Annotated in this window: 58 protein-coding genes and 1 pseudogene (1 of these 59 cut by a window edge); 37 read left to right on the top strand and 22 right to left on the bottom strand. The window is 67.0% G+C overall.

Translation table 11 applies throughout. The annotated features are described in order from the left end of the window. The 8 genes from VF522_RS15575 to VF522_RS15540 form a co-directional block, all read left to right on the top strand. Positions 1-375, top strand: partial view of a hypothetical protein gene (locus tag VF522_RS15575; RefSeq protein ID WP_330909204.1) — the 3' portion only. The gene continues 69 nt to the left of window position 1, outside the view; the window shows 375 of its 444 coding nt (coding positions 70-444); its start codon lies off the left edge, out of view; its stop codon occupies positions 373-375. Positions 376-418: 43 nt separating this feature from the next. Continuing rightward, complete coding sequence (locus VF522_RS15570) at positions 419-1,537, top strand: DUF4062 domain-containing protein (RefSeq protein ID WP_330909203.1); 1,119 nt, start codon at positions 419-421, stop codon at positions 1,535-1,537. Between the two features lie 104 nt (positions 1,538-1,641). Further along, a complete protein-coding gene (locus VF522_RS15565; protein WP_330909202.1) occupies positions 1,642-3,105 on the top strand; it encodes an N-acetyltransferase in 1,464 nt (487 codons plus the stop codon). Beyond that, positions 3,074-3,532: a hypothetical protein gene (locus tag VF522_RS15560; protein ID WP_330909201.1), complete on the top strand. Its 459-nt coding sequence runs from the start codon at positions 3,074-3,076 to the stop codon at positions 3,530-3,532. Before VF522_RS15565 ends, VF522_RS15560 begins: the two co-directional genes overlap by 32 nt. Further along, positions 3,529-4,062 (top strand): ATP-binding protein, encoded by a 534-nt coding sequence (locus VF522_RS15555; RefSeq protein WP_330909199.1) that lies wholly within the window; start codon positions 3,529-3,531, stop codon positions 4,060-4,062. The genes VF522_RS15560 and VF522_RS15555 overlap by 4 nt, the downstream gene beginning before the upstream one ends. 80 nt (positions 4,063-4,142) lie before the next feature. Further along, positions 4,143-5,174: a DUF3883 domain-containing protein gene (locus tag VF522_RS15550; protein WP_330909198.1), complete on the top strand. Its 1,032-nt coding sequence runs from the start codon at positions 4,143-4,145 to the stop codon at positions 5,172-5,174. 174 nt (positions 5,175-5,348) lie between these two features. Beyond that, positions 5,349-7,172, top strand: a complete 1,824-nt coding sequence (locus VF522_RS15545; RefSeq protein ID WP_330909197.1) for an ATP-dependent nuclease — start codon at positions 5,349-5,351, stop codon at positions 7,170-7,172. Positions 7,173-7,180: 8 nt separating this feature from the next. Continuing rightward, positions 7,181-8,953 carry a UvrD-helicase domain-containing protein gene (locus VF522_RS15540; protein ID WP_330909196.1) on the top strand — a complete coding sequence of 591 codons (1,773 nt, stop codon included), beginning with the start codon at positions 7,181-7,183 and terminating at the stop codon, positions 8,951-8,953. A 606-nt stretch (positions 8,954-9,559) separates the two neighbouring features. Here the strand turns inward: VF522_RS15540 and VF522_RS15535 are convergent. Further along, positions 9,560-10,651, bottom strand: a complete 1,092-nt coding sequence (locus tag VF522_RS15535; protein ID WP_330909195.1) for an alpha/beta hydrolase — start codon at positions 10,649-10,651, stop codon at positions 9,560-9,562. 151 nt (positions 10,652-10,802) lie between these two features. Between VF522_RS15535 and VF522_RS15530 the strand changes: the two genes are divergently transcribed. Further along, positions 10,803-12,539: a winged helix-turn-helix domain-containing tetratricopeptide repeat protein gene (locus tag VF522_RS15530; protein ID WP_330909194.1), complete on the top strand. Its 1,737-nt coding sequence runs from the start codon at positions 10,803-10,805 to the stop codon at positions 12,537-12,539. A 55-nt stretch (positions 12,540-12,594) separates the two neighbouring features. Here the strand turns inward: VF522_RS15530 and VF522_RS15525 are convergent, their stop codons facing one another. After that, a complete protein-coding gene (locus tag VF522_RS15525) occupies positions 12,595-13,305 on the bottom strand; it encodes an FHA domain-containing protein (RefSeq protein WP_330909193.1) in 711 nt (236 codons plus the stop codon). Between the two features lie 256 nt (positions 13,306-13,561). On the opposite strand from VF522_RS15525, the gene VF522_RS15520 reads away from it, so the two are divergent. Next, positions 13,562-14,149, top strand: coding sequence for a dihydrofolate reductase family protein (locus VF522_RS15520; protein ID WP_330909192.1), 588 nt, complete (start codon positions 13,562-13,564; stop codon positions 14,147-14,149). Here the strand turns inward: VF522_RS15520 and VF522_RS15515 are convergent. After that, on the bottom strand, positions 14,101-15,012 hold the full coding sequence (locus VF522_RS15515) for a LysR family transcriptional regulator (RefSeq protein ID WP_330909191.1): 912 nt from the start codon (positions 15,010-15,012) through the stop codon (positions 14,101-14,103). The two genes, VF522_RS15520 and VF522_RS15515, sit on opposite strands and share 49 nt — an antisense overlap. A gap of 92 nt (positions 15,013-15,104) precedes the next feature. Here VF522_RS15515 and VF522_RS15510 point away from each other — a divergent pair, with 92 nt between their 5' ends. The 5 genes from VF522_RS15510 (at position 15,105) to VF522_RS15490 (ending at position 21,259) form a co-directional block, all read left to right on the top strand. Next, entirely contained in the window at positions 15,105-17,165 is a 2,061-nt protein-coding gene (locus VF522_RS15510; protein WP_330909190.1) for a 4-oxalomesaconate tautomerase, read from the top strand. Between the two features lie 18 nt (positions 17,166-17,183). Then, positions 17,184-18,050 carry an FAS1-like dehydratase domain-containing protein gene (locus VF522_RS15505; RefSeq protein WP_330909189.1) on the top strand — a complete coding sequence of 289 codons (867 nt, stop codon included), beginning with the start codon at positions 17,184-17,186 and terminating at the stop codon, positions 18,048-18,050. Between the two features lies 1 nt (position 18,051). Then, positions 18,052-19,242 (top strand): CaiB/BaiF CoA-transferase family protein, encoded by a 1,191-nt coding sequence (locus VF522_RS15500; RefSeq protein WP_330909188.1) that lies wholly within the window; start codon positions 18,052-18,054, stop codon positions 19,240-19,242. A gap of 39 nt (positions 19,243-19,281) precedes the next feature. Further along, positions 19,282-20,628 (top strand): adenylosuccinate lyase family protein, encoded by a 1,347-nt coding sequence (locus tag VF522_RS15495; RefSeq protein ID WP_330909187.1) that lies wholly within the window; start codon positions 19,282-19,284, stop codon positions 20,626-20,628. An 88-nt stretch (positions 20,629-20,716) separates the two neighbouring features. Then, positions 20,717-21,259: a DinB family protein gene (locus tag VF522_RS15490; protein ID WP_330909186.1), complete on the top strand. Its 543-nt coding sequence runs from the start codon at positions 20,717-20,719 to the stop codon at positions 21,257-21,259. Between the two features lie 29 nt (positions 21,260-21,288). Here the strand turns inward: VF522_RS15490 and VF522_RS15485 are convergent, their stop codons facing one another. Next, the gene (locus tag VF522_RS15485; protein ID WP_330909185.1) at positions 21,289-22,923 is read right to left on the bottom strand and encodes a GMC family oxidoreductase; all 1,635 of its coding nucleotides are present in this window, start codon (positions 22,921-22,923) and stop codon (positions 21,289-21,291) included. Next, positions 22,920-23,375: a sugar dehydrogenase complex small subunit gene (locus VF522_RS15480; protein WP_330909184.1), complete on the bottom strand. Its 456-nt coding sequence runs from the start codon at positions 23,373-23,375 to the stop codon at positions 22,920-22,922. Before VF522_RS15480 ends, VF522_RS15485 begins: the two co-directional genes overlap by 4 nt. Before the next feature lie 161 nt (positions 23,376-23,536). Between VF522_RS15480 and VF522_RS15475 the strand changes: the two genes are divergently transcribed. Beyond that, a complete protein-coding gene (locus tag VF522_RS15475) occupies positions 23,537-24,925 on the top strand; it encodes an FAD-containing oxidoreductase (protein ID WP_330909183.1) in 1,389 nt (462 codons plus the stop codon). A gap of 14 nt (positions 24,926-24,939) precedes the next feature. Here VF522_RS15475 and VF522_RS15470 read toward each other — a convergent pair whose 3' ends face one another. Continuing rightward, positions 24,940-25,311: a hypothetical protein gene (locus VF522_RS15470; RefSeq protein ID WP_330909182.1), complete on the bottom strand. Its 372-nt coding sequence runs from the start codon at positions 25,309-25,311 to the stop codon at positions 24,940-24,942. 211 nt (positions 25,312-25,522) lie between these two features. Here VF522_RS15470 and VF522_RS15465 point away from each other — a divergent pair, with 211 nt between their 5' ends. After that, positions 25,523-26,431, top strand: a complete 909-nt coding sequence (locus VF522_RS15465) for an amino acid ABC transporter substrate-binding protein (protein WP_330909181.1) — start codon at positions 25,523-25,525, stop codon at positions 26,429-26,431. Positions 26,432-26,455: 24 nt separating this feature from the next. On the opposite strand, the gene VF522_RS15460 is transcribed toward VF522_RS15465, so the two are convergent. From VF522_RS15460 to VF522_RS15445, 4 genes are read right to left on the bottom strand one after another with little or no spacing between them, the layout of a single operon-like run. After that, positions 26,456-26,905, bottom strand: coding sequence for a nuclear transport factor 2 family protein (locus tag VF522_RS15460; RefSeq protein ID WP_330909180.1), 450 nt, complete (start codon positions 26,903-26,905; stop codon positions 26,456-26,458). A gap of 1 nt (position 26,906) precedes the next feature. After that, positions 26,907-27,737: a ribonuclease activity regulator RraA gene (locus tag VF522_RS15455; protein WP_330909179.1), complete on the bottom strand. Its 831-nt coding sequence runs from the start codon at positions 27,735-27,737 to the stop codon at positions 26,907-26,909. Positions 27,738-27,748: 11 nt separating this feature from the next. Then, a complete protein-coding gene (locus tag VF522_RS15450; protein WP_330909178.1) occupies positions 27,749-28,939 on the bottom strand; it encodes an L-talarate/galactarate dehydratase in 1,191 nt (396 codons plus the stop codon). Positions 28,940-28,955: 16 nt separating this feature from the next. After that, a complete protein-coding gene (locus VF522_RS15445; RefSeq protein ID WP_330909177.1) occupies positions 28,956-29,960 on the bottom strand; it encodes a tripartite tricarboxylate transporter substrate binding protein in 1,005 nt (334 codons plus the stop codon). Positions 29,961-30,015: 55 nt separating this feature from the next. Between VF522_RS15445 and VF522_RS15440 the strand changes: the two genes are divergently transcribed. After that, on the top strand, positions 30,016-31,014 hold the full coding sequence (locus VF522_RS15440; RefSeq protein WP_330909176.1) for a LacI family DNA-binding transcriptional regulator: 999 nt from the start codon (positions 30,016-30,018) through the stop codon (positions 31,012-31,014). Between the two features lie 314 nt (positions 31,015-31,328). Here the strand turns inward: VF522_RS15440 and VF522_RS15435 are convergent, their stop codons facing one another. The 3 genes from VF522_RS15435 to VF522_RS15425 form a co-directional block, all read right to left on the bottom strand. Beyond that, positions 31,329-31,793 carry a helix-turn-helix domain-containing protein gene (locus tag VF522_RS15435; RefSeq protein ID WP_330909175.1) on the bottom strand — a complete coding sequence of 155 codons (465 nt, stop codon included), beginning with the start codon at positions 31,791-31,793 and terminating at the stop codon, positions 31,329-31,331. A 380-nt stretch (positions 31,794-32,173) separates the two neighbouring features. Beyond that, complete coding sequence (locus VF522_RS15430; protein WP_330909174.1) at positions 32,174-33,220, bottom strand: isopenicillin N synthase family dioxygenase; 1,047 nt, start codon at positions 33,218-33,220, stop codon at positions 32,174-32,176. Positions 33,221-33,234: 14 nt separating this feature from the next. Further along, on the bottom strand, positions 33,235-33,741 hold the full coding sequence (locus VF522_RS15425; RefSeq protein WP_330909173.1) for a hypothetical protein: 507 nt from the start codon (positions 33,739-33,741) through the stop codon (positions 33,235-33,237). A gap of 109 nt (positions 33,742-33,850) precedes the next feature. On the opposite strand from VF522_RS15425, the gene VF522_RS15420 reads away from it, so the two are divergent. The 11 genes and pseudogenes from VF522_RS15420 to VF522_RS15375 all read left to right on the top strand — a co-directional run bounded on the left by VF522_RS15420 (position 33,851) and on the right by VF522_RS15375 (position 39,269). Continuing rightward, a complete protein-coding gene (locus tag VF522_RS15420; RefSeq protein WP_330909172.1) occupies positions 33,851-34,279 on the top strand; it encodes a helix-turn-helix domain-containing protein in 429 nt (142 codons plus the stop codon). 439 nt (positions 34,280-34,718) lie between these two features. Further along, on the top strand, positions 34,719-35,039 hold the full coding sequence (locus tag VF522_RS15415) for a hypothetical protein (RefSeq protein WP_330909171.1): 321 nt from the start codon (positions 34,719-34,721) through the stop codon (positions 35,037-35,039). A 152-nt stretch (positions 35,040-35,191) separates the two neighbouring features. Further along, a complete protein-coding gene (locus VF522_RS15410) occupies positions 35,192-35,584 on the top strand; it encodes a hypothetical protein (protein WP_330909170.1) in 393 nt (130 codons plus the stop codon). A gap of 80 nt (positions 35,585-35,664) precedes the next feature. Further along, on the top strand, positions 35,665-36,009 hold the full coding sequence (locus tag VF522_RS15405; RefSeq protein WP_330909169.1) for a hypothetical protein: 345 nt from the start codon (positions 35,665-35,667) through the stop codon (positions 36,007-36,009). After that, positions 36,006-36,278, top strand: a complete 273-nt coding sequence (locus tag VF522_RS15400) for a hypothetical protein (RefSeq protein ID WP_330909168.1) — start codon at positions 36,006-36,008, stop codon at positions 36,276-36,278. Before VF522_RS15405 ends, VF522_RS15400 begins: the two co-directional genes overlap by 4 nt. A 183-nt stretch (positions 36,279-36,461) precedes the next feature. Further along, positions 36,462-36,536 (top strand): annotated as a pseudogene (locus tag VF522_RS24550) (zinc-ribbon domain-containing protein); the annotation flags it as partial. A gap of 126 nt (positions 36,537-36,662) precedes the next feature. After that, complete coding sequence (locus VF522_RS15395) at positions 36,663-37,139, top strand: hypothetical protein (RefSeq protein WP_330909167.1); 477 nt, start codon at positions 36,663-36,665, stop codon at positions 37,137-37,139. Between the two features lie 285 nt (positions 37,140-37,424). After that, positions 37,425-38,135, top strand: coding sequence for a hypothetical protein (locus VF522_RS15390; protein ID WP_330909166.1), 711 nt, complete (start codon positions 37,425-37,427; stop codon positions 38,133-38,135). Positions 38,136-38,319: 184 nt separating this feature from the next. Next, the gene (locus VF522_RS15385) at positions 38,320-38,613 is read left to right on the top strand and encodes a type II toxin-antitoxin system RelE/ParE family toxin (RefSeq protein ID WP_330909165.1); all 294 of its coding nucleotides are present in this window, start codon (positions 38,320-38,322) and stop codon (positions 38,611-38,613) included. Positions 38,614-38,615: 2 nt separating this feature from the next. After that, positions 38,616-38,942: an addiction module antidote protein gene (locus tag VF522_RS15380; RefSeq protein WP_330909164.1), complete on the top strand. Its 327-nt coding sequence runs from the start codon at positions 38,616-38,618 to the stop codon at positions 38,940-38,942. A gap of 96 nt (positions 38,943-39,038) precedes the next feature. Then, positions 39,039-39,269 carry an addiction module protein gene (locus VF522_RS15375; RefSeq protein WP_330909163.1) on the top strand — a complete coding sequence of 77 codons (231 nt, stop codon included), beginning with the start codon at positions 39,039-39,041 and terminating at the stop codon, positions 39,267-39,269. A gap of 43 nt (positions 39,270-39,312) precedes the next feature. Here the strand turns inward: VF522_RS15375 and VF522_RS15370 are convergent, their stop codons facing one another. Genes VF522_RS15370 through VF522_RS15355 form a run of 4 tightly spaced genes read right to left on the bottom strand, consistent with a single transcriptional unit; the run spans position 39,313 to position 41,601 of the window. Further along, positions 39,313-40,056: a spermidine synthase gene (locus VF522_RS15370; protein ID WP_330909162.1), complete on the bottom strand. Its 744-nt coding sequence runs from the start codon at positions 40,054-40,056 to the stop codon at positions 39,313-39,315. Positions 40,057-40,103: 47 nt separating this feature from the next. Further along, entirely contained in the window at positions 40,104-40,802 is a 699-nt protein-coding gene (locus VF522_RS15365; RefSeq protein WP_330909161.1) for an RNA polymerase sigma factor, read from the bottom strand. Beyond that, positions 40,799-41,104 (bottom strand): cupredoxin family copper-binding protein, encoded by a 306-nt coding sequence (locus tag VF522_RS15360; RefSeq protein ID WP_330909160.1) that lies wholly within the window; start codon positions 41,102-41,104, stop codon positions 40,799-40,801. The genes VF522_RS15365 and VF522_RS15360 overlap by 4 nt, the downstream gene beginning before the upstream one ends. Then, on the bottom strand, positions 41,101-41,601 hold the full coding sequence (locus tag VF522_RS15355; RefSeq protein ID WP_330909232.1) for a DUF4142 domain-containing protein: 501 nt from the start codon (positions 41,599-41,601) through the stop codon (positions 41,101-41,103). Before VF522_RS15355 ends, VF522_RS15360 begins: the two co-directional genes overlap by 4 nt. Positions 41,602-41,794: 193 nt before the next feature. Between VF522_RS15355 and VF522_RS15350 the strand changes: the two genes are divergently transcribed. Genes VF522_RS15350 through VF522_RS15330 form a run of 5 tightly spaced genes read left to right on the top strand, consistent with a single transcriptional unit; the run spans position 41,795 to position 46,485 of the window. Beyond that, the gene (locus VF522_RS15350; protein WP_330909159.1) at positions 41,795-42,751 is read left to right on the top strand and encodes a tripartite tricarboxylate transporter substrate binding protein; all 957 of its coding nucleotides are present in this window, start codon (positions 41,795-41,797) and stop codon (positions 42,749-42,751) included. Between the two features lie 14 nt (positions 42,752-42,765). Continuing rightward, positions 42,766-43,569, top strand: a complete 804-nt coding sequence (locus VF522_RS15345; RefSeq protein ID WP_330909158.1) for an HpcH/HpaI aldolase family protein — start codon at positions 42,766-42,768, stop codon at positions 43,567-43,569. Continuing rightward, a complete protein-coding gene (locus VF522_RS15340; protein WP_330909157.1) occupies positions 43,566-44,045 on the top strand; it encodes a tripartite tricarboxylate transporter TctB family protein in 480 nt (159 codons plus the stop codon). Before VF522_RS15345 ends, VF522_RS15340 begins: the two co-directional genes overlap by 4 nt. A gap of 54 nt (positions 44,046-44,099) precedes the next feature. Continuing rightward, entirely contained in the window at positions 44,100-45,617 is a 1,518-nt protein-coding gene (locus tag VF522_RS15335; protein ID WP_330909156.1) for a tripartite tricarboxylate transporter permease, read from the top strand. After that, a complete protein-coding gene (locus tag VF522_RS15330) occupies positions 45,604-46,485 on the top strand; it encodes an oxaloacetate decarboxylase (RefSeq protein WP_330909155.1) in 882 nt (293 codons plus the stop codon). The genes VF522_RS15335 and VF522_RS15330 overlap by 14 nt, the downstream gene beginning before the upstream one ends. Here VF522_RS15330 and VF522_RS15325 read toward each other — a convergent pair. Continuing rightward, positions 46,461-47,396, bottom strand: a complete 936-nt coding sequence (locus VF522_RS15325; RefSeq protein ID WP_330909154.1) for a LysR family transcriptional regulator — start codon at positions 47,394-47,396, stop codon at positions 46,461-46,463. The two genes, VF522_RS15330 and VF522_RS15325, sit on opposite strands and share 25 nt — an antisense overlap. A gap of 44 nt (positions 47,397-47,440) precedes the next feature. Between VF522_RS15325 and VF522_RS15320 the strand changes: the two genes are divergently transcribed. After that, positions 47,441-48,130 (top strand): response regulator, encoded by a 690-nt coding sequence (locus tag VF522_RS15320; RefSeq protein ID WP_330909153.1) that lies wholly within the window; start codon positions 47,441-47,443, stop codon positions 48,128-48,130. A 4-nt stretch (positions 48,131-48,134) separates the two neighbouring features. Here VF522_RS15320 and VF522_RS15315 read toward each other — a convergent pair whose 3' ends face one another. The 4 genes from VF522_RS15315 to VF522_RS15300 all read right to left on the bottom strand — a co-directional run bounded on the left by VF522_RS15315 (position 48,135) and on the right by VF522_RS15300 (position 52,498). Then, complete coding sequence (locus VF522_RS15315; protein ID WP_330909152.1) at positions 48,135-49,145, bottom strand: porin; 1,011 nt, start codon at positions 49,143-49,145, stop codon at positions 48,135-48,137. A gap of 171 nt (positions 49,146-49,316) precedes the next feature. After that, complete coding sequence (locus tag VF522_RS15310; protein WP_330909151.1) at positions 49,317-49,889, bottom strand: hypothetical protein; 573 nt, start codon at positions 49,887-49,889, stop codon at positions 49,317-49,319. Next, positions 49,889-51,619, bottom strand: coding sequence for a hypothetical protein (locus tag VF522_RS15305; RefSeq protein WP_330909150.1), 1,731 nt, complete (start codon positions 51,617-51,619; stop codon positions 49,889-49,891). The genes VF522_RS15310 and VF522_RS15305 overlap by 1 nt, the downstream gene beginning before the upstream one ends. Before the next feature lie 153 nt (positions 51,620-51,772). Further along, on the bottom strand, positions 51,773-52,498 hold the full coding sequence (locus VF522_RS15300; RefSeq protein ID WP_330909149.1) for a GntR family transcriptional regulator: 726 nt from the start codon (positions 52,496-52,498) through the stop codon (positions 51,773-51,775). Between the two features lie 124 nt (positions 52,499-52,622). On the opposite strand from VF522_RS15300, the gene VF522_RS15295 reads away from it, so the two are divergent. Together VF522_RS15295 and VF522_RS15290 are read left to right on the top strand one after the other, a co-directional pair. Beyond that, on the top strand, positions 52,623-53,612 hold the full coding sequence (locus VF522_RS15295; protein WP_330909148.1) for a tripartite tricarboxylate transporter substrate binding protein: 990 nt from the start codon (positions 52,623-52,625) through the stop codon (positions 53,610-53,612). Positions 53,613-53,626: 14 nt separating this feature from the next. Continuing rightward, positions 53,627-54,793, top strand: coding sequence for an enolase C-terminal domain-like protein (locus VF522_RS15290; protein WP_330909147.1), 1,167 nt, complete (start codon positions 53,627-53,629; stop codon positions 54,791-54,793). The last annotated feature ends 24 nt before the right edge of the window (positions 54,794-54,817 follow it).

Raw genomic sequence — 54,817 nt, 5'->3', positions numbered from 1 at the left:
GAGCGGTTGGCGGCGTTCCATCGATGGCTCCCTGCAGCAGCGGTTAAAGTGCGCGAGCCCCAAATAGCGCCGTTGGTCGAAGGGGGCCGGGTCATCGCCGTTGACACGCCTCTGGGGCGGTTGTCCTTGGCGGAGGAGTTCGGCAGGCGAGAGGATCGCCTGATAGCTCGCATCGTCTTCTATCGGCCGGCGGGCGGCTTGCTCTCCGAAGCACGCGCGGTGTACGCAGTTGAACTGCGCGACGACTACATGGCCTACTTTGACCCTCCGGGGCCCGCCACTGAGTTTGAGTGGGACCATAACGAGGACGACTGGGCTGCAAGGAACGTGCTCAGGCTCGGCTACGAGCTGGCGATCGCCTGCTCAGAGGCATGACCCAGCGTGCTTGGCACGGCGTCGACACGGGTACAGTGACCATATGAAGATCTTCGTGAGCTCTCTGATTTCGGGGTTTGAGGCGCTGCGGGCGGCGGCTCGCTCCGCCATCCTGGCGCTCGGGCACGAGCCAGTGATGGCCGAAGATTTTGGCGCCAAGTCCATCTCGCCCCAAGTCGCGTGTCTACAGGGCCTGCGCTCGGCCGACCTCGTCGTTCTAATATTGGGAGAACGCTACGGCGCCCTTCCGCCGGGATCCCAGGTGTCCCCAACCCACGAGGAATACCTCGAGGCGCGGGGCGCCAAGGAGATTTTGCTGTTCGTGCAGGAGGGTGTGACGCCCGAGCCGGCGCAAGCGGCACTTCTACGCGAGGCCCAAGGCTGGCGGGGCGGCCTTTTCCGGGCGGGATTTCGCTCGCCGGAGGAACTACGCGACGCAGTTACACGCGCCATACACAAGTTCGAGCTCGCGCACGCTGCAGCTCCGCTGAACGCGTCCGAGCTGCGCCAAACGGCGAGCGCGATGCTCACCGAGCGGGTGCGTGACGATTCTCAAGGACGGTCCCGGGTGAGGTTTTCGCTCGCTGCCGGACCCAAGCAGCAGGTCTTGCGGCCCGCCGAGCTCGAAGCCGAGTCGCTTGTCGATGCCGTTCACCAGTACGCTATGTTCGGGGCCACCAAACTGTTTGACAGATCAAGCGGCGTGGAGGTCCGCATGAATAGCGACACCTTGGTGATCAAGCAGGAGAACGGCGCAAGCCTACAGCTAGACGAGCAAGGTGGCGTGGCGATCGCGCTGCCTTTAGAGCGGGAGGCTTCGCGCTCCAGGGGCTTCAGTGGCGTCATGCTTGGCATCGTCGAGGAGTCCGTCCTGAGGGAGCTCACGAACGCGATCGCGTTCGCCGATTGGGTTCTTGACAAGATTGATCCAACACAGCGTGTCACGCACGTCGCGCTTGCCGCTCGGATCGAGTCCTCCGATTTCATGGCCTGGCGCACGCAGGCGGAGCAGGATGCGAACCCGAATTCGGGAACGATGCGCATGAGCCCAGCGCCGGAGAAACCCGTCTGTGCCGATTGCCCGCGCGGCGCCTTGAAGTTCGACGCCAGGCGACTGGCGGAGGATTTGCTCGTTCCTTTGCGGCGCCAGTGGAAAGCCTAAACAGTGGCTGCCACGCGGGCGACAAGGAACTGATTCTTGGCGTCTGTCGGCGTGCGGCCCCGAGGAAGCGGCGTCGCGCGTGATCAGTACCTTCACACCGGCGAATGCGTTTCCTCCTTGATACCAATGTCCTGATCCCACTTGAGGATTCGGCCATTCCGCTGCGCGACAGCCTGGCCAACTTCGTCAGGTTGGCCACGGCGAACAAGCATGTGCTTGTCTACCACCCAGCGTCCATAGACGACATCGAGGAAGACAAGGACGAGGCCCGCCGCTCGCACACGCTGCAGCGGCTGCGTCAGTACACGAAGCTGGAACACCGGCCGCCGTGTCCGTGGAACACACCGGGCACGAAGCGCAATGACGCCGCTGACAACGAAATCCTATACGCACTCTCATTGCATGCGGCCTCAGCCCTCGTCACCGAGGATCGGCAGATCCACGAGAAGGCGAAGGCAAGACGGCTTCTCGATCGCGTCTTCACTATCCAGACAGCGGAAGACCTGCTGCTTCGCCTTCACGAAACTGTCGGCGTCAGGCTTCCGAACATCGAGGAGGTCCCGCTGTACCAGCTAACGCCCCTGCTAACGTCATCGTTCTTTGACAGCTTGCGCGAGAGCTACGAGTTTGACCGGTGGTTCCGGCGAAAGTCGGAAGAAGGCTGTCGGGCCTGGGTGCACTGGGAGGCGCAGGATCGGCTGGGTGGGATCTGCATCTTTCAGCGCCAGGATCACGAGCGGATCGCCGAGGGCATCACGCTCGAAGGAGCGGCGCTCAAACTCTCGACTTTCAAAGTGGGGGAGTCCTGCCGCGGCCGAAAGGTTGGAGAACTTTTCCTGAAAGCGGCGTTCAAGTACGCGAGCGCGAACCGCCTCCAGGACATCTTCATCCACGGCGACGAAGAGCGGCACTACTTCTTGTTTGAACTGCTCGCCGACTTCGGCTTCAAAAAGGTCGTCCACCATCCCGCTGGTGGACGCCGTGATGTGGTTTACCTGAAGCATCACCCCGCTAACCCACCTCCGGCCACGGTTCCCCCCTTCGAATACCTCCGCTCGTACTTCCCGCACTTCCGGCACGATCCATCCGTTTCAGCGTACGTCGTGCCAATCCGGCCTCAATACCACGACATCCTCTTCCCGGATTTCGACGGGGTATCGACCCGACAAAGACACCTTTTCCAGCAGGAGAACTTTGCGGGGAACGCCATCAAAATGGCCTACTTGTCCAAAGCTCAGACGAAGGCGATGAACCCGGGCGACGTTCTCCTTTTTTATCGGTCGGTGGACGAGCATGCATTGACCAGCATAGGGGTCGTCGAAACGTACGAGACGCTAGCCGATGCCGAGGCGATCGTGGCCCGCGTAAAGCGGCGCACGGTTTACTCGCTCCCCGAGATCCAGAAGATGGCAGGCCAGCCTACAAGGGTGATCCTGTTCCGCTTCGTGCGACATCTGTCTCACGCCTTTCCTCTTAAAGAATTGCTGGCACGCCGAATCCTGGGCGGCCACCCCCAGAGCATTACAAAGATTTCTCATGACAAGTTCGAAGACATCCTTCGCCTTTGAGGGTGATGTCGCGCTGATCTCGGTGCATCCCGTTCACGTCAAAAAGATCATGTCGGGCGAAAAGAACCTGGAATTTAGACGGGTCTGGCCCACGCGTGCGATTGAGACTCTCGTGGTGTACTCCACGCATCCCGAGCAGCGGCTCGCCGCCGTAGTACAGGTCGCCGGCGTGGTACGCGCCTCCAAGACCGCGCTCTGGCAGGTGGCAACGGTCGAGGGCGGTGGTATCACACGGCAGGCGCTGTCCGACTATCTCGAGGGGAAGAAACTTGGCGTCGCGATCCGCCTGGGTAAGCGGGTTAACCTGGGCGCAGGCGTGCTCCCGACGAAGGTGTTAGGTGCGTCTTTTCGGCCGCCACAGTCGTTTCGCTACTTGTCGAATATTGAGAAGGCCAAGGTGCGTGCCTTATTGGGGGTTGCGCGGTGACGGTCGTATTTGTTGGTGGGGTGCACGGGGTCGGCAAGAGCACCTGCTGTGCTCAGGTCGCGCAGCTCACTGGCTGTCTGCATGTGACAGCCAGCGAGATCATCCGCCGCGAGCGCTCACAGGCAATTGCCTCGGCAGGAAAGCTCGTTTCCGATGTCGATGGCAATCAGAAGTTGCTCATTCGCGGGTTCCACACCGTGCGCCTCCAGACAGGGAGCGTGCCGATCCTGCTGGACGGCCACTTTGCGATGCGCGATGGGCTCGGCGAGATACAGTCAGTGTCCGTTGATGTGTTCAGGTCACTCGGCATTGATCGCGTCGTTTGTCTCTTGGATGAACCTAGTGCGATTGCGGCCAGGATTCAGCAGAGAGACGGTACAGCGCCCTCCGAACGTGAGATCGCGGAACTCCAAGATGCGGAGTCGCGCCACGCAAGGCTGGTGGCGGTTGCGATTGCCGCCCCTTTCATGTTCCTACAAGGTGGTGATGTAGAGGCTTTACGGCGCTATGTGCCTTCTTGCGCGCCTTAAGACGACCTGCTGCGACTCGCCGCCCCGAGAACACTCACTGTCGGCAGCCATGTCGCGGCCGCGAGATTGAAGGAGAGTCGATGGAAAGCGAAGTTGCGCCCCAGGTGCTGCAGGTCCTGCAGGACCGGTACGAGGCAGCAGGGGCCCCTGGCATCACGCAGGTCATTGAGCAGCTCGGCGTGTACGTGCCGCTCAGGGGTGACGTCCACATCGAATACGCGTGGAAGCTCCCGAAAAGCGGTTACGTGGTCACCATCTGGGCCGAAGACGTGAAGGTGCATCCGTCCGGCAGGTGGTTCTACGTTGACCCCCTGGACACGCAGCACCGGCGTGGCGGAGGAGAGAGAGGGCCCAAACAGCGGCGACGTGCCATCAACCGCCTCTCAATTCTTCGACAGGCGCGTGCTCCTGGTCGAGACCTGATCGGACTGTTGCAGAGCAATACCCGGTCCATCGAAGAGCTCGAAGCAAACGAGAACGCGAAGATCTCCCGGCGCGTGAAGGACGACGAGCACTGGCACGTGGCAACTTGGGACGAAGCGCGTGGGCGTGTCGTTCTAGTACGCGGCTCGCGAGGGTGGGCCCCTTCGCCGGATGAGGTTGATGGAGCGCTCACGCGCTCCACACAGGAGGCGGCCGCCGTCGCCGTCGCCGTCGCCACACCTGCGGAACCGGAACACCCGGATCCGGCGGATCAGATTGAGATTGTCTTCCCAGATCAGGCACACCGCGACCGCGTCGAGGCTGAGTCGATGGCGTGGGTGACGATGCACTACGAAGACCTGAACTTCACGGTGCGCGATGTCAGCTCGCGGAATCTGGGCTACGACCTCGAGATCTTCGACCAAACCGGCCAGCCGGTGCTGCACGTCGAGGTCAAGGGCACTTCGATGGACATTCAGAGCTTCTTTCTCACGCGTAACGAGTGCAAGACCGCGCATGCCTTGCCCACCTGGCGCTTGGCAATGGTCACGTCTGCACTCACCGATCCGCAACTGCAGGTGTTCGAGCCTGAGGAGATGTTCGACAGCTTCGGCTTTTCTCCCCTGGTGTGGCGGTGCCACCGGACGGCGGAAGGCGAGATCTCCGCGCAGAACCTCGCCGCGGACTAGCCATCGGTTGCCTTGACCGGCGTCCCGTTAGGGTCGCCGGTTGACCGCGCCCCGCTGCCTAGGTCTGCTGCAGTGATGTCCGCTCCCGGCCAATACCAGCCCGCAACGGCGGGCAGAATGTCCGCTGGGACCGCAAAACAACGCGGCGAGCGCCCGTAGCCCAAGGGAGGGCCCATGAAGGTCGTCAAGCTTTCGATCACCAACTTCCGCGGCGTCAAATCCGCCGAGCTCCTGTTCGAGGGGCACACGCTGTTCGTCGGATCCAACAACGTCGGCAAGAGCACCATCTGCGAAGCGCTCGACTTGGCGCTTGGCCCGGACAGGCTGAACCGCACTCCGGCGATCGACGAGTTCGACTTCTACAACGCCCAATACCTCGAGCCGGCGGCGGAGGGAGAGGAGCCCAAACCCATCCCGCTCCGGATCGAGGTCGTGTTGGTCGAGCCCAGCGAGGCGGTGCTGAACCTGTGCGGCGGGCATCTGGAGTTCTGGCACGTGGAGGAGCGGCGGGTACTCGGGGAGGCCGAGGCCGACCTCGCCAACCCGCCGACGTCGATCCCTTGCCTGCGCCTGGAGACGATCGGCGCCTACAACCCGGAGGAGGACGAGTTTGAGGCGAAGACGTATTTCTCGCGCAGCCCCGACGCCGACGAGTGCGAGCTCACGCCGGTCTCGCGCAAGATCAAGCGGGAGTTCGGGTTTCTCTACCTTCGCGCGCTGCGCACCGGCTCGCGCGCGCTTAGCCTCGAGCGCGGGACGCTTCTCGACATTATCCTGCGCACCAAAGGCATCCGGACGACGCTCTGGGAGAAGTCCATCCGGCGCCTGCGCGAGCTCGACGTCGAGTCCGACGCCACCGAGATCGCGCCGGTGCTGCGCGACATCGAGCAGCGCCTAGCGCGCTACATCCCCCTCGAAGCGCCGGGGAACGCCACGAAGCTGCACGTCTCCGAGCTCACGCGCGACCACCTGCGCAAGACGATGTCGTTCTTCTTGGCGCTGTCGGCCGACCAGGACCACGTCCCGTTCGCGCACGCCGGAACGGGCACCCTGAACACGCTCGTCCTCGCGCTGCTGTCGGTCATCGCGGAGCTCAAACCCGACAGCGTGATCTTCGCGATGGAGGAGCCGGAGATCGCCGTGCCCCCGCCCACCCAGCGGCGCATCGCGCACTACCTGCTCACCAAAACGAGCCAAGCCTTCGTCACCTCGCATTCGCCCTTCGTGATCGAACGCTTCGAGCCCTCGCACACGCTGCTGCTGTCGCGACAAGCGGGCGTCGTGTCGTCGCAGAAGGTGTCAGACGCCTCCGGGCTCACCGACAAGGAGTTCAAGCAGTTCGCGCGCTGGGGCCTATGCGAATGCATGCTCGGCAAGGGCGCCATTGTCGTGGAAGGGCTCACCGAGTTCCACGCGCTGCCGGTGGCCGCCGCGCGCATGGAGGCCGAAGACCCCGCCGCCACCGGCGGCCAGCCTCTCGACATCCTCGGAGCCACGTTCTTCCACGCGGGCGGCGAGTCGAACATGCCCAAGTTCGGCAAGTTCTTCAAGACGCTGGGGCTCAAGACGTTCGGCTTCTACGATCTGGACAAGAAGCGCTCGGAGAAGACGAAGGCCGCGCTCGCCGCGAGCTACGACGTCGACTTCGAGACCGAACACAAGGGCTTCGAGAACCTGGTCGCCCAGGAGATGCCCGCCGGCTCGCTGTGGAGTTTTCTCGAGCAGCTGCGTGAGGGCGGCGAGGGCGTGGAGCTTGGCATCCCGGCGGCGAAGCCGGCCGACGACGCGGCCGTGCGCAAGCTCGCGGCCGTGGCCCTGCGCAGCGGGAAAGGCGCCGGTTGGGCGGCGCGGCTCTTCGAGGAATGCGACTACGCGGACTTGCCGCCGTCGGTCATGAAGTTCCTGTCCCAAGTGTTCTCCGCCATGCCCAAGATCAAGGAAACGCCGGATCCCGGCGACGAAGCAGCGACCGCGGCGGACGCGAGCGACCCGGCCTAGGGGCGGCGATGGCCATCGATCCGAACTGCCCCAAGCGCGCGAGCGTCGTCGCGTGCCCTGGTCACGCCCTCGTGCTTGGAGGGCCGGGCAGCGGCAAGACGACCGTCGCCTTGCGCAAGGCCCTGGCGCGGATCCAAATCGGCATGCGGCCGGGGCAGAAGGTGCTGTTCCTGAGCTTCTCGCGGGCGGCGGTGACGCGCGTGCTCGACGCCGCGCGGCTGGAAGTGCCCAAGAAGCATCTGTCCCTGCTCTCGGTGCAGACCTTCCATGCGTTCTTCTGGAGCGTGCTCAAAACCCACGGATACCTGCTGGGCGCGCCCAAGCGGCTGGACCTCCTGTTGCCGCAGGACGAGAAGGCGATGTGCGGCGGCATCAAGCGCGGCGACGAGGGCTGGAACGAGTGGGTGGCCGAGAGGGAGCGGATGTTCCGCGAGGAGGGCCGCGTGGCGTTCGACCTCTTCGCGCCCAACGCCGCGGAGCTTCTGGCGCGCTGCCGGCACCTTCCCGGCCTGATCGGCGCCGCCCATCCGCTCATCATCGTCGACGAAGCGCAGGACACGGGGAGCGACGCCTGGCGCTGCGTCGAACTGCTCGCTCCCAACGCGCAGATCCTGTGCCTGGCGGACCTCGAGCAGCAGATCTACGCCGACTTCCTGCCGGGCGTCGGCCCCGAGCGCGTGGTCGAGATCCGCGCCGCGCTCGATCCGTTCGAAGTCGATCTCGGGAGCGACAACGGCCGCAGCCCCGACACCGAGATCTTGGCCTTCGCCAACGACATCCTCACCGCGCGCCCGCGAGGGAAGCCTTACAAGGGAGTGGCGCAGATCGGATACGAGCCGAAGACCGTCAACTGGAACGCGCTGCTGCGCCGGGCCATCGGCGCGGCGATCAAGGCGGCCGAGTCTTCCAGCGGCGCGCGGCCCAACACGATCGCGGTTCTCGCCGACACCACTCGCAACGCCTTGAAAGCCTCCAACGCCCTCAACGCCGTCGACGCGCCGGACGGAAAGCGCGTCCCGCACAAGCTGCATTTCGACGAGGCCGAGGCTCTGCTCACCGCCAGGCTTGCGGCGTTTCTGCTCGAGCCCAAGGACCCAGCGCGGGAAGACGACGACGTGGCCACGTGCATTGAGCTGCTCGCCAACGCGAGGCGCGCCACCGGCACCGGCAAGGCAGAGATCGCCAACTATCTGCTGCGGGCGCAGCAGATCAGGGCGGGGAAGCCTCCAAAGGTGAACATCGTCAAAGCCTTCCGCGCGGCGCTCGCGGCGCTTCGGAGCTCGCCATTCACCGGAGACCCGCCGGCGGACTGGCTCACTGCCAAGCGCGCGCTGCGCGAGTCCGGCGAAGCCGCGCTGCAGCGCGCGGCACGACAGCTCGACTTCATGGTGGCCTTTCAGCGCGGACACCGAATCTCCGCGGCGCTTTCCGCGGAGTGGCTCCGCGACGGCGCCTACACGCGCGCGCGGGCCGCTCTGGACAGCGCGCTCGCGCAGGAGCAAATCCTCGACGGAGCCGAGCCGCCGCGTGGAGTTCAGGTGATGAACTGGCACAAGGCCAAAGGCAAGCAGTTCGACGCCGTGATCCTGCTGCGGGAGGGCCGATTCGGCGACGGGGGGCTCGAATCGAGCTTCATCTGGCGGGGCGACCAGCCGCCCTACCCGAAGAGCCGCAGGCTTGTCCGCGTCGCCGCCACCCGAGCTCGCGACGGCCTGATCATCTTGAACCCCAATTGGCCCGCTTGCCCTCTGCTGAAGGGTCACATCCTTCAAAAGGGATAGCTTCGGGGTCGCCGACCGCCGAGCAACTGCTCCTAAGACAATACAGGAGCGCAGGCGATGATCATCGAAGCGGAGGACGTTCAAGTCGACTCGGGCTCGGCGCGAAAGAGCGCCGTCCGCGCGCCGCCGGCGGGGTCTAGATGCTTCTCGCGCAGCTGCGCGCAAGCCGGTGGAGCTTGGCGACTTCCTCGTCGAAGTCAACGCCTCTTCTCCAACTTCCCCCTCAGCCCTTCGGGCGTCCAACCATGGTCCTGGTGCAGCGCGCCCGGCTCGTCCCGCTCGGGCGGTCGCACATCGATAGATCCGTGCTGGTCCGCTTCCGGCCAAAGTGCGGTCGTCCAGCTACACGTCGCCGAACACCTGCAACCAGTCTGAAGCGGTCATTCACAGACGGTGCATCGGCCCTGAAAGGTTCTACCGGCGCAGTAGCAGCGTGACGGCTGCTCCCAACCCAAAGCAGACAGATCGCAATGACGGGAGCACGGCTCGGGGTCGTCGCTGAGGGAGCGAGCGGAGTCAAGCGGGCACGGTCCGCAGCGCTGTCTCGAAGGCATTGACTGCTTCCGGCCCAGGAGCAGACCGCCTCTTCGACGACACCCGATCGCTTCAATTCCTCGGCCCGTCAAGAAAGCCCTGGACAACGCGAAACAGCTGCATTCGGTTTCGCTCCAGCATGATCGAGTGCGTCCCCTCGCCGATTTCGACGTGCTGCTTTACCGGGGCGTTGACCAGCAACGGGAACAGCGCCTGCGCCATGGACGAGGGCGCATCGGCATCCCACTCTCCCTTGACCAGCAGTGTCGGCGCCTGGATGGCCGCCGGATCGTAGGGCGGCACCCAGACGCCCGATGCGTGAGGCACGGGCAAGCCGCCGTTCGGAGCACGCATGACCGCCGGCGACCGCTGCGATCCCCAGGGGTCGGTCGCAAGGTTGGCTGCCACCCAGGTCTCGAACCAGCTGCGGGGAAGGAGCTGCTCATGCTTCTCTGGCGCCACGCCGGCCAGCCAGCGCGACCTGGCGGCTGCGACATTGACCAGCCGGTAGGCCGTCTTCCTGTCGGTCTCGCGGGCTGCCTGCGACTCCGTCGTTCGCTGCCACACCGGCGCGTACAGCACGAGGCGGTCGACCTTTTCGCCATGGGTGGCGGCGTAGCGTCCCATGATGACCGTGCCCCAGGACCATCCGATCAGGTGGATCCGCTCGACATTGCGCCGCCGCAGGATGAAGTCGACGGCGCTGTCGACGTCGTCGACCGCCTCGGCCAGCGTGGCAACGGGAGGATTGCGATCCGGAGGCTCGGACATCGCCGGAGGACGGGTCGACCCGCCGTAGCCGCGCACGTCGACCAGGTAGACGTCGTAGCCGGCCCGTGCGATGTAGTCCATCCAGGACTGGCCGTCCAGGGACAGATCGAACGTCGATTCGGACGGGAAGGTGACGCCATGCACGAAGAGCACGATGCGGTGGGAAGGGAACGTCTCCGCCCCCTTCACCCGCTTGTTGCGCACGAAGAGCTCGATCCCCGCCGTTTTCGACGGAACGTGGAACTCGTCGACCGCCAGGGCCGGCAGGTCCGGCGCCGATGGTGCGGCGGCGCATCCGGCCAGGGCGAGGGCGGGCAGCACGAGAAGCCGCAGGCCGGCCATTGCCGATACGCTGATGACCGCGGCGAACCCTTGGCGCAAGCTGTTGAACATGATCGACTCCGGCAGTTCGGTGGAGATGCCAATCTGGCCCGGCGCCGCCGGCGAGTCCTGAAATTCGCTGGGCGCGGTCTGAATAAGCCTGAGTAAGGCTGTACTCCGATGCGGGCCCGGGCGCAGAATCTCCGCGGAGCGAATCCCACCGATGGGCCGGACCGAGAATTCCACTGCCGCGACGTACCGTTTCGACGCCTTCGAACTCGATGGGCAGCGGCGCACGCTGCGGCGCTCGGGCGCCGACGTCGATCTGCGACCGTTGGCCTTCGATGCACTCGCCTTCCTGGTGCGCCACGCGGGCCACGTGGTGAGCAAGGACGAATTGATCGCCGCCGTCTGGCCGGGGCTCGTGGTGACGGATGACTCGATCGCGCGCTGCATCAGCGACATCCGGCGCGCGCTCCGCGATGTCGACCAGAAGATCATCAAGACGGTGCCGCGGCGCGGCTACACGCTGGCCGTCCCGGCCACCATGGAAGGGCCGGGAGTCCCCCACGCCGAGCTCTCCGAACCGCCGGTTGCCCCGGCGGCAAAAAAGGACCCGGGTCGGCCACGCCTGCAAATGTGGATGGCGAGCGGGGTGGTGATCGGGGCGGTCGTTGCTGCCCTGATCGTCGGTTCGCTCTGGACTCCCTGGTCGGCCCGGCAGCGTGCCCAGGTCGCAGCGGCCCGACCAGCGCTCTCGATCGTGGTGCTGCCGCTGGCGAGCGAGGGCGGCGATCCTGCGCAGGACCGCCTGGCCGCCGCGCTCACCGACGAGATCACGATCGACCTGTCGCGCATTCCCGGGACCTTCGTGATCGCCAGCGCCACCGCGAACAACTATCGCGGCCGCGGTGGCGACGTACGTCAGGTGGGCGGCGAGCTCGGTGTACGTTACGTACTCAATGGTGGCCTGGTGCGTCTGGGCGACGCAGTGCGGCTGACGCTGCAACTCGTCGACAGCGAGACCGGGCGCGCCCTGTGGGCAGACCGCATCGATGGCGAGCTCGGCGACCTCCCTGCGCTCTACCGCCGGGTCACCGGAACGGTGGCGAGGTCGCTGGACCTGACCTTGCAGGAAGTGGAGACTGCACTCGCGCGAGCGCGCCCCGGTGCCGATGTGCAGGACCAGCTGCTGCAGGCCCGGTGGCTGCTGCAGTTCAACCGGACGACGCCGGACTCCGTGCAACAGGCGCGTCGGCTGCTCGAGCGCGTCGGCGAGCGCGACCCGGCATCGGCGCTCGCTTTCGCGCTCATGGCACAGACCTACAACTACGACGTGTCACAGCGCTGGCTGGGCCAGCGCGGCGCGACGCGCGAGCAGTGGCTGCAGCAGGCCGACAGGCTCTCGGAGCGCGCGTTCCAACTGGATCCCGCCGATGCGCGTGTCGTCGGCGTCCGCGGTACGACGCTCGCACTGGCCGGCCGCTCCGAGCAGGCGGTGGAGTTGCTCGAGCGCCAGATCGCGCTCAATCGCAACGATGCAAGTGCCTGGTTCTGGCTCGGTTATGCGCGCTGCACGCTCGGCCGGCAGGAGGAAGCGATCGCCGCCCTGGCGCAGGCGCGGCGGCTCAGCCCGCGCGACCCGAATCTCAATGGCATGTTCGTCGTCACCGCCGCGGCCCATCTGTACCTGGGCCGCGACCGGGAGGCGCTCGAATGGGCGCAGCGCTCGGTGCTCGAGCGGCCGCAACACGCCGTGGCGCATTCCTGGGTCGCCGCGGCGGCCGCGAACCTGGGCGATACGGAAACCGCCCGGGCGGCGCTGGCCGAGTTCAGGGGGCGGTTGCCCGCCTACACGATTTCGTCGTTCCGCGATGAGCGGCTGTGTGCCAACGACCTGTGCCGCAGCCAGCGCGTACGGTACTACGCCGGACTGGCGAAGGCTGGGTTGCCTGAGTAATCCGGCTTCGCGGATGCCGTCGCTCCTTCAGCGAGGACCCCGAGCCGTGCTCCCGTCATTGCGTCCGGGACAACGCGCGCCGCAGCCACGACAGGGATCGTGAAGCGGGGACGGCCCTTTCCAAAGGCTGCAGTGGACCGGCGGGGCCTGCCAACGGCACATTCGGATCCTCCAGCAGGAACTGCAGGTGCCCGCTGTCCATTTCCAGCACATCCCCCGCATTCAGCCGCACCGGCGTGTCGCCCAGGACTTCGCCGTTCAACCGGGGTGCCCGGGGCCCATCCGCGAACCGCACGGCGAAATCATCGCCGCGGCGGATGAACGTGACCATGCACTGGCCCATCTTCCCGATGGTGCTGACCACCTTGCTCAATTCGACGCACTCGCCACGCAGCGGCCCGTCCAGCCGCTGCAGGCAGGCCTTCCTGGCCACGGCGCTGGAGCGCACCAGCATCGTCGGCTCGTAGGCCATGGCCCTGCGGTCGGCCACGAGCTTCAAGGTGTAGTTCCCGATGGAGACAATGCTCCCGTCCTCCAGGTCGGCGCGGGTGATCCGCGTGGGGCCCAGGAAGGTGCCGTTGCTGCTTTCCAGGTCTTCGATCGCCAGCTTCGTCCCGGACAGCATGATCACCGCATGCGTGCTGCTGACCGTGGAGCCCGCCAGAACGATGTCGTTGCCCGGTGCACGGCCGATGCGCGTGCAGGGGCGCGCGATGGAATGGGTCGACTGCGGCTCGCCTGCCAGCGAGACAACGAGACTTGGCATGACCACTCCTTTCGGTGACGGCAGAGTTTCGTGGCCGCCGCGGCCGGGAGATGTCAGACGGGACCGACATTTCATCCGTTTTGGGAACCGCCTGTCCGAACCAAGCCGAAAGGCGGCCGTACATCCTGATCGAAGGCGCTTACCTGGCCCCGCGCCCCGAGTGACGGAAGGTCCAGGCCCGATCGGTGATGCCATTCGCGATCGGGTCTCGGGCATCATGGCCTCCAGCGAACCGCCCAACCCGGAGGAGACTCGCATGGGACTTCTGACCTTCAGCCTCAACGTCACCCTGGACGGCTGCGTCGACCACCAGGAGGGAATCGCCGACGACGAGACGCACGCCTTCTTCACCCGCCTCATGGACGAGGGCGGGGCGATGCTGTGGGGCCGCACCACCTACGAGATGATGGAGGGCTACTGGCCGGCGGTCGCCCGGGGAGACGTGGAGGCGCCGCCGGCGGTGCGCGAATGGGCGGTCAAGCTGGAGACCAAGCCGAAGTACGTCGTGTCGTCGACGCGAACGGAATTCCCGTGGACCAACAGCCACCACATCGCCGGCGACTTGCGTTCGGCCGTGCAAAAGCTCAAGGACGCGACCCCGGCCGGCGTGCTTCTCGGGAGCGGCAGGCTCGCGACCGAACTGGACCGGCTGGATCTGATCGACGAGTACAAGTTCCTCGTTCACCCCAGGATCGCCGGCCACGGCCCGACCCTGTACCAGAGCGGGCTGCCCCACACGCGACGGCTTGAACTGGTCTCAGCGAAGCCGCTCGGCAACGGCGCGGTCGCCATGCACTACCGGTGCGCGCGCTTCCCTGCCTTGACCTCGGCGAAGAGGTCGTAGAGCTGTTGCGCCGCCGGTGAAAGGGTGCGGCCCCTGCGCCGGATCAAGCCGACCTTCCGGTGGACGATGGGATCGACCAGCGGCACGCTGACCAGGATCGGGTGGTCCTTGCCGGGCATCGCCATCGCCGGCACGGCGGCCACGCCAAGTCCCGCTTCCACGAGACCCAGCGCCGTGGTGACGTGTTGCGCTTCGTAGATCGCCTGCGGCCGTTTCGCCACTCCCGCGAGTGCCTGGTCCAGCACCACGCGGTTGCCCGAGGACCGGCCCACCGACACGTAATCGAAGTCGCTCAGCTGGGCCCAGCTCACGCGGCGCAGCTTCGCCAGGGGATGGTCGCGGCGGCAGGCCGCCACGAACCGCTCCTCCACCAGCGGCTTGAACTCGAGCTCACCTTCCTGCGAGCCGATGAAATTCAGCCCGAAGTCGGCCTCGCCGCGCGCCACGGCGGCCAGCACTTCGTTGGCGCCGGCGTCGAGCACCTTCACGCGCACGCGGGGCGACTGCTGGTGGTACAGGCGAATCACGTGCGACAGGTAGTAGTACACGGTAGATGGGACGCACGCCACCGTGACCTCGCCCATCCGCGTCGCCGTCCCGCCGCGGATGCCCACCAGCGTGGCATCGAGGTCGTCCAGCAGCTCACGCACCTTGCGCTCGAAATCGCGGCCCACGGCGGTGAGCGTCACGCGCCGCGTGTTGCGTTCCAGCAGCCGCACGCCGAGCGCCTGCTCCAGCTTGTCGATCCGGCGGCTGAACGCCGGCTGCGACAGATGCACGGTCTCGGCAGCCTTGCGGAAATTGCAGAGCTCCGCAACGGTCCGGAAGGCGACCAGGTCGTTCAGGTCGAAGTTCATCGGCATGGCAGTGCCCTCCCTCGGTGATGCGCATGGAACATCAGTTGATCTTAAAGATGCAATTCACTTTGGCAATGCCGGATCCGATCATTCGTCCCATGCAACGAGTCATTCCCTGTGTCCTGATGCGTGCCGGCACGTCGCGCGGGCCGTTCTTCCTGCGCGAGTGGCTGCCGGCCGATGAAACGGCGCGCGACGAGGCGCTCATCGGCGCGATCGGCGCCTCGGACCTCCTGCAGGTCGACGGGGTAGGCGGCGGCAGCACGCTGACCAGCAAGGTGGCCATCGTCTCCCGCTCGTCCGAGCCAGGTTGCGACGTCGACTACCTGTTCGCCCAGGTCGGGGTGGGCCAGAAGTCCGTGGACACGCGGCCGAACTGCGGCAACATGTTGTCGGGTGTCGCTCCCTTCGCGATCGAGCAGGGCCTCGTCGCGCCGCGGGAAGGCGAAACGACCGTTCGCGTGTTCAACGTGAACACCCGCTCGCGCATCGATGTCACCGTGCAGACGCCAGGCGGGCAGGTGCGCTACGAGGGGGACACCGGCATCGACGGGGTCGCCGGCACGGCATCCCCCATCCGGCTGAATTTTCTGGACGCCTGGGGGGCGGTGACGGGATCGCTCTTCCCCACCGGCAACCGGATCGACACCGTCCACGGCATCGAGGTGAGCTGCATCGATGCGGCGATGCCGCTCGTGATCATGCGCGCCCGCGACCTCGGGCTGACCGGCCGCGAGTCGCCCCTGGAGCTCGACGCCGACGCGGCGCTGTTGGCGCGCATCGAGGCGATCCGCCGCGCAGCGGGCGAGGCCATGGGTCTCGGCGACGTATCGGCCAGCGTCGTGCCGAAGCCGGTGATCGCCAGCGACGGCGACGCCGCGGACAGCATCACCTCGCGCTATTTCACGCCCCGGCGCTGCCACGCGTCGCATGCGGTCACCGGCGCGATCGGCGTCGCCACGGCCTATGCGCTCCCCGGCACGGTGATCAGCAGCGGAGCGCGCCAGACCGGCACCCGTTCCATCGCCGTCCTGCATCCGCAAGGGCGCATCGAGGTCGAAGTGGCCGTCGAGGGCGCCGGCGAGGACGCGCGGGTGCAGCGCGCCTCGCTCGTGCGCACCGCCCGAAAGATCCTGCAGGGCGACCTGCACCTCCCGCCCTACGTATTCTCGAAAGTTCCTGAAGGAGACAAACCCATGAAGCGCCTGATCGCACCCGCCGTTGCCGCCGTGCTTGCCGCCACGGCAGCTCCGCTCGCCCTGGCTTTCCCGGACAAGCCGATCACGATCGTGGTCCCCACGGCGCCCGGCGGCGGCAACGACGCCATGGCACGCATCATCGGCCAGAAGCTCGGCCCGCTGCTGGGGCAGACCGTGATCGTCGACAACCGGGCCGGGGCGAACGGCGCGATCGCGAGCGAGTTCGCCGCCCGCGCCGCGCCGGACGGCCACACGCTCATGTTCGGCTACATCGCCACGCACGCGATGAACCCGGCGCTGCAGAAGCTTCGCTACGACCCGGTGGCCGACTTCGCGCCCGTGGGGCTGGTGGGCTACTCGCCCACGCTCCTGGTGGCCAACGCCAACGTGCAGGTGAAGGACGTCAAGGACCTGGTCGCGCAGCTGAAGGCCAAGCCCGACAAGTACACGTATGCGTCGGCCGGCAACGGCACGGCGCCCCATTTCGCGGCGGAGCTGTTCAAGCTGAACGCAGGGGTGGTGATGCTGGGCGCGCCGTACAAGGGATCCGCGCCGGCCGTCACCGACACGATCGGCGGCCAGACGCAGTTCATGTTCCCGAGCCTGTACACCGCCTTGCCGCACGTGAAGGCCGGCAAGCTGCGCGCCCTGGCGGTTGCGGGGCCCCAGCGCTCGCCGCTGTTGCCCGACGTGCCGACGCTGAAGGAGTCCGGCGTGGACGGCGTCGACGTGCGGCAGTGGTACGGCTTCTTTGCGCCCGCCAAGACCCCCAAGCCCATCGTGGAGCAGATCAACAAGGCGCTGAACCAGGTGCTCACCGACAAGGAGGTGATGAAGCGCCTCGCCGAGCACGGCGCCGACGTGGAGACGAGCACGCCGGAGCAGTTCGGCACGCTCGTGAAGAACGAACTCGCGAAGTGGAAGAGCGTGGTGCAGCGCGCCAAGCTCACCGTCGACTGAGCGCAACGGAGCACGGCAATGGCAATCTCGCTGGAGCAGCTGCAGGCCTGGATCGGGCGCACGGAGACGGTGGGCGACGTCGTCGGCGCAACGCCCGTCAAGGCCCTCGATGCAACCCTGGACCATCCGGCCCGCGAAGTCGGGCAGGGAACCGTGCTTCCGCCTCTGTGGCATTGGCTCTACTTCCTGCCGCTGCATCGCCAAAGCGAAATCGGGGCGGACGGACATGCGAAGCGCGGGGGATTCCTGCCGCCGGTGCCGCTGCCGCGGCGCATGTGGGCCGGCAGCCAGTTCGAATTCCGCGCGCCCCTGCGTGTGGGGGACGCGGTGGAGCGCACGTCGACGATCGCCGACGTGTCGCTGAAGGAAGGCCGCAGCGGCCCGCTCGTCTTCGTGAAGGTGCGGCACGACCTGCGCTGCAACGGCGCCGCGGAGCCGGCGATCGTGGAATTCCACGACATCGTCTACCGCGAGGCCAGGCGCTCCGGCGACGTCGAGCCGCCTCCCCAGCGTGCGGAAACCGCGGCCGGCTGGCGGCGCGAGGTCGTTCCCGATGACGTCCTGCTGTTCCGCTACTCGGCGCTCACCTTCAACGGGCACCGCATCCACTACGACCGCAAGTACGTCACCGGGGTCGAGGGCTACCCGGGACTGGTCGTGCACGGACCGCTGATCGCCACACTGCTGCTGGACCTGCTGCGGCGGCAGGCTCCGGAGGCGGAGGTCGCCAGCTTCCGCTTCAAGGCGGTGCGACCGACCTTCGACCTGCATCCGTTCCACGTGCAAGGCCAGCCCGCCGCCGACGGCAAGAGCGTTCGCCTGTGGGCCTCGGACCACGAGGGCTGGCTCACGATGGATGCGGTCGCCACATTGGGGGGAAGCTGACATGCAACCGCTGAAGGGCCTGACCGTCGTCACCCTCGAACATGCCATCGCCGCGCCCTTCGCCACCCGCCAGCTCGCGGACCTCGGCGCGCGCGTCATCAAGGTCGAACGCCCGGGCTCGGGCGACTTCGCCCGCGGCTACGACCAGCGGGTGCGGGGACTGGCGTCCCACTTCGTCTGGACCAACCGCTCCAAGGAAAGCTTCACGCTCGACGTCAAGCACCCCGAAGCCGCCAGGGTCCTGGAGCGCCTGGTCATGGAGAAAGCCGATGTCGTCGTGCAGAACCTGGCCCCCGGCGCCGCGGCGCGCCTCGGATTGGGTTACGAGCAGCTCTCGAGGCGCAAGCCCGGCCTCATCGTGTGCGACATCTCGGGCTACGGCGACGATCCTGCGAATCCCGGTCCGTACCGGGACAAGAAAGCCTACGACCTGCTGATCCAGAGCGAGGCCGGCTTCGTGTCGGTCACCGGCACGCCCGAAGAACCCTGCAAGGCGGGACCTTCCATCGCGGACATCGCCGCAGGCATGTACGCCTACAGCAACATCCTCGCGGCCCTGTTGCAGCGCGCGCAGACGGGCAAGGGCCAGCGGATCGACATCTCCATGCTGGAGTCCCTCGCCGAGTGGACCAGCTATCCGCTCTACTACGCGTTCGACGGCGCCGAGCCGCCGCCGCGCACCGGCGCCAGCCACGCGACGATCTACCCTTACGGTCCGTTCCCCGCCGGCGACGGCGGCGTGGTGATGCTGGGCCTGCAGAACGAGCGCGAATGGGTCGCGTTCTGCGACAAGGTCCTGCGGCAACCGGCCATGGCCACCGATGCGCGATTCACCGCCAACTACAAGCGCGTGGCCGAACGCGAGGCGCTGCGCGACATCATCATCGAGGCGTTTGCCTCCCTGACCGTTGCACAGGTGCTCGAGCGCCTGGAAGACGCGCAGATCGCGAACGCGCAGGTCAACACGATGCGGGACGTCTGGTCGCATCCCCAGCTGCAGGCGCGCGGCCGGTGGACGCAGGTGGGTTCGCCGAAGGGCAGCCTGCCGGCCATGCTGCCGCCCGGAAGCTGGGACGTGGGACCGCGCATGGACCCGGTCCCCGCACTGGGCGAACACACCGATGCCATCCTCTCCGAACTGGGGTATGGCGCCGCCGAGATCGCGGCGCTCCATGCCGCGCAGGCCGTCTGAAGGATCGATCCCATCCCAACGCCACAGAGAGACAACCCCATGGCCTCCACCATCATCGATTCGCGCATCTTCGGCGACATGTTCAGCGATGCGCGCATGCGCGACGTCTGGTCCGACGAGAACCGCACCGCCAAGTACCTCGACATCGAGCGCGCACTGGCCAAGGTGCAGGGCACGCTCGGCATCATCCCGAAGGAGGCCGCCGAGGAGATCGTGAAGAACTGCGAGCTGTCGCAGATCGACTGGGGCAAGCTCAAGGCCAAGACCGAGCAGATCGGCTATCCGATCATCGCCGTGGTGAACCAGATCAACGCCAACTGCCGCGATGGCCTCGGCGAGTTCTGCCACTGGGGCGCCACCACGCAGGACATCACCGACACCGCGACCGTCCTGCAGATGCGCGAAGGCCTCGCGCTCGTCGAGCAGGATCTCGACGAGATCGGCGACGCGCTGGCGGCGCTGGCGCGCAAATACCGCGACACCCCCGTGATCGGACGGTCCAACCTGCAGCAGGCCACCCCGATCACGTTCGGCTACAAGATGGCCGCGATCCTGGCCGGCGTCGACCGCCACCGCGAGCGGCTGCAACAGCTGAAGCCGCGGGTGCTCATGGGCGAATTCGGCGGGGCATCGGGAACGCTCTCGTCGCTCGAAAAGGGCGCGATGGAGACGCAGGCGGCCCTGATGAAGGAGCTGGGGCTCGCGCAACCCCTGATTTCATGGCATACGGTGCGCGACACCATCGCCGAAGTCGGTGCCTTCCTGGGACTCGTGGGCGGCTCGCTGGGCAAGATCGCCATGGATGTGAAGCTGATGATGCAGACCGAAGTGGCGGAAGTGTTCGAGCCCTACGCGCCCGGACGCGGCTCGTCCTCCACGATGCCGCAGAAGCGCAACCCGATCTCCTGCCTGTACATCCACGCCAACGTATCGGTCGCGCGCCAGCATGCCGCGGCCTTGATGGACGCGATGGTGGCGGACCACGAGCGGTCGACGGGCCCGTGGGAGATCGAATGGGTGGTGCTGCCGGAGATCTTCTGCCTCCTGTCGGGCGCGCTGAAGCAGGCCAAGTTCGTCCTCCGGGGGCTGGAAGTGGACGCGAGTCGCATGCGCAGGAACATCGAAATGACGAACGGCCTCGTCATGTCGGAGGCCGTCATGATGGGCCTGGGTCCCTACCTCGGGCGCGAGTACGCGCACGACCTGGTGTACGACCTCTGCCGGGAGTCCATCCGGGAGGACCGTCCGCTCATCGACATCCTGGCCGTACACCCGGAGATCGCCAGGCATGTCACGCGCGCGCAGCTCGAGACCTTCTGCGACCCCGGCAAGAACCTCGGGCAGGCCGGCGTGATGGTGGATCGCGTGCTGGCCCGTCGCGGCTGAGGGATGCGTTGCACACCGGCCAGAGGGCTGCCCCGGGTCGAATGCAGCCGTCAGTCCAGGCTCCTGGCGCACCGAGGCAGAATGAACCATGGACAACACTGCCGATCCGCTTCTCGCCAACTACCGGTTCCTGGCCCGCTACAACCGCTGGTTCAACGAGCGCGTGTACGAAGCGTGCGGGCAGCTTCCGGAGACCGAGCGCCGTCGCGATCGCGGCGCCTTCTTCCGGTCGATCCATGGCTCGTTGAACCACATTCTCTGGGCCGATCGCCTGTGGTTGCGGCGCTTCGCATCGCAAGGCTGGGAGTTTCCTGCGCTGGCGGGCGAGCTGCTGCAACTGCCTGACGGCGCGGTCCACGAGACCGTGATCCACGAAGACTGGCTGCAACTGCGGGCAGCACGCACCGCACTCGACCTGGCCGTCGAGAAGTGGGTCGTCGAAATGCCACCCGGATTCCTGCTCCACACGATGAGATACGCGAACACGAAGGGGGTGCAGCGCGAGCATCCCGCGTGGCAGGCGATGACGCACCTCTTCAACCACCAGACGCACCATCGCGGGCAAGTCACCACGCTCCTGTCGCAAGCCGGCGTCGACGTGGGGGTGACCGACATCATCGCGCTCGCCTGAGTCGGCGATCGCGGCGATGCCAGCCTCCGTCACACCACCGCAGGGAACTTCGCCAGGTCCCGCTGCACGACGGCTTCGGTGCGGAGCGCCAGCGCCGCCAGCGTCAACGTCGGGTTCGCCGTGCCGACCGTCGGGAACACCGAACTGCCGACGATGAACAGGTTCGAGACGTCATGGGCGCGGCCATCGCCGTCCACGACCGACGTCGCCCCGTCGCGGCCCATCTTGGTGGTGCCCATGACGTGCCCGGCGCCGAACGCGATGTCGGAGTGGTTGCGCGACGTCGCCTGCAACTGTTCGAAGAGCCTTTCGTGCACCACCTTCGCATCGGCCATGCCGGCGCGCGCGTACGGCCCGACCGAGAACGAGATGCGCGGGCGCGGAATCCCGATCGCATCCCTGTGGTCGAAGTCGGGCACGATCCGGTTGTCCGGGTTCGGCAACTGCTCCGTCAGCGACGCGAACCGGATTTCCTTGGACACGTGATCGCGCCACCGCTGCGCGAGCGCATCGCCGCCCTCCAGAAGCTGGACGAACGGGCCCTGCGTGAACTCGAAGGTGGGATCGCCGATGGGGAAGCGCCAGCCGTCATTTCCCACTTCGACGCGGAACGCCGACCTCGCGTTGCGCGTGGCGGCCTGCCGGGTGGATTCGATGCCCGACGTCGACAGCGGACCGCGCTGCGGAAACACCGGTTCGCGCGAGAGCGCCCACGACAACTGGATCGGATGGTCCATCAGGTTGCGGCCGACCAGGCGCGACGAATTCGCGATGCCCCGCCCGCCGCCCGCCATCAGCAGGATCTTCGGCGTCTCGATCGCGTTCGCGGCCAGCACCACCGCGCGCGCGAGCACGGTGTCCTCCGTGCGATCCGGCCGGCGGAACACGACACCGGCCGCCGTGCCGTTCGCATTGAGCAGGACGTCGAAGACGACCGCGTTCGGGATGACCGTGGCGCGTGCGTCCGTCGCCTGCTTCAGGTGCACGAGCGCGTCGTACTTCGCGCCGATCGGGCAGATCGGGATGCAGTTGGAGTTGCCGACGCACCGGGGCCGGTCGTTGAACGTCTCGGTATTGCGCGCCTGCGGCGTCGAGAGCACGGCGAAGCCGGCACGGCGTGCGGCGGCGGCCACGACCGAATCGAGGAAGGAGGTCGGCACCGGGGGCATCGGGAAGCCCGCCGAGCGCGGCGAGCCTTGATCGTTGCCGCCGTCGCCCGCCACGCCCATTTCACGCTCGGCGCGCACGTACCACGGCTCCAGGTCGGTGTAGCTGATCGGCCAGTCGGCGCCGACGCCGAACAGCGTGCGCATCTGGAAGTCGGACGGCAGCAGGCGCGGACACGAGCCGAGCCAATGCCACGTCGTGCCCCCCACGATGCGCTCGTAGGTCGAGCCGAACGGCTCCGGCCCTTCCTGGATGAAGTAGCCGGTGCCGGGAACGCCGATCTCCAGCACGGAGGGACGCGGCGCGTGCGCGGCGTTCGGGTAGGGCGACTCGGGCACCTTCGCCGGTGCGGCGCGGAACACCCCCACGGCCGCTTCGCGGTCGATGGACGGCCCGGCTTCGAGAATGACCACGCGCACGCCGGCGCGCGCGAGCTTCGCTCCCACGAGCGCTCCGGCCACGCCGGAGCCGACGATGACGATATCGGTGCGGATCATGGTCTGCGGCTCCATTCCCCGAAGCCGATCTTCACGGTCGGAGGCTTCGTCCTGTTGGGTTCCAGGGTGAGCCATGCCAGCGCTTCGATGTAGTCGGCCGTCCTGCCGTTGACCAGCCCGGAGTACCAGAACGTCAGGATCTGTTGCGTCGTCAGTGCGTTCTGCGGATCGTTCAGCGCACCGGAGCGGAGCACGTCGTTGAAGGTGCGCGGCCTGTTCGGCTGCCGCACGGTGGCGTTCACGAGTTTCAGCAGGGCCGCCGCGTCCAGCGCGGCCTGGTACTGCGCGCCCACCTGGTCGCGCAGCGAGAACGCGTTGTCGGTCAGGATGTCCGACAACTCCATGAACTCGTCCAGCGTAACCGGCCCGGATTGGCCCAGCACGATCGTCGGCGCAACCAGCAGCACGGCACTGCCGGCGACCCCGATGAGCACCTGACGTCTGGTGATCATTTCGGATCCTCTCAACGCGTCTTCGCCAGGGACTCCTGGCCGTTTTCGATCCGCAAATATAGGTCGCGCGGAGTGGATGGGATAAAGAGCCGGTGGCTTCATGGGTATAAGCTCCCGAGCCAGGCGCCGGTGGCGCCGATCGACAGACAGGTGGCTTCGACATGGTCCAGGAGAACTTCGACGCGATCGTGATCGGCGCGGGCCAGGCCGGCCCGTCGCTCGCGGCCCGTTGCGGCGAGGCCGGCCTGCGAGTGGCGTTCATCGAGCGGCACCTCCTGGGCGGCACGTGCGTCAACACCGGCTGCTTTCCCACCAAGACCCTGGTGGCCAGCGCCCGCGCGGTGCACCTCGCGCGGCGCGGCGAGGAGTTCGGCTTCGAAACCGGCCCCGTGCGCGTGGACATGCGGCGCGTGAAGGCGCGCATGGACGGCGTCGTCGCGGCCGCCCGCTCCGGCCTGGAAGACTGGGTGCGGGGCATGAAGGGCGTGGAGTGGATCACCGGCCACGCCTGCTTCACGGCCCCGCGCACGGTGCGCGTCGGCGAGCGCGAGCTGAAGGCGGACAGGATCTTCATCAACGTGGGCGCGCGCGCGGCACGGCCGCCGCTGAATGGAATCGACAACGTGTCCACGCTGGACAACGCGTCGGTGCTGCAACTGCAGGAGGTGCCGCGGCACCTCGTCATCGTGGGCGGCAGCTACATCGGCCTGGAGTTCGCGCAGTTGATGCGACGCTTCGGTGCCGAAGTGAGCGTCGTCGAACGATCGCCGCGACTGCTGCCGCGCGAGGACACCGATGTCGCCGCCGAAGTGCAGGCGATCCTGGAGCGCGAAGGCGTGCGCTTCCACCTCGGCGCCGAATGCATCGCGTTCGCGCCGGGAGAAGCCGCGGTCCGCGTGCGCGCGCATTGCGGGCCGCAGGACGTGTGGCTGGAAGGCAGCCACGTGCTGCTCGCGATGGGCCGCACGCCCAACACCGGCGACCTCGGGCTCGAAGCGGCCGGCATCCGCGCCGACGCGCGCGGCTTCATCGAAGTCGACGACCAGTGCCGCACCAGCGCCGAGGGCGTGTGGGCCGTCGGCGAATGCAATGGCCGCGGCGCCTTCACGCACACGGCGTGGGACGACCACGAGATCGTCGCCGCCAACGTGCTGCGTGGCGAGACGCGCAGCCTGCGCGACCGGGTTCCCTGCTACGCCCTCTTCATCGACCCGCCCCTCGGCCGCGCCGGCATGAACGAAGAGCAAGTGCGGGCCACGGGCCGCCCGGCACTCGTGGGCAAGCGGGCCATGCGGCGCGTGGGAAGGGCCAAGGAATCGGGCGAGACGCAGGGTTTCATGAAGGTGCTGGTGGACGCGCAGACGCGGCGCATCCTCGGCGCCTCGCTCCTGGGCCTGGCCGGCGATGAAGTGGTGCACGTGCTGCTCGACGCGATCGTCCACGGCACCACGGCGACCGCGCTGGCCAGGACGATGCACATCCACCCGACGGTGGCGGAGTTGATCCCGACGCTCCTGCAGGAGCTGCAGCCGCTCGAAGAAGGCGCTTGAGCTGGCGCGCGGCCTCAGCGCTCGAGAGGCACGGTTTCCGTCAGCCAGGCCGCGGCTTCTTCGGGATCGTCGAACTCGCGGGCGGGCACGTTGCGATGCCTGGCCACCTCGAGCACGATGCCGTGGGACTTGCCGGCGGGAATGAGCACGGCGAGCCGCTCCAGCGCGGGCATTTCGCCGTACAGGGTCGACAGGACGTCGAGGCCGTCGGCCCGGGCGAAGACCGGAGCGAAGGTCATCATGTCGAGGAGGACACGGCGCGAGGAAGTCCGTCGCAGCAGTTCGGCGCAGAACGCCGCGCCTGCGCAAGTCTCGTGGACTCCAGCGGGGCCGGCCACCAGGAAGCGCAGGTAACCGGGTCCAGGTTCGGTGCTGATCGTGAACATCGCCCCCTCCTTGGATTCGATGATCGTAGCGAGAAGGCAGTGTCAGTGAAAAGGCCCCGTCAGCCCGCCTAAAGAGCGCCTTGGTTTCCTGCGTTCGATCGACACGGCCCCGAACCTGACGGCGGCATTGGAGAGTCCTAGGGTTTACCCTAGACTTCGCCTCCCCTGGGGGCACCCCCGGGGATCCTCCCTCCACTCCCTAGCTGTACCCATGTCCCGCTCCTGCTTCCGGACGCTGCCGCTCGCCGCGTGCGCCTCGCTCGTCTTCGCTTCTTCCGCCTTCGCCCAGGCCCCGGCCGACACGCTGGCGCGCATCAAGGAAACCGGTGCGATCACGCTGGGGGTGCGGGAGGCCGCGCGGCCGTTCTCGTACGTGAACGAGCAGAAGCAGCCGGTGGGCTACTCGGTCGACCTGTGCCTCGCCGCGGTCGACGAGATCAAGCGCACGCTCAAGCTGCCCGAGGTGAAGGTGAGCTACAAGGTGGTCGCCGGTCCCGAGCGCATCCCCAAGCTCGAAAGCGGCGAGATCGACCTCGAGTGCGGATCGACCACCAACACCAAGGCCCGCCAGGAGAAGGTGGCCTTCAGCTACACGATCTTCGTGGCCGGCATCCGCGTGCTCGTGCCCAAGGGCACGAAGGTCGACACCGTGAAGGACCTGGGCGGCCTGCCGGTGGCCCTGAGCAAGGGCACCACGTCCGAGAAGCTCTTCACGCAGCTCAATGCCAGCGAGGTGAAGATGCAGCTGACGACTTTCGCGAGCAACGGCGAGGCCTACAAGGCCCTGAAGGAAGGCAAGGTGCGCGCCTTCCCGCAGGACGATTCGCTGCTCCTGGGCATGGCTTCGCACGACAACGCGCTGGACCGGCTGGACCTGAGCAGCGCGCAGCTGTCGGTGGAACCGTACGCCATCATGATGCGCAAGGGCGACACCGCCCTGGGCGCCGCGGTGGACCGCGCGCTGTCGCGGCTCTACGCCAGCCGCGACATCGACGCGATGTACCGCAAGTGGTTCACCACCGACCGCATGAACATCCAGATGAACCGCCTCACGCGGGACAGCTTCACCCGCCCGAACAAGGAGTCGGGTGTGGCGATGCTTCTGGGCTATTCGCTCTGAAGCGCGCTCGCGGGGCGAGGGGCGTCACTCGCTTTTCAGGTGATACCCGCGCCCCCCGTAATCGAACGCGACCAGTTCGTTGATCTTCACCGTCCTGTCGGCAGGCGCCGCGTAGTAGGCGCGGATCTCCGCGATCTTTCCCGTCTCGGGGTCGAAGCGGTACCACTCGTCCCCACGGAGCGCCGTGCCGCTCTTGTTCTTCCAGTGGGTCCATTCGATCACGGCTTCGGGGCTGTCGTGGCTCACCAGGATCTTCTCGATGGTCCACTGCGAGCCGAGCTCCTCGACGCACCAGATCCACTTCTTCGCGATCGTGTCCGCGCCGCGCCACGGGATCTCCGGCAGGCCGGACGGGAAGTAGTGCACCGCGTCGGGCGTGAAGCAGTCGATGAGCGCCTGGTAGTCGGCGTCGTTGCAGGCCTGGAAATAGCGGCGGATCAGCGCCGCGTGGTCGGCGGGAGTGAACTTCGCCATCTCAGCTCCCGTGCATGGTGGTGGCGGGGCCTTTCGGCGCGATCGCGGGACTTCCCGCTGCCAGCCACGCCTGGTACTCGGCGCGCGTCTGCTCGCTTGGCGGATAGACACCCCACAGCGCTTCGCCGGCCTGCACGCGCATCGCCAGGTAGGCCTCGATGCCGTCGCGCTTCTCGCACAGGTCCGCCATTTCTTCGGCCCACTGCGCCGGGATGATGGTGATGTTGTCGCCGTCGCCGTGCACCACGTCGCCCGGATAGACCGCGATGCCCGCGCAGCCGATCGGCACGTTCAGGTCCGCCACGTGGTGGTAGGACAGGCGCGTGGTGTTGGTGACGCCGGTGCACCAGACCGGAAAGTCCATGCTGGCGAGCTCGACTCCGTCGCGGAAGCTGCCGTCGGTGACCACGCCGCGGGCGCCGCGCATCATCATTCGCGTGATCAGCATGTTGCCCATCGAGGCGGCGCGGCCGTCGCGGTTGCTGTCGATCACCAGCACGTCGCCGGGCTGCAGCTGCTCCACGCCCACCCATTGCAGGTGGTCGTGGTGCGGCTTCGTGACGAGGTTGCCGTAGGTGTCGATGTCCTCGCGCGCCGGGATGAAGCGCATGGTGTAGGCGCGGCCGGCGAAGGGCTTCACCTTCCTGTTCAGCGGCGTGATCCCATGCAGCACCGGCTGGCGGATGCCCTTGATGTACAGCTGCGTCGTGAGCGAGCCCGCGGTGCAGCGCGCCAGGCGCGCCAGCACTTCGTCGGACACGTGCGGCTGCGCCGGCCGCTTCGGGATGTCGCTGGCCGGCAGCGGCGCCGGCTCGTTGAAGAATTGCGTCATGCGCGGCTCCTTCACGGACGCTTGCCGAACTCGGCCTTCTCGGCGCGCCAGGCGATCGCCTGCTCCGACAGCGAGAAGCCCAGGCCCGGGCGGTCCGGCACGTGCATGCGGCCGTTCTTCAGCTGCAGCTGCTCGTTGAACATCGGGCCCAGCCACTCGAAGTGCTCCAGCCACGGCTCGATGCCGTAGGCCGCGGCCAGGTGCAGGTGGATCTCCATCGCGAAGTGCGGTGCCAGCTTGCGGTGCTTGAACTCGCCCAGCGCCATGATCTTCAGGAAGGGCGTGATGCCGCCCACGCGCGGCGCGTCGGGCTGGATGAAGTCGGTGCCGGCCATGATCAGCTGCGCGTGCTCGTCGAAGCTGGTGAGCATCTCGCCGGTGGCGATGGCGGTGTCGAAGCGCTCGGCCAGCAGGCCGTGGCCCTCGAAGTCGTGCGCGTCCAGCGGCTCCTCGATCCAGGTGAGGTCGAAGTCCTCGAACTGGCGGCAGGCGCGCGTGGCCTTCTGGCGGTCCCACTGCTGGTTGGCGTCCACCATCAGCGGGAAGCCTTCGCCGAGCAGCTTGCGCACCTCGCCCACGCGCTTGACGTCGATCGCCAGGTCGGGCTGGCCCACCTTGATCTTGATGCCGCCGATGCCGCTCTCGCGTGAGGTCGCCACGTTCTTCAGCACCTGCGGCAGCTCGGTGTGCAGGTAGCCGCCGGAGGTGTTGTAGCACTGCACCGAGTCGCGCTGCGCGCCGAGCAGCTTGGCCAGCGGCAGCTTCGCGCGCTTGGCCTTCAGGTCCCACAGCGCGATGTCGAAGGGCGCGATCGCCTGCGTGGTGAGACCCGCGCGGCCCATGGACGCGCCGGCCCAGGTCAGCTTGGTGAAGATCTTCTGGATGTCGTTGGGATCCTCGCCGATGAGGTTGGGCGCGAGTTCCTTGGCGTGCGCGTACATGCCGGGACCGCCGGCGCGCTTGGAGTAGCCGAAGCCGATGCCTTCATGGCCGTCGCGGGTGCGGATCTCCGCGAAGATGAAGGCGATCTCGGTCAGCGGCTTCTGCACGCCGGTGAGCACCTTGGCGTCGCTCACCGGGGTGGCGAGCGGCAGGTAGACCAGCGACAGCTGCACCCACTCGATGCGGTCGGCGCTGTCGGCCGCGGTGCGCGTATCGGACGCGACCTTGGCGTAGGAAACGATGTTGGATTCGACGGCCATTTCAGGCGCTCCTTGTTTATTCGGGTTTGAGGCCGGAGGTCTGGATGACCTTGGTCCAGCGGTTGATTTCTTCCTGCACGAACTTCGTGAAGTCGGCGGAGCGGGATGCCACCACCACGAAGCCGTTGGCCTCGAGCTTCTGGCGCGCGGCGGGTTCGTTGAAGCCCTTGACCATCGCGGCCTCGAGCTTGTCGACGATCTCCCTGGGCGTGCCCTTGGGGGCGGACAGGCCGGTCCAGGACACGGCGGAGAAGTCGGGGTAGCCGGATTCGGCGATCGTCGGCACGTCGGGGTAGAGCGGGTTGCGCTTGGCGCTGGTGACGGCCAGCGCGCGCAGCTTGCCCGCCTTCACGTGCGGCAGCACGGCGTCCTGGTTGGTGAACATCAGGGGGATCTGCCCGGCCAGCACGTCGGTGAGCGCCGGGGCGCCGCCCTTGTAGGCGATGCCGACCATGTGCAGCCCGGCCACCTGCTTCAGGTATTCGGTGGTGAGGTGGCCCGAGGAGGCCGTGACCTGGCCGTAGTCGACCTTGCCGGGATGCGACTTGGCGTAGGCGACGAACTCCTTGAAGTTCCTGGCCGGGAAGGCGGGATTCACCACCAGCACGTTCGGGCCGGCGGCCAACTGCGAGATGTGCACGAAGTCGCGCATCGAGTCGTAGTTCGGCTTGGGCGAGGAGAAGCCGTGGATCACGGCGTTGCTCCCGATCCCCGACAAGAGCAGCGTGTAGCCGTCGGGCGTGGACTTGGCCGCCAGCTCGGTGCCGATGGCGCCGCCGGCGCCGGCCTTGTTCTCCACCACGAAGGGCTGCTTGAGCTGCTTCGACAGCTCCTCCGCGATGGCGCGGCCCATGATGTCGCTGGTGCCGCCCGCGGGGAAGGGCACGATGATCTTCACGGGGCGGTTCGGGTAGTCCGACTGCGCGACGGCGGCCATGGGGCCGGCGAGCAGGCCCAGGGCGAGGGCGGCAATCAATTGGCGTTTCTGCACGGGTTGTCTCCTGGATGAAAGCGCTTTCATGATAGCGTGAAAGCGCTTTCACAAAACAATACACCTGCGCGACAATAGGGAAATCATGAAATCGAGAGCTACCGTCCGCATGTCCGATGTCGCCGAGGCCGCCGGCGTGGCGCTGGCCACCGTCTCGCGCGCGCTCAACGAACCGGACAAGGTGGCGCCGGAGACGCGGGCGCAGGTCGAGGCAGCGGTGCGCAAGCTGGGTTACGTGCCCGATCGCACGGCCAGCGCCCTGGCGTCCTCGCGCTCGCGGATGGTCGGGGCGATCGTGCCGACGCTCGCCAACGTGTGGTTCGCCGAGACCATGGAAGGACTGGCCGCCGAACTCGGGCGCGCCGGCTACCAGCTGATGCTGGCGCAATCCAGCTACGTGCCGCGGGCCGAAGCCGGCCTGATCGACGCCTTCCTCGGACGCCGCGTCGACGCGCTGGTGCTCACCGGCTCGCTGCGCGACGCGGCCGCGCGCGCGCGGCTCAAGCGCATGGGGCTGCCGGTCGTCGAGACCTGGGACCTGCCGGCCAAGCCCGTGGACATGGCGGTCGGCTTTTCCAACGAGCAGGTGGGTGCGGAGGTCGCGCGGCGGCTGCTGCAGGCCGGCAAGCGCAGGATCGCCTTCCTCGGCGCCGACGAACAGCGCTCGCAGATGCGCCGGGAAGGACTCGAACGCGAACTGCAGGCGGCGGGATCGTCACTGGCCGCCGCGGAATACGTGGCGCCGCCGTCGTCGATCGCGCTCGGCCGCGAGCTGATGGCCCGGCTCGCCGCAAAGCATCCCGACGTCGATGCCGTCTTCTGCGGCAACGACTTCATCGCCATCGGCGCGATGATGTGGGCGCGGGCGCAGGGCTGGGACATCCCCGGCCGGCTCGCCGTCGTCGGCTTCTCCGACCTGCCGATCGCCGAGGCGACCTGGCCCGCGCTCACGACGGTGAAGGTGCGCGGGGGCGACATGGGCCGCCGCGCCGGCGAGATGCTCCTCGCGCGACTGCGTGGCGAGGCGCCGCCGCACAAGGTGCTGGACATCGGATTCGAATTCGTGGAGCGCTCGACGCTTTGACGCCGCCGCGCTTCACACGCACACCCGAAAGGAGCGACCATGGCACAAGCCCGCAAGGCGAGCGAAGGTCTCGCCGGATTCGCGCCCAAGCTGACGGAGCAGACGCTCTTCGGCGACATCTGGCACCGCGTGCGAGGCCGCTTTGTGCCGCGTCAAGTAGGGTGGGCAAGCTTCGCTTGCCCACCATGCGGCGTGCGATGGAACGGTGGGCAAGCGAAGCTTGTCCACCCTACGAGGCTACGAAGGACCGGCGGCCTTCGGCGCGATCGGCAGCGCGCCGGAGCTGTTCGACAAGCAACAGTGAGTTCGACGCTCTAGCCGCAGCAGCCGCCAGATCGCACCGGCCGCGGCGCGTCCTGGCCCAGGTCCTTCAGGATCGTGCACTTCGCCGCCGGCCCGCCGACGCACTCGTCGTTGCAGGCGCTGACGAAAGCGGCGAGGCTGCGTTCCAGCTCGCGCAGTTCGGCCAGCTTCGCCCGCACGGCATCGAGCTGCACCTGCGCGATGTCGCGCGCCTCCACGCAATCCTTGTCGTGGCGCGAGGACAGCGACACCAGCGCGCGCGTGTCCTCGATGGAAAATCCGAAATCCCGGCAGCGCCGGATCAGCGTGAGCAGGTCCTGCGCGTCGGGCGGGTACACGCGGTGACCGCTGGGCCGGCGCAGGGCGGGCGGCAGCAGTCCCACCTCCTCGTAGTAACGGATCGCGGAGACGTTCAGGCCGGTGCGCTGCGCCAGCGCGCCGATCGTCCACTGGCCGGAAGGTTCGACGTTTTTCAATCAGGGGCCTCTTGCATCTCAAGCCACTTGAGGTTCTAGAGTCAGTGTACGGGAATGGACCCGCACTTCACTGGAGATCGTCGACATGAAAAAACCGGTACTGGCCACCCTGGGTGTGGCGGGCGCCTGCGCCGCCTGCTGCGCATTTCCCCTGGCCATGCCATTGCTCGGAGGGCTGTCCGTCGCGGGGCTTTCGTCCATCGCGTGGGATCAGTTCGGTGTTTCCGGCGCGATGCTCGCGGCGGGCTCGGGCCTCGCGGCCGCGGGACTCCTGGCCATCGGACTCCGCGCCCGACGCCGCCGCGCTGCCGCTTGCGGGACTGCTGCGTCCGGGCCTTCGTGCAGTGTCGGCACCGCACCCGGCGGCTGCGGCTGCGCGCCTACTCGCGCGGGCTCAACGCATCCCTGAGCTGCGGGAACACCTTGCCGACCTTCGCCGTCACGTAATCGCCGTAAGTCCCCTGGAAGGACTGCAGGTTGGCACCGTCCCAGCGCCGCCCGCTGTCGTCCTGCCCGGGGCCCGCGCCCGGCACGGGCTGGATCACGGTGTCGAAATCGGGATCGAAGAACAAGGGGATCGAGAGCCGGTCGCGGCCGCTGGTGTTGATCGCCACGCGGTGCGGCACCGAGCGGTAGCGGCCGCCGGTCATGCGATCGAGCATGTCGCCGATGTTGCAGACGAAGGTGCCCGGCACGGGCGGCGCATCGACCCAGCCGGCATCGGTCTTCACCTGCAGGCCGCCGACGTCGTCCTGCCACAGCATGGTGAGCAGGCCGTAGTCGGTGTGCTCGCCGACGCCCCATTGCGCCGCCACGTCCTGCGGTGCGGGCCGCGTCGGGTAGTTGAACAGGCGCAGCAGCAGCAGCGGATCGGCCGTGCCGTGCTCGGCGAAGTAGTGCTCCGGCAGCCCGAGGCCCAGCGCGCAGCCGCGCATCAAGGCCTGCCCGAGCGCGGACAGCGCATCCATGTAGGCCAGCACGGTCTCGCGGAAGCCCGGTAGGGTGGGCAAGCTCGCTTGCCCACCGTTTCCCCGGGGCAAATCGGGCCAGAGATTGGGCCCGTGCAGGATCGTGCCGGCGCGCACGCGCGGATGGTCCGCGCCCAGTTCGCTGCCCAGGTACAGGCCTTCCTTCCAGTCGGGCCGGCCGGAAGTGAGTTCGCCGCCCGCCGGGAAGTAGCCGCGCCAGGCCAGCCCTCCGGCCGACATCGGGATGCGCATCTTGTGCGCTTCGTCCTGCGCGAAGAAGGCGCGCGCCAGCGCGACCAGGCGCTCGACGAGGGCAGGGTCCACGCCGTGGCCGGCGGCATAGAAGAAGCCCCACTCGCGCGCGGCCGCGTCGATGCCGCGGGCCGCCGCCAGCTTCCGCGCCTGCGGAGCCGCAGGGTCGACGAGTGCGGCGACGTCGACGAGGGGAGGCTGTGCCATGGCGTGTGTGCCCTTCACTGCTTCAACACTTCGTACGTTCCGCGGCGCACCCCCTCCAGGTTCACGCCTTCGACACGCACCAGCCGCGTGGGGCCGGAGCGGCTGGGCGCGTGCACCTCGCCTTCGTTGTACACGTGGACGTCGCCGGGCCGCATGGCGTAGGTGTGCGACTTGCGCACCTTGCCGCGCACGCCGGGGGCGGGCGGTTCCACCACGTCGAATTCGGTCATCACCGTCTCGCCTTCGGCTTGGCCGTAGATCGCCCACGACGGCCCGTGGTCGTGCGGACCGCCGTCGCGCGCGTCGTGGTACTCGTGGGCGAGCAGGCAGAAGCCGAGCTCCGGGTCCTGGTAGATGACCTTGCGCTCCGGCACCTGGCCGGCGAACTGCTCGCGCACGAACGCGGGGTCGCGCAGCGCCTGCGCGAGCAGGGCAGCCACCTTCTCGCGGCCGGCGGGCGTGTTGTCGGAGGCGAGGATCCGGCGGGATTCGCCGGCGAGGAAGTCGAGGGTGATGTGCATGCAGTGGGGCTCCAGCAGGACGATGGATAAAGCCTTCTTGCTTCGAGGTCAAGCGAGGCCATGGCAGGATAGGACTTCAAGTCGACTTGAAGTCAAGGGATGAGCGGCCATGGACATCGCGGAAGTCGCCAGGCGTTCCGGGGTGGCAGCGTCCACGCTGCGCTTCTACGAGGAGAAGGGCCTGATCGCCTCGGTCGGCCGGGAGGGCCTGCGCCGCCGCTTCGCCCCGGACGTGCTGGACCAGCTGGCGCTGATCGCCCTGGGGCAGGCCTCCGGCTTCTCGCTCGACGAGATCCGCGGGCTGTTCTCGCCTGCGGGAAAGCCGGACATCGACCGGCAGATGCTGCGGGAGAAGGCTGATGCGATCGACGCGACGATTCGGCGGTTGCAGGCGATGAGGGAGGGATTGCGGCATGCGGCGGAGTGTCCGGCGAAGAGCCATGCGGAATGTCCGACGTTTCAGAGGTTGCTGAAGGCGGCGGCGGCGGGGGTGCTGCAAAGGCGAGGGGGGCGGTGGAAGTACTACGTTGGTTCCTGAATTGCGCACCGCATTCTCGGCAGAAGCAGGTATACGCGCGCGGCGGCCCGGAAGTCTCGTCGGCTGGCGGTGACGCTAGGAGCCCCAGCGCCGCGGGCAGCGCGCCGGCAACGCCATGCGCCAGCACGCCAAATGGCCGCTTGTAGATATCCGTTTCCCACGCTTACCATCGCCCCCAAGGTCTGTGAAATCAAGGGCTTAGGGGAGCAGAGGGTGAATCGATCAGACGTTCGAGAGGGTGTTATCCGGACGTGTTATCCGCCACGAGGCAGTACCGCGTGCGTGCTGGATGACGTCGGACGTGTGGCAAGCGTAGTTATTAAGCGTCCGGCGAGGAACTTGTCGGCACGACAAGGACTTGAGGCGCCTGAGAGGGAAGTGTTATCCGGCGGATGCGGGATAACACGTCACGGTGTGAGGTCTACATTGCGTTAGACCGATGGAAGACGACGATTTTCCTTTCCAGGCCAAGTTCGAAGCCGAGATGCGCCGTGCCCGCGAGCAGCTGGGCCTCTCCGTCGGTGATATCTACGAGGACTGCGCGTATCACCCAGTGCTCTGCGTCTCGGTGGACTACGAGCAGGATGACATATCGGGCATTTCGCTGATCGACGGAACACACCCTCGGTCGTGCAGCCTTCGCCATTGTGGCGTACGGAAGCTGACTGTTGAAGAGGCGTGGGAAATCCGAAGGAAAGGACCGGCTGATCCTGAGGTACGCGAGCGCATTGCGCCAGAACGGAGGTGGTGGCGTGGTTAGCAAGACAAGACCGGGCGCACGGTCTAACAGAACGGTCGACTCGGACACGTTGCGGCAAGGCGCCGCGAGGCGCCGGTGTTTATCCTGCACCTCGCGGCGCCTTGCCGCAACGTGCCGGTCACCTTTACGTTAAAGCTCACGGAGAAGCGCCCATGAAGATCACAGTAGATCCGCAGCATTTCGAGGCTCTCGAGTTGCGAGTTCTCGAGGAAGTCGTCGAATCTGTGATCGACGTTTTGGAGAAGGCGGGCGTCAGAGACGCCGCTTTGGCCGAAGCAGCCGCGAGCATTTCTTTCTCTGTCGCAGCGATCATCGATGGCAGCCGCGTGATGGAACTCGACGGCGAACCTGTGCTCCCGTTTCTGACCTTTGCTCGCGGGCCGGACGAGTCCGAGCTAGTCGCATCCAGAGGGGGCTCCGGTATGCACGAGTATGTGCACGGGATCGTGGAAGACATGCTCGGGCAGAACGGCCTACAAGCCACGATTGTCGATCGGGGAAGGGGTGAGGTACCCCCGAAATCGCTCGGAAGCGGGTGCTTCTGACCTTTTTGCACAGCCTCGTTAGACCGCACGGCGACGTCCGGGGGGAACATGAAGAGAGCCAGTAAGCCGAGAGGAGGCACATGAGCACTTCGGAAGCGTCGAAAAGCCAAATCATTGAGGCCATCACAGCCCCCCTCGGGTTCTTCGTACTCGCCCTTCTTATCGTCGAGGCATTTCTCGCCACCGTTCTCATTGGCGCCGAATTGCAGAACACAGACCGTGTGTTCGGGATGTACTTGGGCGTTGGCCTGTTCATTCTTGTGGTCGTCGTCGTCGGTCTTTTTGTCTGGTTTAAGCCAGAGAATCTGACGTTCGACAAGGAGGCACACCTACGCGACAGGAATCGACCACCTTTTGGAACTGCCGCAGCAACTCGTTTGTCTCCTCAAGCGCTAGTGCCTGTCGAACCTGGAGGAAGCAATTGAAGGCGTATCTCATAACCTACGATCTGAAAGTACCCGGCAGGGACTATGCGACCCTCTACACGGCTATTAAGAGCTACGGAAACTGGTGGCACTTCCTTGAATCGAACTGGATCATCGTCACAAACGAGACCAGCACGCAAGTGTGGAATCGGCTGGCGGGAACGATCGACAGGAGCGACTTTCTCCTCATCATCGAAGTGCGCAGGGATAGCTACGGTTGGCTTCCTCCAGAGGCATGGAAATGGATTACGACATACGTCCCCGCATGAAAGGCTCGGCTAGGCGGTCTAACAGGTCGGTCGACTCGGACATGTTTCGGAAAGGGGCCGCACAGTGTCGTTGGAAATCGTGCACTGTGCGGCCCCCTGCCGCATCGTACCAGTCACCCTCACGTTCGACCGCAGTGAGGTCCTCGTGGGCCGTCGGAGTACCACCATTGGGAGGGGTAGGCGATGGGAATGATTCAATGCAGGGAATGCGGGGCCGCAATCAGTGATACAGCCAGAGCCTGCCCGAAGTGTGGAGGTAAGCTTCCCCGCACGAAATGGTGGCTGTGGATTCCGCTCGGGCTAGTTGGTGCATTCCTCCTATACGGACTTTCAGTTCCGGAACACGTCAGTCGCGCGAATGAGCTGCGGAGGACGTGCGAAAAGATGCTTCCCCTTCAGAACGCTGAATGCGAGCGGATTTACGACAAGGCCATCCGAGAGGGCAAGCTCGCGGGGCAATCGCCCGAGTCCAGAGCCTATGTCCCCACCGCATATGATATTGATGAGCGCAGAAGGAAGGCGGAGAAGGAAGCCGCTGACAACGTTGCCGAGACTCGTGTCTGCCAATCCAAGAGTGCAGAGATGGCTGCGGAGTTTCAGCGGTTGATGACTGCACGCGAGTATTGGTCTGCGGCGCTCTCGATCCGCCGATGCGCTCAACTTGCCAATGATCCGAAGCTAGCTGCGATGGTCGCCGATGCAGAGATCAGGTCCTACGTCAAAGACATCGAGGATCCCAAGACTCTCACAGCGGACCGCGTGCGATTCATAGAGGCGTTGTCTCGTGAGTATCCCGAGCGGGGGAAGAAGTACGCCTCACTCCTCAAGAAGCTCAGCTCGACGGCCAAAAGTGATCGCTAAGGTTAGACCACTTGTTGCGTGGCAGATCGGTAGTTGTGCTCTGTGGTCACCGGCAGTCATGGACCTCGGGCCACCAAACCGAGCGTCCGAGCGGTGCGGTCGAATATGTCGTTCAGTTAACTTTGCGTTAGGTCGCAGCGAATGCCCGAGTACCTTCAGTTCGCTTTGACTGTGCTCACGTCTGCGGGAGTGAGCGCTACATTGTGTTCCGGCTTAGTTTGGATTGCGCGAACATGGATGTCGGAGCGTTTGCGTGCCAGCATCCAGCATGAATACGACCAGCGGATGGCACAACTCAACGCGGAACTCAAGGCTCATGGCGAGACGATTTCCACGCGCCTCAAAGCGGAAATTGATCGGGAGGCAGACAAGCTTCGATTGAGTTCCCAGTCGTTCGGTGAAGTTCAGAAGGCCGCAATTGGCAAGCGCCTTAATGCAGTGGAGGAAGTCTGGAGAACAATTCTTGAACTCGATGATGCACTTCCTGTCGCGCTGACCTACTTTGACGTTCTCCTGCTGGAGGAATTCAAGGATGCGTATCAGAAGCCCAGGTTCCGTGAAGCATGGGAAGCACTGGATCATGTGCCTATCGTGGTGGGAGCGTCAGATAGAGCACGGAAAGTCGCCCTGCTTCGGCCATATATTGGCGAATATGTGTGGGCCCTATACGCCACGTACCAAGCCGCTTTGCTCCGCATGGTTTACTTAGTCGATAGGGCAAAGACAGAACCTGACAAACTGCTTTGGCCCAAGGACAAGCTTCTGCGACAGCACCTTCAGGCCGGTTTGGGAGACAAGGCGTTGTCAGAGTTCGACACCACTCGAATTGGGTTTGTAAGCTGGATCCAGGACCGGTTCACCCGAAAAATTCTCCACGCGATGGAGGACATCGTGGCGGGACGGGAATTCGGCGAAGCCGCTCTGAGGCAAGCTGAATTGATGGAGGCAAGAATTCGCGAGGCCAATCGTGGGGTAGCTGACGCAGCAACGACCTAACGGGTCGGTCGACACGGACGTGGCGGCTGCTCCGGTTTAGCCGATACTCTGATAAGACATGGCACCGACGTAGTCGCTGCACACTGTGCATGCCTATGGTCCGCCGGTCACTTCATCTCTCAGCCGAAGGTTCGGCCAGCGCTCCAGCTTGACGGTGATGTAGCCCATGGGATACAATCCGCGCATGCGCGTGGAGATGACCGAGGTCTATCGAGACTGGATCAACTCACTCAGAGACCGAGCCGGCCGCGCGCGGGTCCAGGTGCGGGTGGACAGGCTTGTTCACGGCAATCCTGGTCAGCATCGAGTGCTGACTGGCGGCGTGAGTGAGTTGAAGATCGACTTCGGACCTGGGTATCGTGTGTATTACACCGAGCGCAAGGGGGTGCTGGTTGTTCTTCTCGCTGGTGGTGACAAGTCCTCCCAGCAGAGGGACATAGAGACGGCGCTGGCACTTGCGAGGGGTTTGCTGGAGTAGCTATGGCCAAGGCAGTAAAGGCAAAGGAATCCGCGGCGCCGTGGACCAAGACGATCGCATACGACGTTGCGGAACAACTGCGCACGCCGGAAGAAATGGCGGCGTACCTGGACGCCTGGCTTGAAGAAGCTCCAGAGGATGCGGCGGGCATTGCTCGCGCTTTGGGAGACATCGCGCGAGCCAAGGGAATGAGCCAGGTCGCACGCGACGCAGGCCTGAGCCGGGAAAGCCTGTACAAGGCACTTAGCGAGAACGGAAACCCCAGCTTAGCCACGGTTCTGAAGGTCGCCCAGGCTCTCGGCGTCAAGTTCCGTGCTGAGGCTGCATAAATTGCGGTCGAACAGGTCGATCGATACGCCGCCCAACGGCGTGCGCTCCTCCGGTCGCTTCTGCTGAATGCCGGTCATCTTCACAGGAGCATCCCTATGGCTGACCCTTTCGCAGACCTCGCCGAACGTGCAACGTCCCTGGAGCCGGAGGATCGCGTCCGCCTGGTGGAAATTCTCCTGGACTCCCTGCACGATGAATCTGTCGCTGAAGTTGAAGTGGCTTGGGAGCAGGAGATCCGTCGGCGAGTCGAAGCCTTCGAGAGCGGCGACGTCGAGACCCATGCCGCTGAGGATGTTTTCGCGGAAGCCCGCCGTATCGCCCCGTGAAGCGATCAGCGCCTCTCTCCGCACCGGACGCCTGACTTTGCGGTCATCCTTGCACCGTTGTGGTTGACTCTATCCGCCGCGCCATCGCGAGCCAATCGCCGGCCGGCAGCTCCCATCGTTTTTCAATCTCGCGAGCCCGCGCCGCCAGCACGTCTTCCTCCGGCACCTCGCCGCACTGCGCGATCACGACCACATTGCCAGCCTCGGTAGGCGGGAACTGCCAGATCGCGCGCGGCTGCACGCCTTTGCGGATCCGCGCGACGCTCGCCCGCACATCCAGGTCGCGTCCGATCAGATTCACGGCCACAGTGCCGCCTTCGCGCATTCCGGCGCGGCAGTCGGCATAGAACGCCTCCGTATCGAGCGCAGGCTTCTCGACCGACGCGTCATACGCATCCACCTGCAGCACATCGATGCTGGCTCGCCCGACTTGCGCGATGTATTCCAGCGCATCCGCATGCACCACCCGCAGCCCCTCACCATCCGCCGGCACCGCGAAATACATCCGGCACGCCTCGATCACCCGCTCATCGATCTCCACCCCCGTCGCCCGCATCCCCAGCACGCGATGCGCGAACTTCGTCAGCGACCCCGCGCCCAGCCCCAGCGTGATCAGATGCTTGTCGCGCAGCGAATCGAGATTGTGGAACAACAGCCACGCTGACATCCGCACCGCATATTCCAACTCCAGCCGATCGGGCTCCGCAATCCGCATGACACCCTGGCACCACTGCGTGCCGAACTGCAGCAGCCGCATCCCTTCCGCTTCGGTGACGACGATGTCCATGAACGCAGCCTAGCGCGCCGATGCGCGGCCATGCGCCGCAAACCGCCTTACGTACTCCTGGCCAGCACCCGCGCCACGATCCGATCGCAACGCTCCCCATCGAACGAGAACACATCGCGCTCGGCCACATCCATCTCCCGCGCCACCGACTCCCGCAGCAGGCTGCGCGCACGGAAGTGCCGCGTCCGCACCGTGGCTTCGGGAATGCCGAGGCACTGCGCCGTTTCCTCCACGCTCAGCTCCTCGATGGCCCGCATGACGAACACCGCGCGGAAGTCCTGCGGCAGTTCGTCGATCTTGCGCTCCAGCAGGGCGCGCAGTTCCGCCCGCACGAGCGCGTCGTCGGGCGCCTCATCGTGCAGTCCGCCGGGGACGTCTTCCATGGCTTGGTACTCCTGCGCATGGTCGAAGGCCGCGCCGGCGGCCTGGATCGGAACGATGTTGTCGCGGCGGGCCTGGCGGCGCAGCCGCGCCATGCACTCGTTGACCACGATGCGGGTCAGCCAGGTCGCCAGCGAGGACTCGCCACGGAAGCCGTGCAGCGCTCGGAACGCCGCGAGGTAGCTCTCCTGCAGCGCGTCTTCCGCTTCCGCGTCGTCGCGCAGCAGGGCGCGCGCCGTGCGGTAGAGGCGCCGGTTGTACAGCCGCATCAGCGCTTCGAAGGCCCCGGGGTCGCCCGCGCGCACGCCGGCGATCAAGGCCTCGTCGCCGGCACGCGCGTCGCCGTCCTTGCGCTGCGGATTCATTTCACTTCCACCGTCGCCTTCATGCCGGGATGGTAAGTGCAGATGTAGTCGTAGGTGCCGGCCTTTTTCGCCGTCCAGGTCCAGCTCGCCCCCGGGGCGATCTGCTTCGAATCGAAGCGGCCGGCGGCCGTCGCCGTGTGCGGCACGACGTCCTTGTTGCGCCAGGTCACCTTGTCGCCCTTCTTCACCGTGAGCGTCGCGGGCGCGTACTTCATGCCCTCGATCGTCACGGTGTGGGTCGCGGCGGCAGCGGCGAGGGGAAGCAGCAGGGCGACCGCCATCAGGCCTCGCAGCGATCTCATTTTCCGAGCTCGGCCTGCAGGTGCTTGGCGTGCTCGAGGTGCTGCACGAATGCCGGGCGGACCTTCTCGATCAGGCCCTTGAGCTCGGCGTTCTTGGCGGAGGGGATCAGCGTCTTGTCGACGGCGTCGAGCACCGCCTGGTGATAGGCGACCTCATTGTCCACGTAGGCCTTGTCGAAGTCCTTGCCCTTGAGCTTCTTCAGCTTGGCCAGGTTCTCGTCGCCGCCTTTCTTCAGGCTGGCGCTGGTGTCGTTGGCTTCCGGCTTCACCTTCAGCTTCTTCGCCAGGGCGGTGGCCTGCTTGTTGACGGCGGTGTGGTCGGTGACCATCTGCTTGCCGAACTTGCGCACTTCCTTGTTCTTGCTGGTCTTCTGCGCCAGCTTGCCGGCGTCGACGTCGACGGTGTTGGCGGTCACCACGATGTGGGCGATCTGGGGATCGGTGGGACCTTGCTGGGCTTGCGCGGGCAGCAGGGCGGCGGCGAACAGGGCGGGGATGAAAGCGCGGAGGTACACGGTCGGGCTCCTTGGTGGTGGTTGTGGGCGATAGATGCCACGAGGCGCCTGCGCGTTCCCGCCCGCGGCGGCCGGCCTCCTTACATTAGCGTCAGGTTAACGATCCCGCGCCTGGCTTGATTGAAGTGCAGCGCCGGGCTGCCTAGCATCTGCTCCCATTGCACCAGGAGACAACATGAAAAGACTGCTTGCGGGCCTCGCCGTGGCCGCATCCACCCTCGTTTCCCTGCCGGCCCAGGCCGACCTGTCCAGGATGGAGATCCTGGTTCCGTCCGGCGTCGGCGGCGGCTGGGACCAGACCGGCCGTGCCCTGCAGCAGGCGCTGCGTACGGAAAAGGTGTCCTCCAACGTCCAGGTCACCAACGTGCCGGGCGCCGGCGGCACCATCGGCCTGGCCCAGTTCATCACCACCAAGAAGGGCCGGCCGAACGCGCTGCTGATCGGGGGCTTCACCCTCGTCAGCGCGGCGATCACCAACAAGTCCGCCGTCTCCCTCGCCAACGTGACGCCGATCGCCCGGCTCACCGGCGAATACGAGATCCTGGTCGTGCCGGCGACCTCGCCCATCCGCAACCTCGGCGACCTGGTCGCCAAGCTCAAGGCCGAACCCCGCTCCGTGTCCTGGGCGGGCGGTTCGGCGGGCAGCACCGACCACGTGCTCGCCGCGCTGGTCGGCGAGGCCGTCGGCGTGGATGCGAGCAAGGTCAACTACGTGGCGCATGCCGGCGGCGGCGAGGCGATGACCTCCATCCTCGGCGGCCACGTGACGGTCGGCATCGGCGGTTGGAACGAGTACGAAGCGCAAATCAAGGACGGCAAGCTGCGCGCCATCGGCGTCGCGGCGCCCAAGCGCCTGCCCGGCATCGACGTGCCGACCTTCCGCGAGCAGGGCGTGCCGGTCGAACTGGCCAACTGGCGCGGCGTGTTCGCCCCGCCCGGCATCCCCGATGCCGAAGCCAAGGCGCTGTCCGCGGCCCTCGAGAAGCTGGCCAGGAGCGACACCTGGAAAAAGATGCGCGACGAGCGCGGCTGGCTCGACTACTACATGCCGCGCGCGGAGTTCGAGAAGTACATCGCGGGCCAGCAGGTCCAGATGCAGAAGACGCTGACGACGCTCGGCCTGGCGAAGTAATCGAGGAAGAAGGAATGCCCATCATCGAAAACGCCGCCCTCAAGCGCATGCGTGCCGGCGACGTAGCGCTCGGAATGCAGGTGCGCCTCGGACGCAGCAGCGAAGTGGCCGCGCTGGCCGCGGCCACCGGCCACGACTGGATCATGCTGGACCTGCAGCACTCCGGCGTGGACGTCGCCACCGTGGTGGAGATCTCGCTGGCTTCGTACGGCTTCGGCGTGACGCCGGTGATGCGCGTCGCCGGACTGGACAACCCGGACACCGTGCGCCTGCTCGATGCCGGCGTCATGGGCGTGATCCTGCCCGACGTGCGCAACGCCGACCAGGCGCGGGCCTTCGTGCGCCAGTGCCGCTTCCCGCCCTACGGCACGCGGTCCGTCACCACGGGCTACGTCGTGCTCGGATACCAGCCGCTGCACATCTCCGAAGCGGCCCGCATCCTGAACAACGAGACGATGGTCGTCGCCATGATCGAATCGCTGGAAGGCGTCGAGCAGATGGAAAAGATCGCCGCGGTCGAGGGCGTGGATGTCATCCATCTCGGGTGCAACGACCTGCTGATGCAGATGGGCCTGCCCGGGCAGTTCGGCTCGCCCGAGCTCGCCGCCGTCGTCAAGCGGCTGCTGGCCGCGTGCCAGAAGCACGGCAAGTTCGCCGGCTTCGGCGGCGACCGCGACGTGCGCCGGCAGCGCGAGTTCATCGAGGCGGGCGGCCGCTTCATCACCACCGACAGCGACCTGGGCTTCCTGCGGCTGGAAGCGACCCGCAAGACGCAGGCGCTGCGCGGCACCGCGCCGGCCGGAGCCGAAGCGCGATGAGCGCCTGGAACGCCGAACGCCTGGGCACCGCGGTGATCGGTGCCGGGCTCGCCAGCCTGGGACTCTTCATCGGCTGGGAGACGACGGCAATGCCGGCAGGCCCCGCCTATGCGGCCGTCGGGCCGCGCGCGTTCCCCGCGCTGATCGGCATCGCGCTGGTCGTCATCGGCCTGCTGCATGTGCGCATGGCGGTGCGTCAGGGCGCGAGCGCCGACGACGCGCGCTACGACACGCGCGCCGTGGCCTGGATCGCCGGCACGCTCATCGTGCAGATGATCCTGCTGCGCTGGGTGGGATGGATCCCCGCCGCCACGCTGGTGTTCGTCGGCGTGTGCCGGGCCTTCGGCAGCCGGCGCCCGGGCCGCGATGCCCTGATCGGCGTCGTGCTGGCCGCCGGCACCTTCGTCCTCTTCAACCTCGTCCTCGGCCTGAACCTGCCGCTGGGCGAGTGGGTGGAGCCGTTGCGGGGCCGCTGAGGCCCCTTCGATCACCGACAAAGCGGCGCGCCGACGCCGCGCATGGACAGAGGTATGGAGACATTCGCTTCACTGCTGCACGGCTTTTCGCTCGCGTTCACGCCGCTCAACCTGATGTGGTGCGCCCTCGGCGTCACCATCGGCACCGCCGTCGGCGTGCTGCCCGGCATCGGGCCCTCGCTCGCGCTGGCGCTGCTGCTGCCCGTCACGGGCAACCTGGTCGATCCCACGTCGGCCTTCATCATGTTCGCCGGCATCTACTACGGCGCGATGTACGGCGGCTCGACCACGTCGATCCTGCTGAACGCGCCGGGCGAGCCCAGCTCGATCGCGACCACGATCGACGGCCACGCCATGGCGCGCACCGGCCGCGCGGCGCAGGCGCTCGCCACCGCGGCGATCGGCTCCTTCGTCGCCGGCAGCATCGCCACCGCGGCCTTGACCTTCGTCGCACCGTCGCTCGCCAAGCTGGCCCTGCTGTTCGGGCCCGCGGAGTACTTCGCGCTGATGGTGGTGGCGCTGACGACGGTCACCGCCGTCCTCGGTGACTCGCTCACGCGCGGCTTCGGCAGCCTGTTCTTCGGCCTCGCGCTGGGGCTGGTGGGCATCGACCTGCAATCGGGCCAGGCCCGCTTCGCGCTCGGCGTGCCGGAACTGCTCGATGGCATCGACGTGGTGATCGTCGCCGTCGGCCTGCTGGCGGTGGGCGAGACGCTGTATGCCGCTTCGCGCCACATCCACGATGGGGAAACCGTCTCGCGCGTCACCGGCTCGCTGTGGCTGAGCCGCGAGGACTGGCGGCGCTCCTGGAAGCCGTGGCTGCGCGGCACCGCGATCGGCTTTCCCATCGGCGCGCTGCCCGCGGGCGGCAGCGAGATCCCGACCTTCCTGTCGTACATGACGGAAAAGCGGCTGTCGAAGAACCCGGAGGAATTCGGCAAGGGCGCCATCGAAGGCGTGGCGGGTCCGGAGGCGGCGAACAACGCATCGGCCGCGGGCGTGCTCGCACCGCTGCTGTCCTTCGGGCTGCCGACCTCGGCGACCGCCGCGATCATGCTCACGGCCTTCCAACAGTTCGGCGTGCAACCCGGTCCCACCCTGTTCACCAAGAACCCGGACCTCGTCTGGGGCCTGATCGCCAGCCTCTACATCGGCAACGTGTTCCTGCTGGTGTTGAACCTCCCGCTGGTCGGCCTGTGGGTGCGGCTGCTCGCGATCCCGACGCCGTGGCTCTATGCCGGCATCCTGGTGTTCGCCACCCTCGGCGCCTACACCCTGAACAACAACCTGGTGGACCTGGTGATCCTGTGGGTGATCGGCATCGTCGGCTTCGGCATGCGCGTCATCGGCATGCCCGTCGCGCCGGCGGTGGTGGGCCTGATCATCGGCCCGCTGCTGGAACAGCAGTTCCGGCGCGCGCTGGCCATCAGCCAGGGCGACCCCAGCGTGTTCGTCACGCACCCGATCGCCGCCACGCTGCTGGGCCTGGCCATCGTGCTGGTGATCGCGCCGGCCCTGCTGCGCCGTCGCAGCCACCGTGAACCCGCCGGAGTGGTCCATGGCATCGTCTAGGCGCGAGCGTTTCCGCGAGCTGGTGGCCCGCCCCGAACTGCTGGTGCTGCCGGGCGCCTACGACGCGCTGAGCGCCCGCATCGCCGAGACGCAAGGCTTCCAGGCGATCACGGCCGGCGGCTATGCGGCGGTGGGCAGCATGCTGGCGCAGCCCGACATGGGGCAATCGAACATGCGCGACTATGCCGCGCATTACGCGAGGATCTGCCAGGCCGTGGACGTGCCGGTGTACGTCGACGCCGACACCGGCTTCGGCGGCGTGCACAACGTGCGCGAAACGGTGCGGGCCTTCGAGGCGGCGGGCATCGCGGGGATGTTCATCAGCGACCAGGTGTTCCCCAACCGCTGCGGCTATCTCGCGGGCAAGTCCGTGATCCCGCAGCAGGAGATGGTGGCCAAGGTGCGCGCCGCCATCGACGCGCGGCAGGATCCGGCCTTCTTCATCTGCGCGCGCACCGACGCCGCCGCCGTCGAAGGCGTGGATGCCGCGCTCGATCGCTGCCGCGCCTACCTCGCGGCCGGCGCCGATTCCGCCAAGCCGCAGGGACTCGATACCGAGGCGGAGATCCGCCGCGCGATTGCCGAAGTGCCGGGCCCGCATTTCGGCACCCTGTCGCAGGCCGCGGGCAAGGGTGGGCTGCCGCTGCAGGCCTTGCAGGCGCTGGGCGTCGCGGCGGTCACTTTGCCCTCGCTGGCATTGTTCGCGGCGGCCCGTGCGGTCAGCCAGGCCTTCTCGGAATTCAGCAAGCGCGGCGACGTGGCTGGCCTGCAGGACAAGCTCATGCCGCTGGACCAGTACTACGAGCTGGTGCGCCTGCAGCAGTTCGCCGAGCGCGAACGCGCCTACCTCGAGCCCGGCGGGCGCTGACCATGCACCACCTCCGGCAGCCCCCTGCATTCCGCGATGAGCGCCAGGAGGTTGGGATCCCGCTCGCGCGCCCGCGGCACCAGCAGGCGGATGGTCTGCTGGTGCGCGAAGGGCGGTGCCAGGGGAATGAGCTGGACTTTCGTGGTGAACAGTCCGACGCGCGCGGGCAGCAGCCCGAAGCCGATGCCCTCGGCCACGAGGTTGGCCAGGGAGAACAGGTTGCCCGCCCGCATCACGATCTCGGGTTGGAAGCCCGCCGCGGCGAACAGCGGCTCCATCGCCTGCGCGGTCAGGAAGTCGGCGTGCAGGGCCACGAACTTCTCGCCCTTGAGCTCGCGCAGGTCGATGAGCTCCCGCTGCGAGAAGCGCGATTGCAGCGGTGCGGCGAAGCACAGGGGATCGTGGAAGAGCACCAGCGACACGAACTCCTCGGCCGGCTCCTCCTCCGTCGTCACGACGAGCGCGGCATCCAGTTCGTCGCTGCGCAGCTTCTCCACCAGCTCGCGGGTCGAGCCGAGCTTCATGTCGACGTCCAGGTTCGGGCGCCGGCTCTTGAGTCCGAAGATCAGCTGCGGGATGGTGCGCACCGTCAGCGAATAGGCGCTGCCGATGCGGATCCGCGTGGCTTCGAAACCGGCCACCTGGCGCGTGCGGCGGATGCCTTCCTCGCAGGTGTCGAGGGTGCGCTGGGCGTATTCGGCGAAGGTGTAGGCGGTGGCCAGCGGGATGAGCGCGCGGCCGTCGCGCTTGAACAGCGGGCAGCGCAGGCCTTCCTGCAGCGAATGCAGCGCGCGGTGCACGCTGACCGTGCTCAGCCCCATCGCGTCGGCGACGGCCGCCATCGAGCCGTGCCGCATGAAGGCCAGGAAGACTTCCAGTTTGCGGAGGGTGACCTCCTCGTCGATCGCCATGACGCCGATTCTAGGCAGGCGCCGCGTCGCGGCGGTGCCAGCCCATGACGCGCTTCCTGCTGGCCGACCCCGACCCGGTGTCCGCGCGCGGCGTGCAGCTGGCGCTGGAGCGGCGCGGGCTGCTCGTCGAGACGGTCTGCGACGGCCACCTGGCGCTCGCGCGCATCCAGCTCGGCGCCGCCGACGTGTGCGCGGTGGATGCCGGCCTGCGCGGCATGGACGCACTCACGCTGTTGCGTAGGGCCCGCGCCTCGGGCGTCGTCGTCCCGCTGGTGGTGGTGGCGGCGCACGTGACGCCGGCGGCGCGCGTGACCTGGTTCGATGCTGGCGCCGACGACCTGGTCCCCAAGCCCTTCGACCCCGATGAACTCGCGGTGCGACTGAAGTCCGTGCACAGGCGCGGCGCGCAGGCGACGCCCGTGAACCTCGCGTGCGGGCCGCTGAGCTTCGACTTGCTGTCCGGCACTTTCCTGCTGCGCGGCGCGCTGCTGGAACTCACGCCGCGCGAGCACGCCTTCGTCAAGGTGCTGATCGCGCGCCCCGGCTTCCTGGTGCCGAAGGACCGCCTGTTCCGCGCGGTGTTCGCCAGCGACGCCGGCAACGGCGCCATCGACGTGCTTGCCTGCCGCGTGCGGCGCAAGCTCGGGGGCAGCGGCGTGAGCGTGACCACGGTGCGGGGCATGGGCTACCTGCTGGCGCAGGACCGGAGCCTGGGCGAACCGGCCCCGGCCTGAGGCCTCAGAAGTACACGCGCAGCGCCAGCTCGCTGCCGATGCCCTGGCGGTCCGTGGCGGTCGCACCGGACGCCGCGAAGGTCTTGCGGGTCTGGCGCACCAGGGAGGCGTTGATGCTGGTGCGCTTGCTCATGGGGTAGTGATAGCCGATGCCGATGTGCGTGGTGTCGACGTCGCCGGCGTGGCTGGTGCGACCGGCGATGCGGTCGTTGTCCACCTTGCGCGCGGCGGCGCGGAATTCACCGGGTCCCGCGGGGACGCGCACGCCGAGGGTCGCCGTGTACGCCTTGCCGGCGTTGGTGGCGCCGATGTCGCTGGTCCTCACGTAGGTGCCGAACAGCGAGAAGGCGCTGAAGCGCCACGACATGCCGCCGCCCCACGAGGTCTTGGTGGAGCTGAGCGTCTCGCCGTCGACCTGCCACGCCAGCCCGATGTCCAGCGGCCCCTTGGTGTATTCGGCATGCACGCCGCGCGCGTTGTGCGCGGTGCCTTCGCCGAAGCGGCCGCCGACGCCGGCGCGGAAGCCGTTGAAGCTGGGGGTGATGTAGTACACGCCGTTGTCCCAGGCGTCGTCGGAACGGCCGGCGCGGCCCACGGCGGCGGCGAGGCTGAAGCCCTCGAAGGCTTCGAAGCGGCTGCCCGAGGTCATCTCGTCGATCGGCGAACGCAGGCGGCCGAGGGCGATGTTGCCGTAGGCCACATGGTCCAGGCCGACCCAGGACTTGTCGTCGAAGTACTTCACCGGGTCGCGCTGCTGGCCGGTGTCGACGCGCAGGCTGTGCTCCAGCCGCGCGAACGCGGACAGGCCGCCGCCGAGGTCTTCCTTGATGCGATAGCCCATGCGGCTGCGGCTGGCGTCGTCGACCCGGGTGATCCCGTCCTCGCTGACCGCGAGGTCGGGCAGGTGGCGCATGCCGATGTCCAGCATGCCGTAGATGCTGACGGACGACGTCTGCGCGTGGGTGAGGGAGGCGGCGGCCAGCAGTCCGAGGCCGACCAGGAGCTGTCTCGTCATGGTTTCGTTGTCTCCGTGATTCCTATGGGTGCGTGCACCGTTGCAGGCACCCCGCGAAGGTAGGAATCAAGGGGAAAAGCGGAAACCAGGGAGTGCGGATCCCCCACAGTCCGTCTTTCGGCAACCTTTCAATTGCCGTTCATGCGCATTACTCGCCGCTACTGGCTCGTCTCAGCCGGTCACGGTGATGGTGATCACCTTGTTCGGGCACTGGTTCGGCGTGTCCGTCCCGTAGAAGGCTCGGCGAAGCTTTACCAGCGGCTCATCGGGGGACAGCGGCTTGGGATTGCCGGCGGCGTCGCGCTGGCGCGCCCCGAAAAGCACGCAACCCTTCGAGTGGCTGGGCTTGAAGCCTGGATGGAAGAGGATGTCCGTTCGTTTCGCCCCGTCCGCAGCCTTCACGCCCGAGACCTCCAGCAGGAAGTCACCCTGGCGGCCGATCTCGCCGCAGCTACCCTGCACGAAATTGTGGTTGGACTCGTAGCGCAGGGTGCCTCGGTACACGCCGGCCGCGATCTTGAGCGCCGGGTTCTCGTAGAAGCGCCCGAAGTTCTGGCCGTTCACGCCGATGTCGCCGTACACGCGCGGCACCTTGACGCCGTTGTCCATGACCTCGTCGACCCCAAGGCGCTTGAGTTCGATCTTGAACTCGCTGGGATGCGTGGCCGGACATGTGCCTTGCGCGTGTGCGTGCAGGAGCGACGTTCCCAGTATCCAGGCGAGGATGACCGGATGGTTTCGCATCACCGACCCTCTCGCAGGATCGCGGCCAGGTCCGGCACGATGAGGTGTTCGGTGACGAGGCCGTAGCTGTCGACCAACTGAAGCTTCAGCGGCACGGCGCCTTGTGGCTTTTGCAGTTCGAGTGCCGTGAGACCCGGCGGCATCAGGGGACGTGGGCCGACCATCGGCGAACCGACGAAGCCAATTGCGGGTCCGGCGCAGACACTGTCGGGCGAAACCGTCGGCGCCTTGACGGCGTGGACGCTCAGGACCGGCTCCACGAAGAGTGTGTAGATGCCGGGTGCCGGTGGTGCGAAAGCCGCGGCGCCCAGGCATCCCACCTGGATCGATCGGACCATGTCGCGTTCCGGGCGGTCCGGCAGGCTGGCCAGCAGCATCATCAGGTTCAGCGTGAGCGGCGCCTCAGAGAACAATTGGGGATCGCTGGCATTTCCCGCGAGCCTGAGGACGCTGGTGCGTGCCACGCCAGGGAAGATCTTGAAGGCATCCAAGGGAACGTCCCGCCCGTTGATGCCCGCCAGCAGGGTGCCGGCCGCGGGATAGGGCAATCGCGTTTCGATGCCGAGCTCGCGGTCGCGCTGACCAACGAATCTGGCCTCGATGCCGCGCGAGGCCGTCACTGTGCCGCGCCATTTCCACAGGGCTGCTTCGCAGGATTTGTCGCTGCCTTCCGCCTCCCATCGGCAGCTGGCGATATCGTTGCGGATGCCGGCCTGGATCGTGCGGTACTGCTGTACCTCTCTCCTGAGTCTCTCCACGCTGTCCGGCGACAGCCCGGAAGTGTCGAGCTGCCTGCGGGTTTCATTCGCCTGGGCGCCGAGCATCGCGTTCAGGTCTTGCAATTGTTCCAACTGCTGCACTTCCTCTTCTCCCTCGCCGGATGCCGGTACTTGGGACGTGAAGAGGCTGATGGGTTGCAGGGTGAAGCCGTAGGTGACGAAGGAGGTGGGACTTCCAGGAGAGGTCGTCGCCAGCAGCGCCGCCAGCGCGTCCGCCACCCCGGCGAGATCGCCAGCCTTCGTCTTGAACAGGTCCGTCACGCGCTGAAGCGCCGGTGCGGTTCCACTGCCTTCCATCGCGAAGCTCAGGCGGTTTTCGCGCGCCAGGGTCGCGACCGTGCTGGTGTAGCTGCCGCTGGCCTTCCCGCCGCCCAGGCCGAATTTCGCCTTGGCGCCGAAGCGCACGGCGATCTCCTGTTTTGCGCTGTGCTCGATGTCGCTCAGGTTCAGGACGAGGCGCAGTGTCTGGCCCCGGTGTTCGGTGGCGGCCACGTGCGTGCCGCAGCGGCGCACGATGTCCGCCGCCTTGCCCTGGGCCAGCAGCGCGGCCACCGCGGGCGAGGGCGTGATCTCCTCCGCGATGGACCGCGGACCGATGTAGCGGGCTTCGAGGATCACGAACAGGCCCGCGCGACGGTCGGTATTCTGCTCGTTGCTCCATGCGGACAGCGATGCGGACACCGCGCCCCACGAGCCGCCGACCGATCCGCGCCGGCGCCGCTCGCGGTGGACCTCCTCCACCGTGTTCACCGCCTTCACATAGATGTCGTAGCGTTGCGTCGTCGGAACATCCCTCTGGACCACCTTGAAGTCGAAGCAGGACGGCACCGCCTGTTGCGGCTGCGCGATGTCCACACCGCTGCCAAGCGTGAGCGCACTGTCCGGGGGCAACGGAGCGAACACGGCGGCCGATGCGGAAGCCGCGAAGAGCATGGAGCTGGCGAGAGCCACGAGGACTTTGCCGCTGCTGGCGGAGGATGGACGCATGGAGGGCGGGTGGGTGGACAAAAGCGCGGAGTCTCGGGGACGGCCGACTTGCCCGTCAATGGCCAAACGGGGGCTGGCGTCGGCCACCTTTTTGCGGCAAGCCCGCAACCTGACTGGCTACTGGCTTCTCACCAGCGTCGTCACGATCGAATACCGATTCTCCGGATACAGCGAGCTCGTGACGATCACGAGGGCGCGTGCCGCGTCGCGGTAATGCCGCAGCACGCGCAGCGCCGGCGTTCCTTTCGCGGCGCCCAGCGGCTGCGACATCGCTTCGTTCACGGCGCAGGCCGAGACGGTCTGCTCCACGCTGGCGATGCGGCGGCCGTAGACGGATTCGATGAGGTCGGCCAGCAGCTTGTCCGGCTGGCTCTCGGCGAGGTCGCGCACCTGGCGGTAGTGCGGATCCACATAGGCATCGGTCCACCCGAGCGGCCGGGGCTTGCCGGCGACGCCGCGCAGCATGGCCATGCGATACCAGCGCGAACCCGGCTGGCATTGCAGCGTCCTGGCCGTCGCGGTGTCCAGCACGACGTCTTCCGCGGCGACCAGCTGGCGCTTGGCGGTGCTGGCCAGCGTGACCAGGCCGTCGAAGGACAGCGACTGCGTGAAGGTGGCGACGCCGCCCGGCAGCGCCTCCACCATCGTGCCGCGATTGCGCCGGCGCGAAATCAGGCCGCGTGCCTGCAGCTGCTGCAGCGCCATGCGCACGGTGTTGCGGCTGGTGCGGTAGGACGCCATGAGCTCCAGCTCGGTGGGCAGCAGGCTGCCCACCGGCAGCGTGCCGGCGCCGATCTTCTGGATCAGGTCTTCTGAAATCTGCTGGTAGAGGGCGACGGGCACGGGGCGGTTCTCCGATTTGTCCCCGATATGTTCATCGTATATGTCCCTACATATCGGCGGTCGGTACAAATCTACCATGCAGCCTTCCCGTTCCGGGCCCCGCCCGCCACCCAGAAGGATTCCCATGCAGCGCAGATTCCTCGGTCTCTCCGTCCCCGCCCTCGTCCTGGCCGCCGCGTTCGCGCCGGCCTGCAGCTGGGGCCAGGCCCGTCCGGCCGGCTACCCGACCAAGCCGGTGACGATCATCGTGCCCTTCACGCCCGGCCAGAGCGGCGACGTGCTGGCGCGCGTGCTGGGCGATCCCCTCGCCAAGCGCTGGGGCCAGTCGCTGGTGGTGGACAACAAGGGCGGCGCCGGAGGCACGCTGGGCAGCCGCGCCGCGGCGGCCGCGCCGGCCGACGGCTATACGCTGCTGCTCGGTTCCAGCGGCCCGCTCGCCTCCGCGCCCAACCTGTACGCCAACCCGGGCTACAACCCGCGCGAGCTGACGCCGATCATGAACGTCGCCGGCGTCGCGCAGGCCTTCGTCGTGCCGGCCAACTCTCCCTACAAGACCCTCGCGGAACTGCTCGCCGCGGCCAAGGCCTCGCCCAACCTCCTGAGCTACGGTTCGGGCGGCGTGGGGTCCTTCCAGCACCTCACCTTCGAGCTGCTCAAGCAGCGCACCGGCGCGCAGATCAAGCACATCCCCTATCGCGGCAGCGGCCCGGCCTACACCGACCTGATCGGCGGCCAGCTCAATGCGATGGTGGACTCGCTGCCCGGCGTGCTGCCGCACGTGCAGTCCGGCAAGCTGCGCGTGCTGGCGGTCTCGACCAGCCGCCGCGTGCCGCAACTGCCCGACGTGCCGACCGTCGCGGAAACCGGCATCGCCGGCTTCGATGCGCTCGGCTGGCTGGGCATCGTCGCGCCCAAGGGCGTGGACCCCGCCGTGCGCGATCGCATCAACGCCGACCTCAAGGCGGTGCTGGCCGACGAAGCGGTGAAGGCCCGCCTGGACGGCCTGGGCATGATCGTCATCGCGAGCTCGCCCGCCGAATTCGGCAAGTTCATCGACAGCGAACTCAGCAAGTGGGGTTCGGTCATCAAGGCCGCGGGCATCCAGCCCGAGTGAGTGGAGCGGACAGCATGCGCATCGTCGATATCCGCGAACTCGCCGTCCCGCTGGAAGGGGCCGTCGCCAACGCGGTCGTCAATTTCTCCGAGCACACGGTCTCGCTGGTCGCCGTCGTCACCGACGTGATTCGCGACGGCAAGCCGGTGATCGGTCTCGGCTTCAATTCGATCGGGCGCTTCGCCCAGAGCGGGATCATCCGCACCCGCATGATCCCGCGGCTGCTCGGCGCCGATCCGGTCTCCTTGCTCGCCGAAGGAGGGCAGTGCTTCGACGCGGCCAAGGTGCTCGCCACCCTCCTGCGCAACGAGAAGCCGGGCGGCCACGGCGACCGCGCCGGCGCCGCCGCCGCGATCGAGCAGGCCATCTGGGACCTGAACGCGAAGCTGGCGGACGAACCCGCCTACGTGACGATCGCGCGCGCCTTCGGGCGCGAGCCGGTGGCCACGCCGGTGGAGGTCTACACCGGCGGCGGCTACTACTACGCGCCGGGCACGGGCCGCACGCTGCGCGACGAATTCCTCTCCTACCGCGAGATGGGCTTCGAGAGCTTCAAGATGAAGATCGGCGGCGCGCCGCTGGCGCAGGACATGAAGCGCGTCGAGGAAGCGCTGCAGGTCGCCGGCAGCCCGGATCGCCTGATGGTCGACGCCAACGGCCGCTTCGACCTGCCCACCGCGCTCGCGTACGCCAGGGAGCTCAAGCCGCTGGGCCTGCGCTGGTTCGAGGAGATCGGCGACCCGCTGGACTACCAGCTCAATCGTGACGTGATCGAGGCGTACGGCGGCCCGGTGGCGACCGGCGAGAACCTGTTCTCGGCGATCGACACGCTCAACCTCGTGCGCTTCGGCGGCATGCGCCCGGGCCGCGACATCTTCCAGATGGATGCGGGCCTGAGCTACGGCATCACCGAGTACGCGCGGATGATCGAAGTGCTGGAGTCGCACGGCTTCGACCGCAAGCAGGCGGTGCCGCATGGCGGTCACCTGATCAACCTGCACATCGTCGTCGGCCTCGGGCTCGGCGCCTGCGAAGCCTATCCGGGGGTGTTCCAGCCTTTCGGCGGGTATTCGAGCGAATGCGAGATCCGCAACGCGAAGGTGCGGCCGAGCGATGCGGCGGGGTTCGGGCTGGAACAGAAGCGCGAACTGGTGCCGTTCATCCGGACGCTCAAGGACTAGAGTCGAGCGGTGGGCAAGCGAAGC

This window comes from Ramlibacter sp., from assembly GCF_036383835.1.
GTDB lineage: Bacteria > Pseudomonadota > Gammaproteobacteria > Burkholderiales > Burkholderiaceae_C > Ramlibacter.
Note: the sequence above shows the minus strand (reverse complement) of the source record. Positions and strands in the feature narration are given on the sequence as shown.

Coding starts and splice junctions, on each gene's coding strand:
- VF522_RS15570 (WP_330909203.1), top strand. CDS start 419: ATGAAGATCTTCGTGAGCTCTCTGATTTCGGGGTTTGAGGCGCTGCGG.
- VF522_RS15565 (WP_330909202.1), top strand. CDS start 1,642: ATGCGTTTCCTCCTTGATACCAATGTCCTGATCCCACTTGAGGATTCG.
- VF522_RS15560 (WP_330909201.1), top strand. CDS start 3,074: ATGACAAGTTCGAAGACATCCTTCGCCTTTGAGGGTGATGTCGCGCTG.
- VF522_RS15550 (WP_330909198.1), top strand. CDS start 4,143: ATGGAAAGCGAAGTTGCGCCCCAGGTGCTGCAGGTCCTGCAGGACCGG.
- VF522_RS15545 (WP_330909197.1), top strand. CDS start 5,349: ATGAAGGTCGTCAAGCTTTCGATCACCAACTTCCGCGGCGTCAAATCC.
- VF522_RS15540 (WP_330909196.1), top strand. CDS start 7,181: ATGGCCATCGATCCGAACTGCCCCAAGCGCGCGAGCGTCGTCGCGTGC.
- VF522_RS15535 (WP_330909195.1), bottom strand. CDS start 10,651: ATGTTCAACAGCTTGCGCCAAGGGTTCGCCGCGGTCATCAGCGTATCG.
- VF522_RS15530 (WP_330909194.1), top strand. CDS start 10,803: ATGGGCCGGACCGAGAATTCCACTGCCGCGACGTACCGTTTCGACGCC.
- VF522_RS15525 (WP_330909193.1), bottom strand. CDS start 13,305: ATGCCAAGTCTCGTTGTCTCGCTGGCAGGCGAGCCGCAGTCGACCCAT.
- VF522_RS15520 (WP_330909192.1), top strand. CDS start 13,562: ATGGGACTTCTGACCTTCAGCCTCAACGTCACCCTGGACGGCTGCGTC.
- VF522_RS15515 (WP_330909191.1), bottom strand. CDS start 15,012: ATGCCGATGAACTTCGACCTGAACGACCTGGTCGCCTTCCGGACCGTT.
- VF522_RS15510 (WP_330909190.1), top strand. CDS start 15,105: ATGCAACGAGTCATTCCCTGTGTCCTGATGCGTGCCGGCACGTCGCGC.
- VF522_RS15505 (WP_330909189.1), top strand. CDS start 17,184: ATGGCAATCTCGCTGGAGCAGCTGCAGGCCTGGATCGGGCGCACGGAG.
- VF522_RS15500 (WP_330909188.1), top strand. CDS start 18,052: ATGCAACCGCTGAAGGGCCTGACCGTCGTCACCCTCGAACATGCCATC.
- VF522_RS15495 (WP_330909187.1), top strand. CDS start 19,282: ATGGCCTCCACCATCATCGATTCGCGCATCTTCGGCGACATGTTCAGC.
- VF522_RS15490 (WP_330909186.1), top strand. CDS start 20,717: ATGGACAACACTGCCGATCCGCTTCTCGCCAACTACCGGTTCCTGGCC.
- VF522_RS15485 (WP_330909185.1), bottom strand. CDS start 22,923: ATGATCCGCACCGATATCGTCATCGTCGGCTCCGGCGTGGCCGGAGCG.
- VF522_RS15480 (WP_330909184.1), bottom strand. CDS start 23,375: ATGATCACCAGACGTCAGGTGCTCATCGGGGTCGCCGGCAGTGCCGTG.
- VF522_RS15475 (WP_330909183.1), top strand. CDS start 23,537: ATGGTCCAGGAGAACTTCGACGCGATCGTGATCGGCGCGGGCCAGGCC.
- VF522_RS15470 (WP_330909182.1), bottom strand. CDS start 25,311: ATGTTCACGATCAGCACCGAACCTGGACCCGGTTACCTGCGCTTCCTG.
- VF522_RS15465 (WP_330909181.1), top strand. CDS start 25,523: ATGTCCCGCTCCTGCTTCCGGACGCTGCCGCTCGCCGCGTGCGCCTCG.
- VF522_RS15460 (WP_330909180.1), bottom strand. CDS start 26,905: ATGGCGAAGTTCACTCCCGCCGACCACGCGGCGCTGATCCGCCGCTAT.
- VF522_RS15455 (WP_330909179.1), bottom strand. CDS start 27,737: ATGACGCAATTCTTCAACGAGCCGGCGCCGCTGCCGGCCAGCGACATC.
- VF522_RS15450 (WP_330909178.1), bottom strand. CDS start 28,939: ATGGCCGTCGAATCCAACATCGTTTCCTACGCCAAGGTCGCGTCCGAT.
- VF522_RS15445 (WP_330909177.1), bottom strand. CDS start 29,960: ATGAAAGCGCTTTCATCCAGGAGACAACCCGTGCAGAAACGCCAATTG.
- VF522_RS15440 (WP_330909176.1), top strand. CDS start 30,016: ATGAAATCGAGAGCTACCGTCCGCATGTCCGATGTCGCCGAGGCCGCC.
- VF522_RS15430 (WP_330909174.1), bottom strand. CDS start 33,220: ATGGCACAGCCTCCCCTCGTCGACGTCGCCGCACTCGTCGACCCTGCG.
- VF522_RS15425 (WP_330909173.1), bottom strand. CDS start 33,741: ATGCACATCACCCTCGACTTCCTCGCCGGCGAATCCCGCCGGATCCTC.
- VF522_RS15420 (WP_330909172.1), top strand. CDS start 33,851: ATGGACATCGCGGAAGTCGCCAGGCGTTCCGGGGTGGCAGCGTCCACG.
- VF522_RS15415 (WP_330909171.1), top strand. CDS start 34,719: ATGGAAGACGACGATTTTCCTTTCCAGGCCAAGTTCGAAGCCGAGATG.
- VF522_RS15410 (WP_330909170.1), top strand. CDS start 35,192: ATGAAGATCACAGTAGATCCGCAGCATTTCGAGGCTCTCGAGTTGCGA.
- VF522_RS15405 (WP_330909169.1), top strand. CDS start 35,665: ATGAGCACTTCGGAAGCGTCGAAAAGCCAAATCATTGAGGCCATCACA.
- VF522_RS15395 (WP_330909167.1), top strand. CDS start 36,663: ATGCTTCCCCTTCAGAACGCTGAATGCGAGCGGATTTACGACAAGGCC.
- VF522_RS15390 (WP_330909166.1), top strand. CDS start 37,425: ATGGCACAACTCAACGCGGAACTCAAGGCTCATGGCGAGACGATTTCC.
- VF522_RS15385 (WP_330909165.1), top strand. CDS start 38,320: ATGCGCGTGGAGATGACCGAGGTCTATCGAGACTGGATCAACTCACTC.
- VF522_RS15380 (WP_330909164.1), top strand. CDS start 38,616: ATGGCCAAGGCAGTAAAGGCAAAGGAATCCGCGGCGCCGTGGACCAAG.
- VF522_RS15375 (WP_330909163.1), top strand. CDS start 39,039: ATGGCTGACCCTTTCGCAGACCTCGCCGAACGTGCAACGTCCCTGGAG.
- VF522_RS15370 (WP_330909162.1), bottom strand. CDS start 40,056: ATGGACATCGTCGTCACCGAAGCGGAAGGGATGCGGCTGCTGCAGTTC.
- VF522_RS15365 (WP_330909161.1), bottom strand. CDS start 40,802: ATGAATCCGCAGCGCAAGGACGGCGACGCGCGTGCCGGCGACGAGGCC.
- VF522_RS15360 (WP_330909160.1), bottom strand. CDS start 41,104: ATGAGATCGCTGCGAGGCCTGATGGCGGTCGCCCTGCTGCTTCCCCTC.
- VF522_RS15350 (WP_330909159.1), top strand. CDS start 41,795: ATGAAAAGACTGCTTGCGGGCCTCGCCGTGGCCGCATCCACCCTCGTT.
- VF522_RS15345 (WP_330909158.1), top strand. CDS start 42,766: ATGCCCATCATCGAAAACGCCGCCCTCAAGCGCATGCGTGCCGGCGAC.
- VF522_RS15340 (WP_330909157.1), top strand. CDS start 43,566: ATGAGCGCCTGGAACGCCGAACGCCTGGGCACCGCGGTGATCGGTGCC.
- VF522_RS15335 (WP_330909156.1), top strand. CDS start 44,100: ATGGAGACATTCGCTTCACTGCTGCACGGCTTTTCGCTCGCGTTCACG.
- VF522_RS15330 (WP_330909155.1), top strand. CDS start 45,604: ATGGCATCGTCTAGGCGCGAGCGTTTCCGCGAGCTGGTGGCCCGCCCC.
- VF522_RS15325 (WP_330909154.1), bottom strand. CDS start 47,396: ATGGCGATCGACGAGGAGGTCACCCTCCGCAAACTGGAAGTCTTCCTG.
- VF522_RS15320 (WP_330909153.1), top strand. CDS start 47,441: ATGACGCGCTTCCTGCTGGCCGACCCCGACCCGGTGTCCGCGCGCGGC.
- VF522_RS15315 (WP_330909152.1), bottom strand. CDS start 49,145: ATGACGAGACAGCTCCTGGTCGGCCTCGGACTGCTGGCCGCCGCCTCC.
- VF522_RS15310 (WP_330909151.1), bottom strand. CDS start 49,889: ATGCGAAACCATCCGGTCATCCTCGCCTGGATACTGGGAACGTCGCTC.
- VF522_RS15295 (WP_330909148.1), top strand. CDS start 52,623: ATGCAGCGCAGATTCCTCGGTCTCTCCGTCCCCGCCCTCGTCCTGGCC.
- VF522_RS15290 (WP_330909147.1), top strand. CDS start 53,627: ATGCGCATCGTCGATATCCGCGAACTCGCCGTCCCGCTGGAAGGGGCC.